This window comes from Methylococcus capsulatus str. Texas = ATCC 19069, from assembly GCF_000424685.1.
GTDB classification, from domain to species: domain Bacteria; phylum Pseudomonadota; class Gammaproteobacteria; order Methylococcales; family Methylococcaceae; genus Methylococcus; species Methylococcus capsulatus.
Genome location: NZ_AUKJ01000020.1, coordinates 1 through 57,671, shown reverse-complemented (window position 1 = coordinate 57,671; position 57,671 = coordinate 1). Strand labels below are relative to the sequence as shown.

The window sequence follows — 57,671 nt, the reverse complement described above, 5'->3', positions numbered from 1 at the left end:
AAGGCGGACGAATGCCTGATTTATACCGACGTGGATGGCGTCTATACCACGGATCCAAGGATCGAACCGAAGGCGCGCCGGCTGGACCGCATCACCTTCGAGGAAATGCTCGAAATGGCGAGCCTGGGGTCCAAGGTGCTGCAGATTCGCTCGGTCGAATTCGCCGGCAAGTACAACGTCCCCCTGAGAGTCTTGTCCAGTTTCGCAGCCGGTCCCGGCACATTGATTACATATGAGGAAGCAAGTGTGGAAAAACCTTTGATCTCCGGTATCGCCTTCAATCGCGACGAAGCGAAACTGACCGTCAAGGGCGTGCCGGACAAGCCGGGCGTGGCATATCAGATCCTGGGGCCCGTCGCCCATGCCAACATCGAAGTGGACATGATCGTCCAGAACGTCGCGGAGGATGCGACCACGGATTTCACGTTTACCGTCCACCGCAACGACTACCGCAAGGCGCTCGACATCCTGCAGGCGACTTGCACGGCCCTGGGCGCGCGCGAAGTGGCGGGAGACGACAAGATCGTGAAAGTTTCGCTGGTGGGCGTGGGGATGCGCTCGCATGCCGGGATCGCCGCCCGGATGTTCGAAGCCCTGGCGCGGGAAGGCATCAACATCCGCATGATATCCACTTCCGAAATCAAGATTTCCATCGTCGTGGACGAAAAATACCTCGAGCTGGCGGTACGTACCCTGCACGAGGCGTTCAATCTCGATCGCGAGCCGGACGCGGTTTGAGCCCGGAGTCGGCCGAACCTTTATCCTGTGACCGAAAGCTGCTAGAATCGATCAACTGGTAGATTGATCGCGCCTGACGGGTGGGGGTTGGCAGCGCGGCAGCCGCGGCTCTTGTCAACTTGGTGTGGGCAATGGACAAAGGAAGGGTTTATGCTGATTTTGACTCGTAGAGTGGGTGAAACCCTGATGATTGGTGATGACGTGACAGTCACTGTGCTGGGTGTGAAGGGAAACCAGGTGCGCATCGGAGTCAATGCGCCGAAGGACGTGTCCGTTCATCGCGAAGAGATTTACGAAAGGATCAAGAAAGAGCAGCAGGCCGGTCCCGAGCGCGACAGCGATTGATTCCTTCCCGTTTTCCCTGGAGAGATGGCCGAGAGGCTGAAGGCGCTCCCCTGCTAAGGGAGTATGCGGTCAAAAGCTGCATCGAGGGTTCGAATCCCTCTCTCTCCGCCAGTTCAGGATAAGCCCGGTGCCGGATGGCGACCGGGTTTTTCTTTTCAACCCTGGTGCTTCCCAGTGGGGCAAGACGGCAGGGCTTCACAATTACTCAGGATCGCATACAATACGCGTTTTTATCCGTACGGTTTGACTAGAGGCACAGGCATGGTAAGCATTCGGTTGGCGCGCGGCGGCGCAAAGAAGCGTCCTTTCTATCACGTCGTGGTTGCGGAGAGCCGCAGCAAGCGTGATGGCCGTTATATCGAGCGCGTGGGGTTTTTCAATCCGATTGCACGGGGCCAGGAAGAGCGCCTGCGGCTGGATGAGGGCCGCATCGCGTACTGGATCGGCACCGGCGCCAAGCCTTCGGACCGCGTGGTTTCGCTGATCAAGGAATTCAAGAAGCAGCAACAGGTTTGATGCCGGGGAATTCCGGCAATGATCGGTCCGTCGTGGTGGGCCGGGTTTCCGGCGCCTTCGGTGTGAGGGGCTGGGTCAAGGCCGTTTCCTTCACCGATCCTCCCGTCAATCTGGTCGGTTACCGACCTTGGACGTTGCGGCGGGGTGATGCCGAGCGCAGGGCCGACGTTTTGGAAGGCCGCGAGCACGGCAATGCAGTGATCGTGCGGCTGCAGGGCGTCGATACCCGTGAACAGGCCGAGGCGCTGAAAGGCTTCGAAGTGACGGTTCGCCGGAGCCAACTGCCGCCACCAGCGCCGGGAGAGTATTACCGTGTCGACCTGGTCGGCTTGAAGGTAGTCAACCTGGGAGAGACGGTCTTGGGCGAGGTCGTCGACGTGATGGAAACCGGTGCCAACGATGTGCTGGTGGTGCAGGGCGACCGCGAACGGCTTTTGCCGTTCGTACAGGGCGTATTCGTCAAATCCGTGAATCTGGAGGAGTCGCGGATAGTGGTCGACTGGGACCCAGGGTTCTGAAATAGCGGGTGGTTGCGTGCGTTTCGACATCGTGACCCTGTTCCCGGAGATGGTCCGGGACGCGGCGCGGTACGGTGTCACGGGGCGGGCGCTCGCCGCGGGAAAGGTCTCCCTGGAGGTGTGGAACCCCCGGGATTTCACCCGCGATCGTCATCGCACCGTAGACGACCGGCCGTACGGCGGTGGTCCCGGCATGGTGATGAAGGTGGAGCCCTTGCGGGATGCCATTCGTGCGGCGAAGGGGCAGGCGACGCCGGGGGCGCGGGTCGTGCTCATGAGTCCGCAGGGCACCCGGCTCGATCAAGCAGCGGTGCGCAGGTTCGCAGCGGCCCCGGGCCTGATCCTGGTGGCGGGCCGTTACGAAGGCGTGGACGAGCGTCTCATCGAAACCGAGATCGACGAAGAGTGGTCGATCGGCGATTACGTGTTGAGCGGCGGTGAACTGCCGGCCTTGGTCGTATTCGACGCGGTGGTGCGCCTCCTGCCGGGTGTGCTGGGCGACGCGGAATCGGCGGAGCAGGACTCTCATGCCGAGGGTTTGCTGGATCATCCGCACTACACCCGGCCGGAACGGGTAGCAGGGCGGGACGTTCCCGCGGTGTTGCAGAGCGGCAACCATGCCGCGATCGGGCGCTGGCGCCTGAAGCAGGCACTGGGGAAAACATGGCTCAAGCGGCCGGATTTGCTGGCCTGCCGGGTGATGACTCCGGAGCAGCTCGAGCTCCTGGATGAATTCAAGCGGGAATTTGAACTTCAAAAGAACAGAGGTTAGTTTCATGAATATCGTTCAACAGCTCGAATCCGAATGGATGAGCGGCAAGACCATTCCGGCGTTCGGTCCCGGCGATACCGTCGTGGTGCAGGTGAAGGTCAAGGAAGGCAACCGCGAGCGTCTGCAGGCCTTCGAAGGCGTGGTCATCGCCAAGCGCAACCGCGGCTACAATTCCGCCTTCACCGTGCGCAAGGTTTCCCACGGCGAAGGCGTGGAGCGCGTGTTCCAGACCTACAGTCCGCAGGTCGAGGAAATCCAGGTCAAGCGGCGCGGCGACGTGCGGCGGGCGAAGCTGTACTACCTGCGTGACCGTGCCGGCAAGGCGGCCCGTATCAAGGAAAAGATCTGACCGCTCGCAGGGCGTTTGCGCAGATTGATCGGTCGACGAGAATGAAGGGCGGTTTTTCCGCCCTTTGTTTTTGAGGGGAAGGGGTGAGTGAGGTTCTGCCCGATGCCGGAGCAGTCCGGGAGGCCGACCTTCTGGCGATCCAGCGCTTCGTCGAGTCGCTGTGGGTGGAAGAGGGTTTGAGCCCTCACACACTCAAGGCCTACGGGAGCGATCTCCGTCTCTTCGCAGCCTGGCTGGCAACCAACCGGCGCGCGGAGCTGACTGCACTGACCGGGGAAGACATCGAGGCCTATCTGGGGTGGAGGCACAGCCGGAAAAGCAAGAGCCGGACTTCGGCGCGCGTACTTTCCTCCATCCGGCATTTCTGCGCGTACCGACTGCGACGGGGAGAGATCACCGGTGATCCTTGTGCCTTGATTGCTCCGCCGAAGCTGGGGCGTTTCCTTCCCGACACGCTGACAGAATCGGAGGTGGAGGCCCTGCTGGCCGCGCCGGACGTCGATACGCCGCTGGGCTTCCGCGACCGGGCCATGCTGGAAATGCTCTACGCCACCGGTTTGCGCGTCTCCGAGCTGGTCGGTTTGAGCTTCGGCCAGATCAGTCTGCGCCAGGGGGTGGTCCGGATCAGTGGCAAGGGGGACAAGGACCGGCTGGTGCCTGTCGGCGAGGAGGCCCTGGACTGGCTGGAGCGCTATCTCGACAAGGTGCGGCCGGTCACCCTGAAGGGTAGGCAGAGTGATTTCCTGTTCGTCACCGACCGGGGGGGGGCGATGACGCGCCAGGCCTTCTGGCATCTCATCAAGCGTTACGCCGGGCAGGCCGGGATTTCCAAGCCGTTGTCCCCCCATACGCTGCGTCATGCCTTCGCGACTCATCTGCTGAATCACGGGGCGGATCTCCGCGTCGTGCAAATGCTGCTCGGACACAGCGACCTGTCGACCACCCAGATCTATACCCATGTCGCCCAGGAGCGGCTCAAGGAACTGCATACCCGCTTCCATCCGCGGGGCTGAGGAGGAATACAAGAGAATGTCCAGCATCCATCCCACCGCCTGTGTCGCGCCGACGGCCAAACTCGGCGCCGACATCTCCGTCGGACCTTTCGCCGTCGTCGAGGATTATGTCGAACTTGGCGACGGCTGCCGGATCGGTGCCCACGCCGTGATCCACGCCTACGTTCGGATGGGGCGGGCGAACGTGGTCCATCCCCATGCCGTGCTCGGCGGTCTGCCGCAGGATCTGGGGTTCGATCCAGCCACGGAAACCTATGTCGAACTCGGCGACGGCAACGTGTTGCGCGAAGGCGTGACCATCAGCCGGGCCACCCGGGCGGGCGGCTCGACCCGGCTGGGATCGAACAACTACCTCATGAACAATACCCACGTCGGTCACGATTGCGTGCTGGGTGACCACAACATCCTGGCCAGCGGCGCCACGCTGGGCGGTCACTGCCGGGTGGACGACCGGGTATTTTTCGGCGGCGGGGTGATGGTGCACCAGTTCTGCAGGATCGGCAGTCTCGCGATGCTGCAGGGACTGGCCGGCATCAATAAGGACGTGATCCCTTTCACCCTGGTCGGCGGCCGTCCCGGCAAGCACTATCGCCTCAATCTGATCGGCATGCGCCGGGCCGGCATCGACGGCGATCGGCTCAAGACCGTTTCGGCCGCCTTCCGCCGCCTGCGCGCCCGGGCAGGGCTCGACGGTCTGCCCGACACGCCGGAGCTGGCCTATCTACGCGCCTGGTGTGGCGCGGGTTCCAAGCGCGGCACCCTCGCCTTCTTCGAGCCGGAATCGCGCGAGCCGGACTGATTCAGAAACCCCCAAGGTTGCTTCCATGAATCCTTTGAAATGTGCCGTGATCGGCGTTGGTTATCTCGGTAAGTTCCACGCGGAAAAATATGCTGCCCTTCCGGGCTGCGAACTGGTCGCCGTGGTCGACGCCGATCCGGTCACCGCGGCGGAGATCGGCGATCGCCTGGGTGTCCGCGGCCTGACTGATCATCGTGCCCTGCTGGGCAAGGTGGATGCGGTGAGCGTCGTGGTGCCGACCAGTCTGCACCACCGCGTCGCCCGGGATTTTCTCGAGGCCGGCGCGCACGTGCTGGTGGAGAAGCCCATCACCGTCACGGTGGAGGAGGCCGACGAGCTGATCCGGATCGCCAAGGAAAAACAGCGCGTGCTGATGGTCGGCCACCTGGAGCGCTTCAACGCCGCCGTGCTGGGGCTGGACCTGGATCACCACAAGCCGCTGTTCATCGAATCGCACCGGCTGGCGCCGTTCAAGCCCCGCGCCAACGATGTCAGTGTGGTGCTGGACCTGATGATCCACGACATCGACATCATCCTCGACATGGTCGATTCCGAGGTGGAGCGTATCGATGCCAAGGGTGTGGCCGTGCTCACCGGCGACATCGACATCGCCAACGCCCGCCTCCAGTTCAAGAGCGGCTGTGTCGCCAATGTCACCGCCAGCCGGGTGAGCCTGAAGGTCGAACGCAAGATGCGCATGTTCATGCCCAACGCCTATGTTTCGGTCGATTTCCAGAACCGCGTGCTGGCCCGCCATCGCAAGGGCGAGGGCGAGATGTTCCCCGGCGTGCCGGAAATCCTCAGCGAAGAATCGGTGTTCGAGAACGGCGACGCCCTGATGGAGGAAATCCGCCATTTCCTCGATTGCATCCGCGAGCACCGGGAGCCGCTGGTGTCCGGAGCGGCCGGGCGCCGGGCGCTGGCGACGGCCATCGAAATCACGAATTTGCTGAAAGTTCAAGAATCGAGGAGTTGTACCGCATGATCCCCATGGTTGATCTCAAGACCCAGTATGCCCGGCTGAAACCGGAAATCGACAAGGGGCTGGCGGATGCGCTGGAATCCTGTGCCTTCGTGCTCGGCCCGAACGTGCAGGCCTTCGAGAAGGAGGCCGCCGGCTATCTGGGCGTGAAGCATGCCATCGGGGTGGCATCGGGTACCGACGCCTTGCATCTGGCCCTGCTCGCTGCCGGCATCGGCGAGGGCGACGAGGTCATCACCTCGCCCTTCACCTTCATCGCGACGGCGGAGGCGATCCGCTACGTCGGCGCCAAGCCGGTGTTCGTCGACATTGACGCCAAGACCTTCAATCTCTGCCCGGCAGCGGTCGAAGCCGCGGTGACGGCCAGGACCCGTGCCATCATGCCGGTGCATCTGTTCGGCCAGCCGGCCGACATGCCGCGGCTGCAGTCCATCGCCGAGTGCCATGGGTTGAAGATCGTCGAAGACTGCGCGCAGTCGTTCGGCGCCACCATAGGCGGCCGCCAGACCGGCAGTTTCGGGGTGAGTTCAGGTTTCAGCTTCTTCCCCAGCAAGAACCTGGGCTGCTACGGCGACGGCGGCCTGGTGACGACCGATTCGGACGAGGTGGCGGAGCAGGTCAGGATGCTGCGTAACCACGGCTCGAAGGTGCGTTACTATCACGACGTGATCGGCTACAACAGCCGGCTGGATGAGCTGCAGGCAGTGGTACTGCGGGTCAAGCTCAAATACATCGACGAATTCAACGCCAACCGACGCCGCGTCGCCCATCTGTATTCGGAACTTCTGGGCGGGATCGCCGAGGTGCCTTACGAGGATGGCATCGGCCAGCACGTCTACCACCAGTACACTCTGCTGAGCGACCGCCGTGATGCCATCCTGGAGGCGCTGCAGAAAGCCGGAATCGGCTGCGCGATCTACTACCCCGTGCCGCTGCACCGGCAGAATGTGTTTGCGCGGGATTACGCCGATCTCAGCCTGCCGGTCTGCGAGGCGGTGGCGGCGCGTTGCATCTCCCTGCCGATCTTCCCCGAGCTGGCGGAAGCGGACATCCGCAGGATCGCGGACGCGGTGCGCCAGGCGGTGAATGGCTGAGCGTGCTCCGCTGGTGATGCTGGTCGCGGGGGAAGTCTCCGGCGATCAGCATGCCGCTGCCATGTTCCGCGAACTCCGGACCCTGATTCCGCAAGTCCGCGGCATCGGTATGGGCGGCTCCGCCATGCGCGAGGCCGGCATCGACATCCGGGTCGATTCCACCGGGCTGGGCGTCATCGGTCTGGCCGAGATCGCCCGCCATTACGGTGAAATCCGCCGAGCGCTCGAGGCCATGAAGGCATTGGCCCGCACCGAGCGGCCCGATCTGCTGATCTGCGTCGACTACAAGGAATTCAATTTCCGCCTGGCCCGGGCCGCCAAGGCCGCCGGCATCAAGGTGCTGTTCTACGTCAGCCCGCAGGTGTGGGCGTGGCGGCCGGGACGGGTCAAGAGCTATGGCAAGGCGATCGACCACATGGCCGTGATCTTTCCCTTCGAAGTGCCCTTCTACGAAAGGCATGGCATTCCGGTGACCTATGTCGGTCATCCTCTTGCCGGTAGGATTGCGCCGGTGGCTGACAAAGGGAAGGTACGGCGGGAGCAGGGGATGGACGGGCCCGGTCCCCTGGTCGGCCTGCTGCCGGGCAGCCGGGGCAATGAAATCCGCCGGCTGCTGCCGATGCTGCTGCAGACCGCGGCGCGAATCGCCGGGGAGCGACCGGATGCCCGGTTCGTGCTGATCCAGGCGCCATCGGTCGCCGACGAGCTGTTGGCCGCCGAACTGGAGACGGCGCCGGTGCCGGTTCGGGTCGTCAAGGAACGGCGCCATGAGATCTTGGGCAGTTGCGATGCGGTGATCACCACCTCGGGCACGGCGACCCTGGAAGTCGCTCTCCTCGGCGTGCCCATGGTCATCGTCTACAAGCTGGCACCGCTGAGCTATTGGCTCGGAAGGCTGCTGGTAACCATCCCTTTCATCGGCCTGCCCAACATCCTGGCGGGGCGCAGGATCGTTGAGGAGTTCATCCAGCACGCAGCCAATGCGGAGATGGTCGGCGGCGAGATCCTGCGGATCCTGAATGATCCGGCCTACGCACTGCGGATCCGGGACGATCTGGTGGAGGTGAGGACCCTGCTGGGCGAAGGCGGCGGTTCCCGGCGTCTGGCCGAACTGGCCGCGGAATTGCTTGAACGGCCGGCCCGGTAGCGGCGCATTTGTTTCCCGCTGCCTGCAGGAGTATTCTCGCAAGCCGTTTTTCACTCACCCCGAAATGAACCCATGAGCCGTGCATTCGTCAAGGAAACCGACGGTGAAGAGCTGGACGATGGTGCGCCGGAGCGCCCCGTCAGCCCGCATCCGAACTACGTGACACCGGCGGGGCTGGCCCAGCTCCAGGCCAGGGTCGCGGAGCTCACGGCCGAACGGCAGCGTCTGCTGGGCGACGAATCGGTCGGTGCGAAACAGCAGCTCCGCCGTGTCGAGCGCGAACTGCGCTATTACGACGAGCGGGTCGTCAGCGCCATCCCGGTCGATCCCGCGGCTCGGTCCGGAGACCGGGTCCATTTCGGGGCGACGGTCGAGGTGGAGGACGAGGCCGGCAATGTGCAGCGCTATTCCATCGTCGGTGAAGATGAGGCGGACGCGGCCCACGGTAAGATCAGCTGGGTGTCACCCTTGGCCAGGGCGCTGCTGAATGCAGAGGCGGGCGATACGGTCACGTGGAAGAGGCCGGCCGGCGACAAGGAACTTCATATCCTTGCCATCCATCCTTACCGCTAGCTCTCTTTTGTCATGGAGCATTCCCTGCCGCCCTACCGCCTTCGCCGTAGCCCGCGTGCCAAGTATCTGCGGCTGCTGATACGTCCCGACGGCATCGAAGTGGTGGTGCCCACGGGGCTGTCCGACGCGACGGTACTGGCTTTCGTCCGTCAACACGGCGGCTGGGCCCAGGCGAGGCTGGAAGAACTGCTGGCGCGGCTGGCGAAGTTGCGGCAGGGCCAAGCCGAGCGGTTTCCGGCCGAAGGCGGCAGCGTGCCCCTGGAGGGGCGGGAGACACCGCTGTTCATCGAGGAAACCGGCGGCAGCCGGATCCGGGTCTCGCTGGAAGATCAAGGCTTGCGCCTCATCCTTCCCCGGACCTGCGGCGCCGATCGGGACCGTTACGTGCGCGATGCCCTGTTCGGCTGGATGAAGCGGAGGCTGCCTGGCCGCGTGACCGAACTGATCGAGCGGCATGCCCCGCTGCACGGGCTTTATCCGCGCCAGTTGCGCATCAAGAGCATGCGCACCCGCTGGGGGAGCTGCGGCCCGGCGAACGACATCAATCTCAATTGGCTGCTGGGGCTGGCGCCGCTTTCGGTCCTGGAGTACGTGGTGGTGCATGAACTCTGCCACATCCGCCACCGCAACCACTCCAGGGATTTCTGGGAACTGGTGGCGGCCCATCTGCCGGACTGGCGGCAGGAGCGCCAGTGGCTTGAGGCCCACGGCGGCGGCCTGATCCAACGCTTCGATCCGGCGTTCCGGTGATGGCTCACCGGTGGCGTAGGGCGCTGCGGTGGGGTGCGGTCGTCGCACTGTTCTTTGCCGTTCAGGGGTTCCTCAACCGCGACATGGCTTCGGGGCCCGCTCCCGCCATCGAGGGCAGTTTTCTCGATGGCTCCCCGGCATCGCTGGACGGCTTGCGCGGCCGGCCTGCGCTGGTCTACTTCTGGGCGAGCTGGTGCCCGATCTGCGGGACCATGGAGGACGAGATCGGAGTCCTCGCCCGCGACCATGCGGTCATCACGGTTGCGTACCAGTCCGGGGATGCGGGGGAGGTGGCGCGTCATGTCGCAGAGCGGCGCCTGGACTGGCGGGTCGTACCCGATCCGGACGGCACCATCGGTGCGGCTTACGGCATCCGCGGCATCCCGGCGTTTTTCGTCCTTGGACCGGACGGCACGATCCATTCCCGCAACGTGGGTTTCACGCCCGAGTGGCTGCTGCGTCTGCGGCTCTGGCTCGCGGCGGGTTGAGCGCCACTGTTCGGCGAAATCGCACTTTCAGTCGGCGCAGCGGGCTTCGAACCGGATGGATGATGAGGACCATCGAACACCCGAAGGCCAAGCCCGAAAAACCATCGACGAGTTGCTGACCGCGGCTGGCCGGCATGTCGCCGATGCCGACCGGACCAACATCCTCGCCCGCCGCGGCTTCGCCATACGCGAATTTCCCCTCCCATCCGGCCATGGTTTTGCCGATTACCGGCGTTGGTGCATGAATCAACCGATGGCAATGTTTTCCCTATCCCTGCTTTCCTCAGAGCCTGTTCACGATCTTCCATGTATTCATACGTCGCCGAGTGGAGCGAACCCGGTCCGGCCGGCATCAGCGTGCCGGAGCGGGCCTTGAAAAAACCAGGTTGGCGCGGTCCGTACCGGGCGCCTGGCCATGACGGGCTTCCTGGACATGTTCTGGCTGAAGGACGAGTCGCCGTCGGATTCCGACGGCCTTCCCGCGCCGGCGGTGATCGCTCGGGAAATCGTGGCGGACCTCGAGGCGGCATTGGACCGGTGCCGGCCGATCGGCGCGGATCTCGGGGAGTAAGGACGATCGGCTGGAATCGGCGTTCGGACGAGTGTGAACCTTGCGAATGACGTACGGTATGCTGTGCGTGTTCGATCTGACTCGATGGAATCCGAATCCAAAGATGTTTTCCCCGCGCAGGCTCCAATGCCAAATTCCCTGTCTCCACGCGCCCATGAGACATCTCGTGGCGTGGCTTCTCACGGCTTGTCTTTGCGGCGGGGCGTATGCCGAGGAGGACGCCGGAGTGAAGGCCGTCGAGCGCGGCGACTACCCTGCCGCATTGCGGGAGTTCAAGCAGGCGGCCGAGCGGGGTGAGTCCGCGGCCCAGGTGAATCTCGGCAATCTCTACATGAAGGGGCTGGGCGTCGAGCAGGACTATACGGCCGCCGAGCGTTGGTATCGCCAGGCCGCCGAGCACGGCGATCCCATGGGGCAGAGCAAGCTGGGCATCCTTTACTACTACGGTCTCGGCGTGGACAAGAACACCGACGAAGCCGCCCGCTGGTTTGTCAAGGCTGCGGAGCAGGGTGAGCCCGGCGCGGCGGCGGTGCTGGGTTCCATGTATGCCGAAGGCGAGGGCGTGATCCGCGACAACGTGAAGGCCTATTACTGGTACACGCTGGCTGCAGACGGGGGACAGACCGATGCGCTGCAAGCGCGTGCCACCCTCGTGGACGAAATGACGCCCGGCGAGATCGCCGAAGCCTTGCAGCGGGTCGGCGAATGGCGGGAGGCGCAGCTCGAGGCGGCCAAGTCCTCGGCACAGGATATAGCGGACAAGCCTTCTGGCGTGAAGGGAAAAAAGCGCAACGGAAGTGGCGGTGCTCGAAAAAAATCTCGAAATAGGGGATAAACTTTTGGAGAAATGGCACCACGTAAGGAGCGCCATCCGGCATCGACCAGGCTCAGTCTTCTCCAATGAAGGAATCACTAGGCGGCAAATCTCCTCCGCGGCGCGTCCCGCCGGGCCAATCACTCGGCTTCGACCGTAGGCCGCACCATCACGTCCATCTCCCGGTGACGCCATTCGTTCTCGGCGTCGTCAGCGCCGTCACCGAGAGGCTCGCGGTCCGCATCGTCGAGCGGCCGGTCATGTCAGCGTGCTCGTTTCCGGTATGCCGGCCACAGGCCGAACGCCGGTGCAGATTGCGCCGACGCCGAGTGCTGTCCTCACCATGTTCGCAGCCGGGCGCATGCATCCGCCAACCTCCCGTATGGCGCGGTCGAGCCATTGGCGCCCGCTTGCGTGTATTTCAGGTTCGTGACGCTGGCCATGGTGGGTCATGGCGACATCGTGCCCTTGGGTCGGGTGGCGGGAATGCCGTCCCATACCGGGGCGATCGCCGGTCGGATGTGCGTGGCGATACTGGTGGCCCGACGCGTCGGTATGCAATTCGCCCGATCCGGGGATCAGGCGCGATATAAACGCGATATTAAAGAGGAGAGACCGTGGATCGGAATACCTCGTGGAGACGGCCATCGGCGGCCGGATTGCTCGTCGCGGCGCTTCTTGCCGCATGTGCCACGATCCGGGTGGATACCGGCTTCGACAAGAATGCCGATTTTTCGCGGTACCGAACCTACTCTTGGCTCAACGGGCCGGCGTCCGGGGATGCGTCGGTGGACCGGCGCATCGTCGAGCTGGTCGATGCCGCGCTGCGCTCCAAGGGTTGGCGCAGGGCTGCCGAAGGCAGGGGGGATGCCGCTGTGGACGTCGAGGTCCTGACCGAAGAGGAGGAGCGCAACGACACCTACTACGACGGCTGGGTACTCAATCAGAACCTCGGTCCCGCGCAAACGGTGGTCACCACCTTCCGGGAAGGAACCCTGATCGTGAATGTCCTCGATGGCCGTTCCATGCGTCCGGTCTGGCGGGGCGTGGCTCATGAAATGCTTTCCGGGAATCCGGCCGAGAATGAAAAACTGGCCGAGGAGGCGATCGCCCGGATGTTCGCGGCTTTTCCGCCGGGGCCGGCGCCCCGTTAGACCAGCCGGCCGGCCGTGCCATCGCCTTTGGTGGGTTTCCGGCCCTGGCCCGATGCTGTAGGCTTGTCCGAGCGGGCCGCTTAACGGCGGTACGGGTTTCGTTGCGTTTTCGGCCGCTCTACTCGAAGGGGACGAAAGTGGAGGCAAAGTCTGCACCTTCCGCGGCGAGCGGCCTCGAGGGGACGTCGTCCGTCATCGCAGGCATAGGCCTGAAATGTGCTCTCCTGGGCAGCGTTTGTTCCAACGCCGTCGCCCGGGTCTCCGCTTCCGGTCGGCAGGATCTGGTCGACTGGCCCGGCTTGAAACGCAGGGAAAAAATCGGCGAGAAGATGCGGCTCGCCGACCGTCCCGGTTCCGCTGTCCTGAAATTGGGGGTGGCCATGACGGACGCGGAAAACGCGACGCCCGTGCTGCGGTCGGTGTCAATGATCGTTCCGCAGACGCTGTTCAATCTTCAGATATCTGGCGACGGACACCTTCCCCTTCGTCGTCGGCGCTCACGCTGAAGCCGAGGTCACCGATTCCGTGACCGGCCGGACGCTGGCGGTGGATCGCCGAACCGGCGGCTGCAGGTGTCCGATGTCTTCCAGTGGGCATGGAGCGACGCCCAGAACGCAATCGGCGCCCGGTGTGAACGGGCGACAAACGGGCTGGCCGCCGCGCTTTTTCCCGTCCTGACCTCGAGGAGTACGTGGTGAAACCGAATCGATGCCAACGCTGTTCCGCCGTCCTGGTGCTCGCCGGCCTGATGATTTGCCTCGGTGCTGCGGAGGCGGCCGACAAACCCGCCACTGGCACGGAGCACCCGCAGGAGCAGGTGATCGGCCCGCAGGTCGACCTGTTACTGCGGCAGATGGGGGACTACTTGAAGTCCGCCAAGGAATTTTCGGTGCACGTGGATGCGCTGTACGACGACCTTCTCGCTTCCGGCCAGAAGATCCAGCTCGCGGCATCCGACGACATCTCGGTCCGCCGCCCCGACCGCTTCCGGGTCCGGTACCGCACCGACATGGGCGGAAAGCGCTTCTGGTACGACGGCAAGACCTTCACCCTGCTGGACGAGGCGCACGGCACCTATGCCGTGGAGCAGACGCCGGCGGGCATCGACGCCACGCTGGACTATCTCATTGGCCGGCTCGGCTTCACGCCGCCATTGTCGGACCTTCTTTACAGTGATCCCTACGCCACCTTGAAGCAACACGTGGTGTTCGGGTTCCAAGCCGGGATGAGCGACGTGGAGGGGACGCCGTGCCATCATCTCGCCTTCGTCGGCAAGAACGTCGACTGGCAGCTCTGGATCGAGGACGGCAAACTGCCGTTGCCCCGGAAATTGGTCATCACCTACAAAACGCTTCCAGGCGCGCCGCAGTATATGGCGGTGCTGTCCGACTGGGACTTCGCCACCCATCTGCCGGATTCCGCCTTCAGTGCCGTGATCCCGCCCAAGGCCGACCGCATCGGTTTCTTGAAAGCCGCGGTTTCCGCCGGGCAAGAGCGGGCAAAAAAAGCGCCGTGACGCGAGGGGAGGACAAGCGCATGAATCGAAATACCGGATTTGAGAAGCGGCTGGGCATCACCGTATTGGCGTTGCTGTTGGCCTGTGCGGGGTTGCCCCGGATCGCCGGCGCACATGGCGGTTTCGGCGGCGGTTTCGGGGGTGGCCATTTCGGAGGCGGATTCGGTGGGGGAGGATTCGGCAGCCATGTCGGGGGTGGCGGTTTCGGTCAGCGCGGAGGGGGCGACCGCGGCGAGGAAGGTCCGCGTTACGGCGGGACCGGGATAGGCGGCGGCAGTTTCGGCGGCGGCGGCCTGGGCAGTGTGCGGGCCTCCGACGGCGCGGACGGCGCCGGCCATGACTGGCGGCAGAACGCGAATCGCGATTTCGGAAATGGAGTCCAGGGTTTCCAGGCCCCGGAAGACCGCCAGGCGGCGACGCCGGCCCAGCGTCAGGAAGACCGGGACGATGAAGTCAACACGGCTCAGCAGAATCGGGAAAAGGAAATCGACACCGTCCAGCAGAATGCCTATAAGCAGCAGGATGCCATGGCGCAATACCATTATCAGCAGGCGGAGCAGCTCCAGAAGAACCGCTACGACTACTACGGCGGCGGCAATTACTACGGGCCGGTGTTCATCGGCGGTACCTGGGGCGGCTATTACAGCGGCATGGCGATGATGGGCATGATGGAGGGCCTCATGATCGGGGAGATGGTCGCTTCGGTGCCGCGCAACTCTCAGCCGGTCGTAGTCGAGAACAACACCTACTACTACTCGAACGGTGCCTATTATCTGCCGCAGGGTTCGGGTTACGTGGTGACGCCGCCGCCCCTGGGAGCGACCGTGACCAGCCTGCCGCCATCCTGTGTCACGGTCTACAGCGGCCAGCAGCCTTATTCCGATTGCGGTGGGGCGTTCTATACCCCGTCAGGCGGCGGTTACACGGTGGTCATGCCGCCTCCCGGCCTGACCGTGAACTCGCTCCCCGGCGGCGCGGCGACCCATACCGTCAACGGTGTCCGGTACTACGAGTTCGGCGGCGTCTGGTACCGGCCGTTCTACAGCGGCAGCGATGTGGTCTACCAGGTCGTCAACAGTCCGAATGCCTGAACCCATCATTTTCCGGAGAACCGTCGTGAAGATTTCGAACGAGGAAAAGGGGAGCGGCGGGATGCCCTCATCCCGTGACGTTTCCGGCCGCTCCCGTGCCTTGCCGGGCGCCGTGGCAGTGGCACTTCTCTGCGGCTGCAGCGCGACCAAGCAGGCCCGGGAGGTCCAGCCATCGGGATTCCTGGGAAGTTACTCGAGCCTGCGCAAGGGCAACGGTGACGGGCCCTTGCTGGTCTATGCCAATCCGGCCGCGGATTGCCGGAAATAAGGCAAAGTGATGGTCAATCCCGTCACGCTGTGGGCGAAAACGGGCGATTCCTGGCTGCAGAGGCTCGAGCCCAAGGACCGCGACATGCTGCGCAAACTCGGCACCGATACCCTGCTGGAGGTGATGGACAAGGCCCGGTTCGAGGTGGTGACCCGGCAGATCCGAGCTCAGGGGGCCAAATCCGCCGATCTTCTGCGCTCCTGTGGCGCCTGCCCGAAGGGGCGGGGTTACAGCGTCGAGTGATTCGCCGGGCGTGAGGCGTGCGCTGTGCGTGGCATGCATGCTGCTTCGGCGTATGGCATGAACGTCTTACACTTTCCTGTCTTTGTCTCGGCTCGCCGCCTGTGCGGCCATTTCTCTCTCCCTTTGCCGCGGCCCTTGATTCTGATGGCCGTGGCCGGCGCCCTGCTCGGAGGCTGTGCTTTCACGCCGCCGCCGCGTGAGGCGCCTCCGAGCCCGCCGCCGCTTCCTCTTGCGGTCGAAAAACACCGGTTCAGTGTGGCCGGAGACGAAAGCGTGGTCGGTCAGCTTGCATCGGTCGAGATCCGCGACGGCGATACTCTGTCGGACATCGCCCGCCATTACGGCCTGGGATTTCAGGAGCTTGCCGAAGCCAACCCGGGCGTCGACCCGTGGGTGCCGGAAGCCGGCCGCCGGCTGGTGCTGCCCTTGCAGTTCACGTTGCCGGACGCGCCGCGCAAAGGCGTGGTCATCAATCTGGCGACGATGCGTCTGTACCATTTTCCGGCCAAGGCTGCGGAAGGCGTCATCTCCACCTATCCGGTCGGTATCGGCAAGGAAGGACGCTCGACGCCCACGGGCTACATGACCGTGGTTCGCAAGACCGAGTTTCCGACCTGGTATCCCACCGAGAACATCCGCAGGGATCATGCGCTGAAGGGCGATCCGCTGCCGCCGGCGGTGTCGCCGGGCCCCGACAACCCGCTGGGCGACTACGCAATGTATCTCAGCCGTCCGCAGTATCTGATCCACGGCACCAACAAGCCTTACAGCATCGGTTTCCGGGCGAGCAACGGCTGCATCCGGTTGTACCCCGAGGACATCGCCGCCGTGTTCCCCGAAGTGAAGCCCGGAGCGGCCGTGCGTATCGTGAATCAGCCCTATCTGGTGGGTCGTAAAGGCGGGCAGGTCTACCTGGAGGCGCATGAGCCCTACGAGGAGCTGAATCGGGCCCGGCTGAAAAGCGAGCTGACCGCACGGCTGAAACGTCTGGAAAAGAAGGACGGCGTCGTGCTGGACTGGACCAGGGTGGAGCAGGTTCTTTCCGAGGCGCGCGGCATCCCCGTGCCCATTCAGGCGAATTCGCCGCCGATGGCGGCCGTCGTGGCCCAGGCGATCGAGCTTCGGCGGCCCGTCGCCTGGTTCGGCCGGCCGGAGCTTCCCGCCGCAGATGCGGGCGGCTGGCTGGTGAAGGCAGCGACGACACATGAAGAATCGAGTGCCCGCCGCGTCGCAGCGGTACTCAATCATCAGGGGCCGCCGATCCCCGCGCGGGCGGTCAAGGCCGGCGATGGCTTCGAAGTGCTGGCCGGGCCGTTCAAGGACGATAAGACCGCCAAAACCGTGGCTAAGCGCTTGAAGATCGATCTGGAACTCGATGCCGAGGTGCGCCCGCCCGTCGATTCGATGCACGTGGCAGGGGCGAGGCCTTTGGCGCGGTCCGGCCAGTGATGGCGGGTTACAGGGGCAGGCCGGCATGCTTGAGCGCCTCTTCCCAGACCTTGTCCGGCTCTTCGGAGAAAATCAGGGAAGTGTCGGCGGGGGCGAGTAGCCAGTCGCCACGGGCGATCTCGCCATCCAACTGGCCCGGCGACCAGCCGGCATAGCCGAACAGCATGCGCACCTGCCGGGGCCCGCGGCCGCGCGCGATGGCTTCCAGGACATCCAGGCCGGTCGAGAGGGACAGCCCCTTTTTCAGCGCGCGTGTACTGGCGCCGGCGTAATCGTCCGAATGCAGCACGAAGCCTTGCCCGATTCCCACCGGGCCACCGAGATACAGCTTGATTTCGCGCTGCGCTTTGGAAGCCAGTCCGAAGGCTTCCAGCAGTTTCCCCAGTGGACCCGCCCCGGCGAGGCGGTTGACGATGAGGCCCATCGCACCGTCCGCGTTGTGGCTGACGACATAGATGACGCTGTGCGCGAAGATGTTCGCCGGCATCTTCGGATGCGCGACCAGGAACTGCCCAGAAGTATCGGCATGCCCCTCGGGGATTTCCGGTGGACGCACGTAGGCCGAGGCGGCGGAGCCGAGTGCCAGCGCGGCCGAAAGAACGAGGAGCACCGTTGAGAAAAGGCGGGACGGCATGGCCGGAGTGTATCCCATGCCGTCGCGGGAATCACTTGCGCTTTCTCCCGGCGAAGTCTTCCGGGTGATGCATGCGGTAGAGATCGTAGGGCAGGGCCAGGGTGTCGAAGACGGCGCCGACCGGCAGGTCCAGCACGAAAGCGGGGAGCAACAGTACGTGCATCCAGCCGGGATAGGGCAGTCGGCCGTCGACGGCCGCATCGATGTCCTTCACTCCTTGCTGGGCACCAGGGTAGACGGTCCAGCCTTGCCGCGGCAACACATCGGTACGGGCCCGGATGCTGGCGCATCCGCTCGCCAGGGCGGCTGTCAGGACCAGGATGATGGTGAGGCCGCGCTTCGTGTTCATGTTTTTGTTTTCTCCCAAAAATGCGATGGCGCCTCGGAAAACGCGCCGGCGGATGAGCGGACTTTTGCCGTAGCCGTCAATATAGCCTATCGGCGGAGCCGACGTCAGTTCACCACCTGCCCAATTTCCACCGAATAGGTGCCGCCGTCCTGCGCCTCCACCGGAGAGGTGAGCCCCTGCAGGTCGCCGGGGGAGGGCATGGCGTTTCCGGTCTTGGACACACGGGCGCCAATGACGATACGCGGGAAGGACGACAGTTTCATGCCGGGGGCCATCGCCATGCCGTCATTCAGGGTGATTTCGGCCGGCAGGTCGCTGACCTTCTTGCGGCTGATGGCCAGTGGCATGGGCGGGCCGTCCGCCGCGCGGGCGAAGACGAAGACGACATCGTCAGGGCCTGCCTGGCCTTTCAGCTTGTTATCGAGGGTTACTTTCACCCGGATGCTCTTGCCCGCTCCGGCGGCTGCGGGAGCCGTGTCCGCTCTGGCCTGGGGCGGTGCCGTGCCCGCCAGCTCGGCGATGTAGCCGTCCAGTTGCCGGGTCTGCTCGCCGTCCGGCGGCAGCAGCGAGCGGAGCTTCTTCCAGTACTCCAGGGCCTTGGGTTTGTCCTCCCGTTCCACGGCGGCGAGGCCGGCCAGCCAGAGGCTGTGCATGTGATCCGGATTGCGTTGTAGGACGCCCTCGATGATTTCGGTGGGCTTGCCCGCGAGGCTGCCCTGGTTCGCTTCGCCCAGCGCCTGGGCGTAGAGCGCCTCCACGTCGGGATTGCCGGGCGCCAGCTTCAGAGCGAATTCATAGGCCTGCACGGCCTTGTCCGTCTGCTGGACGGCCAGGAGCGAGCGGCCTAGCAAGAGCCAGCCGTCCAGATCATTGGGCTGCTGCTGGAGCCGTCTGGAGAGCTGCTCGATCCTCGCCTGCAAGTCCCCGGCGGCCATGGCCGGCTCTGCGGCGGCGACGGTGGCCGGGCGGGCGACCAGGTCCATCCGGCCGAGCCCTCCATACAGCGCCAGGATTGCCAGCGGCAAGGCCGTCAGCACGACGATGACGGCGGTTTTCCCGGCCTCCGGCGGCTGCCGGCGGGGGCCGGTTTCGGCAGCGGCGAGGTCGGCCAGGAGGTCGCGGTCGAATTCCTCGCCGAGCCGCTCCGCCGCCTGGTCGTCGCCCGTCTCGGCCGCGAGTTCTTCCCGCTTCTGGCGGTTGATCAGCCAGTTGAGCCTCGCGCGGTCCACGCCAGCGGCAGATTTCTGCCCGAGCAGGGTGGGAAGGAAAAAGCCGTAGCCGGCCAGCAGCAGGGTCGCTGCCAGCACCCAAAACGATGTCATGTGGTTTACCCCTGGAATCGGTCTTTCAACTGCTGGAGGCGTCGGCGTTCTTCCGCGGAGAGAGTCGCGTCCTGCTGCGCGGCCGCGGCGCGCCGCCTGGCCTGCTTCCACAGGAAGACGGCGCCGCCGGCCAGCAGCAGGAAGGGGCCGAGCCAGAGCAGTAGTGTGATGCGCTTGAACGGCGGGCGGTAAAGCACGAAGTCACCGTAGCGTTCGGTCAGGAACCGCACCGCTTCTTCGCTCGACTTGCCGCTCTGGATGATGTTGTAGACCTCGGTACGCAGGTCTTTGGCCAGTTCGGCGTCGGATTCGGCCAGCGACTGGTTCTGGCAGACCAGGCAGCGCAAGTCCTTGATGAGCGTTTCGTAGCGCTCCTCTTTGGCCGGATCGTCGAACTGGCGGATTTCCATGGCTTCCGCGGCGGAAATGGCCAGCATGCCGCACAGGCAAAGAATCAGTCGTTTCATGCGGCGCCCTGCAATTCGCGGATCAGTGGCAGTATCTTGTTTTCGAGGTCTTCATGAGTCACCGGTCCGGTCTGCTTGTAGCGGATCACGCCGTGCTTGTCGACCAGGAAGGTTTCCGGCACCCCGTAGACCCCCCAGTCGATCCCCGTCTTGCCGTCCTCGTCGAAAACGCTGGCCCGGTACGGATCGCCGAAGCGCTTCAGCCAGGCGAGGGCATCATTCCGGGTATCCTTGTAGTTGAGCCCATAGATCGGGACGATGCCGCGCTTGGCGAAGTCCACCAGCACCGGATGCTCCTGGCGGCAGGACACGCACCAGGACGCCCACACATTGAGCAGGAACACCTGCCCCTTGAGCTGTTCCAGGCTCAGGGTACGGTCGGCAGCGGCTACCTCGGGCAGCGAGAACGCCGGGGCCGGCTTGCCGATGAGGGGGGAGGGCACTTCGCGCGGGTCCAGGGTCAGGCCCACGCCCAACAGCACGACCAGCAGAATGAAAATGACGAGAGGAATGGCGAAACGCATGTGTGATGTCACCGTGGGGTTGCGTTCGATAGGCATCAAATTGCACGGGACGCGGCGCGTCCGGCAACTGCGCGGGTTTCAGGCAGCGGCAGGCGGTAGCGCCGGTCGCTGACGGACAGGATGCCCCCGGCGATCATGAACAGGCCGCCGGCCCAGATCCAGCGGATGAACGGTTTGACGTAGAGCCGCACGCTCCAGGCGTTCGTGTCCAGTGGCTCGCCGAGGGCGACATAGAGATCGCGGGACAGACCGGGGTCTATCGCAGCTTCGGTCATCATGTTGCGCTGCACCTTGTAGTTCCTCTTCTGGGGCCGAAGTTCCAGGCTTTCGCCGTCCCGCTCCACCCGGAAAGTGGCCTGCTGGGCCGAGAAGTTCGGCCCCTGCACGGTCTCCGTGCCGAGGAAGTGGAAGGTGTAGCCGGCCAGCATCACGCTGTCGCCAGGCGCCATGCGTACCAGCTTTTCCTGACTCAGGCGGTCGGACAGCACGGCGCCCACCAGGAACACCGCGACGCCGAGATGCGCGGCGGTCATCCCGTAGACGCTGGGCGACTGGGCGCGCAGTCCTTCGAGCCACCCGTCGCGCAGCCGGATCCGGCTCCACAGGCTGAGGCAGGCGCTCGCCGCCAGCCAGAACGCGCAGCCCAGCCCGGCCATCATCTTGAAGTCGGTCTCGTCCCAGGCCAGGGCGGCGAGCGCGATGCCGGCCACGAAGCTCGCCGGGAACAGATAGCGGACCCGGTGCAGGATGCGGCCGATCGGGCTCTCCCGCCAGGCGAACATCGGCCCGATACCGGCGAGCAGGAAGATCGGCGCCATCAGCGGAGCGAACACCGTGCCGAAATACGGCGGGCCGACCGAAATCTTGCCCAGCTTCAGCGCGTCCAGGATCAGCGGATAAAGGGTGCCGAGCAGGATACTGCCGGAGGCGGTCACCAGCAGGATGTTGTTGAGCAGCAGCAGGTTTTCCTTGGACACCAGGCTATAGCGCGCCACATCGCGCACGGCCGGCGCCTTCACGGTGTAAACCAGCAGCGAACCGCCCACCACGATGGCCAGCAGGATCAGGATGAACAGGCCGCGGGTGGGGTCGGAAGCGAAGGCATGCACGGAGGTCAGCACGCCGGAACGCACCAGGAAGGTGCCCAGCAGGCTCAGCGAAAAGGCGAAGATCGCCAGCAGCACGGTCCAGGCCTTGAAGGCGCCGCGTTTCTCGGTGACGGCCAGCGAGTGGATAAGTGCGGTGGCGACCAGCCAGGGCATGAAGGAGGCGTTTTCCACCGGGTCCCAGAACCACCAGCCGCCCCAGCCCAGTTCGTAATAGGCCCACCATGAGCCGAGGGTGATGCCGCCGGTCAGGAACAGCCAGGCCACCAGGGTCCAGGGCCGTGACCAGCGCGCCCATGCCGAGTCCAGCGAGCCGCCCAGCAGGGCGGCGATGGCGAAGGCGAAGGCTACGCTCAGTCCCACATAGCCCATGTACAGCATGGGCGGATGCACCGTCATGCCGAAATCCTGCAGCAGCGGATTCAGGTCGTTGCCGTCGGGCGGCACCGGTGTCAGCCGCTCGAACGGGTTCGAGGTGAACAGGATGAACAGCAGGATGCCGACGCTCACCAGCCCCATGATGCCCAGCACCCGGGCCAGAAAGTCTTCCGACAGGCTGCGGCTGAACACCGTCACCGCCGCTGTCCAGAGACCCAGGATCGTGGCCCACAGCAGCATCGACCCCTCATGTGAGCCCCATACCGCGGCGATGCGATAGTAGAGCGGCAGGGCCGAGTTCGAGTTGCGGGCGACGTACTCCACCGAAAAATCGTTGTTGACGAAGCAGGCGGTGAGGGCGCCGAAGGATACCAGCAGAAACAGGAACTGCGCGCGGCCGGCCGGCTTGGCGACGCTCATCCAGATGTCCACGCCCTGGGAGGCGCCCATCAGCGGGAAGGCGCCCTGCAGGAGGGCCATCAGGAGGGCCATGATCAGGGCGATGTGGCCGAGTTCGGCGATCATTTTTTCCGGTACTCCGAGTAGTCGGCGGGGAGTCCACCGTTCTTCTTCAGGGATTCGGCGACTTCGGGCGGCATGTAATTCTCATCGTGCTTGGCCAGCACTTCGGTCGCCTGGAAAGTGCCGCCATCGTCGATCTGGCCCACGGCGATGATGCCCTGGCCTTCCCGGAACAGGTCGGGAAGAATGCCGGTATAGAGCACCGGTACGGCGTTCGGCCCGTCTGACACCTCGAAGCGCACGGTCAGGCTGTCCGGCTCGCGCTTCACGCTGTCCTTGACCACCAGTCCGCCGATGCGGAACGGATAGCCCTTCGGGGCTTCGCCGGAAGCGACCTGGGAGGGCGTGTAGAAATACAGGAGATTTTTCTGGAACGCCGTGAGGGCGAAGAAAGCGGCGAGCGACACGCCCGCCACCATCAGAGCGACCCACGTCATGCGTCTTTGTCGCGGCGTCATCATGGGCGGGACTCCTGCTTCAACTGGCGGCGAAGACTTTTCAGCATTTCGTTTTTGCGGCGCAGGGGAGTGATCAGGTTGAAGACGAGCACGGCGAAACACAAGCCATAGGAAGTCCATACATAAACGGCATAGCCGCCCATATGGAAGAATTCTTGAAAATTCATGTGCTTGAGGAAAGCCTCGGATGAAGGGCTGATTGGGATCGACACGATATGTTACGGCAAGGGCGAGTCCAGCGGCTACCGGAGAAATGGAACGGTGCCCGATGGCGCCGTTCCTTGTCCCGTGGGGCCGGGAGTCGAGCGTTCGCTGGAACGCCCAAGAATGAAGCACAAATCGGGCCGCCGCTTTCGTCCTGCCGACCTGCGACGGCCCGGTCGAGATCGAGCGGACGGAGGCAACCGCTTCCGGCGTGAGTGATCTGCCCTGAGCTGCATCATGTACCGTACCGCCGTCCGAAGGCTCCAGCCTCGCCGGCGATCTCGTGCGTGTAATGACTTACACGGTCAGCGAAATCGCGCGATCGGGGGAATCGGGGCTACCCTTCCCGATGGTAGGGATGACGTTTTTTGGGCTGGCTTGGTTATTGCTGATTATCATTTCGGCCGTCCATCCCCCACTCGGGCGCCGCGCACAACAATCAAGAATCCTGGAGGAACCATGAATACCCCTCGCCCTGCCACTGAGACGCGTCGTTCTCGGCGTCTCCTCCTCGGAGTCCCGCTGCTCCCGCTGGTTCTGGCTCTGGCGCCGCAAGCCGTCCCGGCAGCGGCCAAAATCAAGGTCGCCAAAACGGTCTGGTCGGACAAGGCCGGCACCCTGACGGTCGCCGGCAAAGCCAAGGGCGGCAGCGGCGCCATCGACATCTACGACATCAACGGCCGGTGGCTGGGCAGTGGCCAGGGCGACGGTTTCGCATTGACGCTCAGCCGGTCGGATCTGGCGGGCGTGCCATGCGCGGTGCGGGTTCGGTCCGGCGACGCCGAGGTCATCAAGGCGGTCAAGGGGGCGCCGAAGTCCTGTGCCGGTGCGCCCACTTGCAGCATCGTGAATCCCCCGGAGGGCAAGGCCGTGCAGGCCGGTGCCGAAACCGCCTTCGAAGCCACCGCGTCCACCAAGGACCCCGGGGCGCAGCCGCTCAAGTATGAATGGGATTTCGCCGGCGGCGCGATGGGTGAACTCATCGCCGGCAGCAATCCGCCCGCCTACAAACGTCCGGATACGCTGGCCACCACGGTCGCGTTCGTGCGCAACGACAGCCATTACCGGGTGAGGTTCATTGCCACCGACGCCAAGGGACGGCGCTGCGAGGACGCCATTGAGGTGCTAGTCGGGAACCCGCCCAGCGGGCTCCCGCCCAAGGTCACCGAACAGGAAGCCCCCAAACTGGGGAGCGAGTTGGCCGGCACCAAGGGCGATGTGGTGGTCCTCCCCTTTGAGGAGTGGACCTTCCAGAACCTCAGCGATATGAAGTACGACCGCAACGGCTACGGCTCGTTCTCGCCCACGGTCAATAACGTCCGCGCCTATGCCTTCAGGAAGGACCGGCTGCCGGTGTTCCTGAGCAGCAGCGAGGTGGAACTGCGCTACTCCGCTGCCTCCAATCCCACCGATCCAGCCGGGGCGGACTCCATCAACTCCACCAGCCGCAATTTTCCGGTGGCGGCAGCCTTCAAGGATGCGCTGCTCAAGAAAACCGATGTCTGGGAAATCCCCAGCCGCCCGGATTCGGAAAAGGCCGAGGACTATTTCGCCTGTTCCTGGATGATGACCGGCTATTGGGGTGCCTATGGCTGTGCCGCCGCGCTGGGCTTTCCGGTGGCCGACGAAGGCTATTTCAAGGCCAAGAAAGATGGGGCGGGCAACGTCGTCTCGGACGATCCCAATACCGACAACGGTCACGGTGCCTTCATGCCGGGCAAGGACAACCCCTACCAGACCAATTCGCCCCAGCCCTTCTCCAAGTTCGTCGCGGCCACCCAGTCCGACGGCAAGGACAAGGCAGCATCCTGGTTCGCCGCCAACATGTTGCCCTTCACCGACGTCGATGACCGGGGCCGGGTCAACCCCTATCCGCTGTTACGGGTGGAGGCGGTGGCCAAGGGGGGGGGAAGCGTGCTGGCCAGGACCGATGGTGTGGTCAGTGCCAGTCGCGATTTCCACTGCCGGGAATGCCATGCCAAAGGCAAGATCGCGGCCAATCCCAACGCCGGGCACACCCGGGCAGCATTTCACTCTAGCGCCTGGGGCGCCTACGCCGAAGGCTTGCGCCCCTCCTCACCTGAACGGATTTTGGACAAGCCGCGATTCTTCGACGTCAGCGATTTCGGGGGCGACCCGAACAATATCCACGATCAGGAATACGCCGCCGCGCTCAATTATTCGAGTATCCATGAGTTCTACGACAAGATTCCTTTTCTGGACGAAATGTTGAATGGCTCGCTGAGTGGACTCGGTAATCTCAACGGCGGCGGTCTAGTAACCAAGGATACGCCGCGGCCCTGCTATGGCTGCCACGCCACCGCCATCTCCTTCACGCCGTTTGGAACCGAATGGTGGGACGAGGAGGGCTTCAAGGTCAACGATACGGCCTATGCGCCCAATTACTCCATCGCCATCCACCGCTGGCATGGGGAACTGCAATACAACGCCGACAAATCCGACATCGTCCGGGATTCCAGAGGGGTCATGGCGCGCTGGGACTGGAAGACCAAGGGCCCCAACAACTCCACCAAGACCGGCAGCCTCTTCCCCATCTTCGACGACAACGGCAAGCAGTTGCCCATGGAGCAGAACTGCCTGCGCTGTCATGCCGGCCACCGTGAGCAGCAATACCGCGACCGCATGTACACGGCGGGCGTCACCTGTTACGACTGCCACGGCGACATGCTGGCGGTGGGTGAGGCCTTCCCCAAGAACTATCTGGCCAACAGGGACAAGCTCGGCTCGATCGACCGGGACGACTACCGCGTGCCGTGGTTCGACCAGCCCGATTGCGGTTCCTGCCATATCGGCGACGGCAATCAGGGCGCCGACAAGAGCGGCGGCTTCTTCAGCGCCGGGGTGATGAAGCGGGCCTTCGACGACGCGGATTTCTCCGCCACGCCCCGTGCCGTCGACCGGAGCGACCCCAACTCCCGGCGGTTCTCGGCAGCTCCAGTGGAAAACTACAAGGCTGCGTTCCCGACGTACTTCTACTGGGACGTCGTCGAAGAGACCGAGGAATTTCTGAGCAAGATCGTAGACACCAAAGTCGACGCCCCGCTGTTCCGGGAAGGCCGGGACCGTCACGGCAACGTCGCCTGCGCGGCCTGCCATGGAGCGGCGCATTCGATCTGGCCCAATCGAGACCCGAGCGCCAACGACAACGTCACCGCGCTGCAGCTCCAGGGCCACACCGGCACCATCCTCGAGTGCAACGTCTGCCACACGGCGGATTCGTTCGCCAGGAAAGAGGATCTGGATGGCGGCCAGTACAGCGGCGACGCCAAAGCCGGCATCCTGGGCGGGCCGCACGACATGCATCCGGTCAACGACCCGTACTGGTGGAAAGGCGCCCAGGGCGACGGAGCCAACAGCGACGGCACCGCCTACGGCGGCTGGCACAACGACTACGCCAAGCTGTCGGGGGTGAAGGGTGAAGACCAGTGCGCGGCCTGCCACGGCAACGACCACAAGGGCACGCGTCTGTCGAAGACGCCGGTGGACCGGGTGTTCGACTTCCGGGGCTTCGACGGCAAGAAGCTGAAGAAGGCCGGGTTCAAGACCAAGGTCGTGAAAGTGGCCGCCGGCACGCCGATCGGCTGCGATACCTGCCACAGTCTCCAGACCAGCTTCATCGGCTCGCCGGGACATTGACGGCAGTTCAAAGAATCGGCGCCAGGGAGGGCGGCGATGAGCGGGGCACGATGTGCCCCGCTTTTTTTGCCCGAGGTTTTACCTTGCGGACGCCTGGGTAGGGTGTCCACCCGCGCTCGGAGAGATTGCGCCATTTGCCTCATGGGGGCGTGGGATTTCACTCGGGGTTCCGGGGTGAATGAATAGCCCAACTCCCGTCGAGTTTCCCGATGTTCGCAACCCTCTCGATTTCCCGGGACATCGGCCTCCCTCCCAGTTCATGAAAAAGTGAATCGAAATCAATTGAATGGCCTGGCATCGAGTTCCAGCCGCGAGGAGGGGGGAAGGAAGACCCGCCCGGTAGAACTGCAGAAATACAGCCGGGTATGGGTTTTGCCTCGTGCTTTGGGGTCCTCGCAATGGCACGCCGTGCTTTCGGCTATGCGCCTTTGTGGGACGGGGAACATCGAGAACAAGAAAAGCGCATTTTTTAGAGGGTAGGTATGAACTCGAAACATCTTCAGCAACGCGGAGGGCCGCTGGGCGTTGCGACGGGCGTCGCGGCGCTGGTGCTCGCCCTCGCCGGTGGAGGGGCGCAGGCCGCTTCCGTCTCCGGTTCGGCCAAGCTCGATGCCGGGCTGGGCAAGGTGAGCGTCAAAGGTAAAACAGCGGGTCTTGCACCGGGCTCATGGGTATCGATTTACGATGCCGACAGCAACATGCTCCTTTACACGGCCAAGACCGACGGCAAGCAGAAATTCAAGGTCACGCTGCAGAACGGCGGGGTGCCTTGCCGGTTGCGCCTGGAGACCGGCGACGGCAGCAAGGTGCTGGTGCCGGTGGGCGGCGCCGACGCCTCGTGCAAGAAGGCGGCGGCCTGTTCCATCCAGAATCCGGCGAGCGATGTGGAAATAGCCGAAGGCCAGTCGGTCGAATTCGCCGCCTGGGCCAAGGCGAAGAAGAAGGTGACGCTGAATTATCTTTGGACCGTGAGCGACGGTTCGGACCCGTACCAGAGCCCGAGCTTCTCGCATCAGTTCAATCACGCCGGCCAGTACCGCGTGATGCTGCAGGTGGCCGATTCCACTGGCAACCGGTGTGCGGACGACGTGGTCGTCCGGGTGGTGCCGCCGAACGCCAATCCTTATCCCAAGGTTTCCGAGCGGCCGGCGCCGACCGTAGCCGAGGCCTTGAACGCGACGGATGGTTCTTATGTGGTCATGCCGTTCGAGGAAACCGGTATGCAGGGCGGTAGCCAGGTCACACTGCCGTTCAATCCGCTCATTCCTTACAACACCCTCAACGCCCAGGTGTTCAAGAAGGTGAAGCAGAAGCCGGCACTCATCGATCCCAGCGAGCTCGACGTCTTCTACTCGGCGGCTTCCAATCCGAAGGACCCGGTGGGAGGCGACTCCATCAACTCGACCAGCCAGAACCGGTTTTCGACCGGGGAATCCGGTGCCAACTGGGATCCCGCCCAGACCACCGCCAGCCAGACCGTCCTGATCGGCGGCCGTGACTTCGCCGAGGCCACGCTGCGCAAGACCGAGATGTGGGACAAGATCGACCAGCCCAACTCGAACCTTTCCGGCAAGCCCAAGAACGGCAAGTCCATGGCGGAGCAGCAGAGCACCTACACACCCGCCAAGCCGATGATGCAGCTGGACGAGGGCATCCGCGGCAATGCCGACGAAGGCGCGGGCGCCCGCAGGATGCCGGGCGCGGCGAATCCTTACCGGGCCAACGATCCGCAGCAGATTTCCGCCTACGACAGTGCCTCCAAGACTTTCCTTGCCCAGTTCATTCCGGCGAGCGATGTCGACGACAAAGGGCGGGTCAATCCCTATCCGCTGTTCCGGGTCGAAGCCCGGGACAAGGGCGGCAACCTGGTGGCCAAGACCGATGCGGTGTTCTCCACGGCCTCGGAAACCCGCTGCCGCGAATGTCACGCCAAGGGCAAGGTGGCCGCGGACGATACCGTGTGGCGCACGCCGGTGCAGGAGACCGAGCTGGTCAACGCCGACGGGAGTCCGGGGCCGGCCACCGGCGCCGGGAGTTTTTCGGCCGGCAACACCGGCTACAACGGCATCTGGCCGCCGGCGATCCACAACGTGTTCAACGTCAATGCGTACGATCCCCTGCCGCCGAACAAGCCGGCGCCCTACTTGTTGGCCGGTGCAGTGCCGGCGGATGCTTCCGGACTGCGCACCGACCGGGTGGCCGAGTCGCGCGTCGGTGCGGACGGCAAGCTGCAGATCCGTTTGAAGTTCAAGGACGCATCGGAATACGGTGACCCGGACGACTGGGTCGCACAGGAAAAAGCGGCGTTGTTCAACACACTGGTACTGCACGACTATATGGTCAAATACAGCCCCACCGGCACCATCTCTTCGCAGATCGCCGATCTGGTCGAGGACAAGCTGAGTGGCAGCCGGGGCGCGGCGATGTATTTCTGTTCCTCGCATCACACCAGCCAGTTGAAGTTCGACACCGGTGTCGCGGCCCGCTCCTATCCTTCCAACCGCTCCGACTATTCGCGTGCTTTCCACGCCTTCCACGGCAAGATGCAGGTCTATGCGCAGGATGTCTCGGCTTCCGAAAGCGCCGATGGCCAGGAGCACAAGAAGGGCGAGCTGATCCGCGACCGGCGCGGCCATCCGCTGATGTTCGGCGGCCGCGGCTGGGATTCGCAGCACAACGACAACAACGGCGTTCCGGTCAAGTCCGACGGGTCCGGGACCAGCTACGCCTGGGACACCGGCAAGAACGACTGGGCACCGGAGCAGTTCCCCATGCACCCCAAGGGCGAGCTGCTGTATCAGTTCGGTGAGGGCGTGGCCGCGGAGGAGAACTGCGCGAAGTGTCACACCGGCCACACCGAAAAAGCCTACCGCGACATCCACTATGCCTCGGGCCTCAAGTGCGATAACTGTCATGGTGACATGCTGGCGGTCGGCAATGCCTATTCCAGTCCCCGCTACGATGCCAACCTGAGCGGTGCCGGTGCCTATGTCGGCGATTCCGTCCACTTCAGACGGCCCTGGCTGGACGAGCCGGACTGCGGCTCCTGTCACGTGGGCGATGGCAACCGGAAGGACCCGAACCAGGGCTTCTTTAGCGCCGGTGTGAAGAAAACCGCCTGGCAGGCGAATGATCCGGCCAAGGCCAGCGTGTTCCCGGATGATGCCCGCTTCGCGGTCATGCCTGTGGTCGAGATGCGCAAGGAGAAATCGACCGACGCCAATGGCAACACCGTCTATGTGGACAAGCAGGTGTCCGTAGCGCTGTTCCGCAAGAGCAAGGACGTGCACGGCACCGGATCGGGCGGCGCCATCGCCTGTTCCACCTGCCATGGCGGCTCCCATGCCATCTGGCCGAACGCCGACCCGGACGCCAATGACAACGTGACCGCCCGGCAGTTGCAGGGCTACGACGGCAATATCGTCGAATGTTCGGTCTGCCATGTGAAGGATGATTTCAAGGAAGGGCTGGTGGCTACCGACGGTGGCGCTAGCAACAAGGGCGTGGCGCAGGGTGTGCGCGATGGCAAGGTGGTGGATGCCACCAGTGGGCGCGCCTACCTGGCCGGGCCGCACGGCATGCATCCGGTCAACGATCCGTACTGGTGGAAGGAGGCCGCCGCTTCTGCGCCCAACGGCAGCGGCACCCGCAAGGGCGGCTGGCACAACGACTTTGCCAAGAAGCCGGGGCCGTTCGGCGAAGACCAGTGTGCGGCCTGCCACGGCAGTGACCACAAGGGTACGCGGCTGTCGAAGACTCTGACGGCCCGCGAGTTCGTGAACGAGAAGGGCAAGGTGGTCAAGGTGGCCGCCAACACCCCGATCGGCTGCAACCTCTGCCACAGCCTGCAGAAGAGCTTCACGGGCGTTCCCACGGGACAGCCTCAGGCCTATCCGCCGCCGACGCCCTCGCCGATCCACGGTGGCGGGGACGGCGGAGGTGGCGGCCACGGCCACTGAGCCCGGCTGTACAGACATCCGGGCGGTCCGTCCCGTCGGGGCTGGCCCCCGGAGTCCCGCAAGCCGGCGTCGGAAACGACGCCGGTTTTTTCCATCGAAAGCCAATGGAATCCGGTTTACTTAAGTAATGATAATAACTATCATTTGCATTGTGTGTGCAGGGGAGCGACGACAGCCGCGCCTGCGTCCTTTTCTCAACGCATTGAGTGATTTCACTTAACCGGCGCGTGAAATCGCTTAAGTCTGGCGGTCTGGATTTCGTTCGACGCATCGTGGTGTCTGATTTTGAAACACTGTTTGGAATGGTTCGCATTTTGCTGTAGCTCCTCGCACTCCAGGGAAAACGGTGTCGCCGGCATCCCTGAGCGGTGGAATGAGAAGCGGCTGCGCGCCGGGACGGGCGCCCACGGCATTGGACGTATGAGCGAGGCACGACGAATGTGGATTCACCGGCTACAGATCTGCCCCTGGCTGTGGGCCGTCTGTTTCATCGCCGGAATTCTTCCGTCGTATGGCGGGGAGGCGCCTGCCGACAACGGTTTCGACCGGGCCGTACTCCATCCCGCCATCCCTCTTCTGGACGAGAGCGGACGCCATGTGCTCGACAGCGGCCTGCCTTACAGCCCCAAGACCAGCTGCGGCAACGGGTCGGGCAGCGGCTGCCACGACTATGCCAGGATCACCCGCGGCTACCACTTCGAGCAGGGGCGCGACGAAACCCGCGATGGCTTCGGTAACAAACTGGGGTTGCCGCAACTGACCGGCCCCGGCTATTTCGGCGGTTACAACTGCATGTCCGGCAATGCGCCGGGCTGGCTGGCCAGGAAGAGCAACGGCAGCGCGGCGGAATTCGGCGATTTCGGCGCGCCCGACCTGGTTCGCTACTGTGGCGCCTGCCATTCCGGCGGCGGCTGGGGCGAATTCGACCGTAACGGGGGGCGCTATGACGAGCAGTCCGCCGAGACGGTCAAGGCTTTCGACGGCGACTATTTCAGCCGTCAGTTTCAGGAGCCCGGCAAGACAGGGCAGTACGGCGGTTCCGGACCTTCCGAAGTGGTGGCATGGGACTGGAGGAAGAGCGGGGTGCGGGAGGCCGACTGCATGCTTTGCCACGCCGACTTCTCCCGCCTGAAGACATTCCCTCCCAGTGGATTGGGTACGGGCGGTTCCGAGTCCGCGGCGCTGCAGTTCGCCCGTCTGCGCGACGAAAAATTCATCGCGGGCGGTTTTTTCCGCCATGCGGCATCGGCCATCTGGGAATTCCTCGACGTGCGGCCCGATACGGAAGGCGGCGCGGCGCTCTTGGCGGTGGAGCGCACTCCTGCCACGGGTACCGCGACGCCGGATTACCGGCTGGTGCTGGACGATCAGGGCAATCCCAAGCTGCACTGGAACCGGGACGCATTCGACGAGTCCGGCAAGATCCAGGTACCCATGCTGCGGTTTCCGGCCAGCGACAATTGCATGTATTGCCACAAGACCGGCAATTCGCGGCGCGGCTTCTACGGCTTCGGGCCTGAAGTCCGGGTGAGGATGGCGGGCGACGGGACTACGATCACCGATTTCCGCACCGACGTGCACAAAGGCGCGGTCTGGACCGAGGACAACGGCCAGGTGCGGGTCATCGACAACTGCAACGCCTGCCATGCCAGGCAGTACTACAAGTCGCCTGCGGCCAACGTCGACTTGGATGCCGACCACAATTTCCCCAAGGGCAATGGCGACAACGACGTCCGTAACGATCTCGACAACGCGCCGCCGCCGGCCTCCTGTGAGCATTGTCATGACCAGGCGGCGAAGCCGGCCTTGCCGTCCGGCCACAAGAACGTACTGGAGGCTCACCGCGAAATCTGGAAGGCCAACGGTGACATGCGGGGTTATCCGGAAAACACGCTGGACCGGATCACCCAGACGCACCTCAACGTCGTCGCCTGTCAGACCTGCCATATTTCCAGGCTGGCCGACAACGGCAAGGAATTCCCCATGCGTTACCGCTACCGGGTCGGCTACGGCGGACGGCTGAAGATCTTCCCCTATAAGCCGGCCTACCGCTATTTCGTCCAGGATCGGAACAGCGGGCGGGTGTTGAACCGCTACGAGCGCTTCTCCGTGATCGAGGAGCGGACGGGTTCGGACGGCGGAAAGTATGGAGCGATTCTCGATCCCGCCAGCGGCAAGGAACTGGGGCGGGTGGTGATGAACGGGGATGAATTCGGCGAGCCCCCGACTTTCGCCGACTACAAGGCGCTGAAACAGGCCTACGACGCCTTGCTGGGGATGAAGGGCTACGCCATGCCGAACGTCCGCTTCGTCTACATCGAATCCAATGAATACGCGCTCAGTCATGCAACGCGGCCATCGCCGCAGGCGGTGCAGTGCGAGGACTGCCATGCGCGCAAGCAGAGCGGGGCTTTCAGCGCGTTGATTTCCGCAGAAGGGCTTTTGGGCGAGGCCAACGTGGCCGAAGTCGCGAAGCTGCCGGACCGACGGCTGGTGGACGCCGGTATCGTCGAACTCGGCATGCCGTATTACAAGGTCCAGGACGATGGGCGCATCGTCGAGAACGTGGCCGACGTGCTTTATGCCAGCCGTCTCGATCCGTCCATGTCGATTCTCAGGTCGGAAACGGCCCGGACGGTCGAGAACGAGTTCAAGACCCTGAGCCGTGCCGAGGCGCTGGCTTTCGCCGATCTGGACGAGGCGGCGGGGCAGAAGCTGGCGGCGGATCTCCCTTCCGGCGAGGCGCTGCTGTTCGGCTCGAAGGTCGGGCACAGTTCGCTGCGCGGATTCGCCCTGATCCAGACGCGGGGGACCCGGACCCTGGCCTTTGGCGACGTCCTCAAGGGCCGGGTGGAGAGCCGGCCGGCGAAGGCCAAGGACCGGACCCGGATTTTCGGCCAGGGGTTCGGCAACCTGGTCGCGGACATTTACTCACTGGCCGTCATGGACGCCAGCGGCAGGACACTGCCGGGACTCGTCGAGGGTACCGCGCTGGTCAGGCTGCCTTACCGGGGCAAGGCGAAAGCGCGCGGCGGGGTGAACGTGCTGGTTTCCAATGACGGCAAAGTCTGGCAAAGGGTCGGCGGGAAGAACCTGCTGGTATTCCGGCCACGGGGCGACGTGGACGGTTACGTCGTGGTCCGGATCAGGCGTTCCGCCCTCTATCTGACCCTCGCCGACAAGGTGGGCTAAGCCGTGAGGCCGGGCCCGGGAATTTGAAAGATCGCAGGAGGATTCGTGACATGCACGCCAAGTCTCACCGGAGTCAGCTCTGCTGCTCTTCGAGTCCGCCGGTCGCCGAAGACGCGGCTGCCTTGCCGCGGGCACCGGGAATGCCGGGGCATCCGCTGGTGCAGAAGATCCTGCCCTGGCTCGCAGGAGCGGGCATGGGGCTGGGACATGCGGCGGTGGCTTCCAACTGTACAGTTCCCCAGCAGGGGCGTTGCAGCAGTTGCGGCAGCTGCATCGTGGTGGTCGGTTCCCTGGTCGCCTGGGCATTGTCCCGACAGCGGGGACGGGGCGCGTTCTACGAGGAGGGCAGACGGTGAGATTAGCGGCGGTCGTGGCGGGGATTCATCGACAGCGGGGAGATCGGGCATGAAGGGGGCGCTCGGGCGGCGGCTGCGTTCCGCCGCGTGGTGTCTGTCGCTGTTTGGCTTTTTGCCGAGCGCGGTTGCGGCGGGGGCGGTCAATGCCTTCGACCGGACTCTCATGCACCCGGCTATTCCGCTGGTGGACGAGGACGGCCGGCATGTCCTGGAGAGCGGCAGACCCTACAGCGTCCGGATGAGCTGCGGCAACGGCAATGGCGGCGGCTGCCACGACTACGACGGCATGAACCACGCCTACCACTTCGAGCAGGGACGTGACGAAACCCGCGACGATTACGGCGCCAGGCGCGGCCTCCCCCAGCTGGTTGGCCCCGGCTATTTCGGCGGTTTCAACTGCATGCAGGGCAATGCCGCCGCCGCGCTCGCCAAAAAAGCGAATACCAGTGAGGCGGAATTCGGCGATTACGGGGCGGCGGGCTACGTCAAGGCCTGCAGCACCTGCCACCTGGGCGGCGGCTGGGAGGAGTCGGACCGAGGCGGTGTGCGCTACGACCAGATGCCGGCCGGCTCGGTCCCGGCCTGGGACGGCGATTACTACGACCGCAATGGCGACGGCCAGGTGGTCCCTTGGGACTGGAGGAAAAGCGGCGTGCGTGAGGCAGACTGCCTGACCTGCCACGCCGATTTCTCGCTCCTGAAAAAATTTTCCGCCAGCGGACTCGGCGGCAACGGCGACGGCACGGCCGGCGCCCAGGATCACTGGGGCCTGCTGCAGGACGGCAAGTTCGTGGCCCAGGGCTTTTTCCGCTATGCGAACTCGGCGATGTTCGAGTTTCTCAACGTCCGGCCCGACTTGTCCGGAGGGGCTCAGTTGCTGACCGTGGAGCGGGCCGTCAAGCCGGGAACCGCCAAACCGGATTACGACCTGGTGCTGGGGGACTCGGGCGAGCCCGTCCTGCACTGGAACCGGGACGCCTTCGACGACAGCGGCAAGGTCCGCATCCCCATGCGCCGCTTTCCCGGCAACGACAACTGCATGCTCTGCCATCTGGCGGGGGCCGGCATCAATCGCATCAATGCCAAGGTGAAGAGCAGCCGGCGCGGTTTCTACGGCTTCGGCGAGGAGGCCGCTCAGACCCTGGGCGAGGACGGAAAGCCCGTCGACGACTACAAGGACGACGTCCACAAGGGCAAGAGCTGGACCGACGATACCGGCGAGACCCGGATCATCGACAACTGCAACGCCTGCCATGCCAAGCAGTACTACAAGCCGGCCTACGCCAACATCGATCTCGACGCCGACCACGACTTCCCCAAGGGCAACGGCGACGCGGACATCCGCAACGACCTGGATTACCAGCCCGGTCCGGCCGACTGCGAATACTGCCACAGCACCGCCAAGGCGCCGGCCCTGCCGTCGGGTCAGCCCACGTTGCTGGACGCCCACCGCGAGCGCTGGAAGTCCTCGGGTTTCATGCGCGGTTATGCCACGAACTCGTACAACCGGGTGGTTCAGGTGCATTTCGACGATCTCGCCTGCCAGGCGTGCCACAACCACAAGGCGGTGTACAACGGCAAGACCCTGCCCATGCATTACCGCTACCGGGCCCGTGCGGACGGAGCACTGCGGGTCATCCCCTATGTGCCCAACGCCCGGTTCTTCGTCCAGGACCGCAGCAGCGGCCGGGTGCTGTACCGCTATGAGAGGCAGTCGGTGTTCCGTTTGAAGAACGGCGGCCAGGCGGCCATCGTCGATCCGGCCAGTGGCCAGGAAACCGGGTCGGTCACCGTCACCGCCGGCCAGTTCGATCTGCCCGCGACATACAACGACTTCAAGGCGCTCAAGCAGGCTTATGACAACCTGCTCAAGGGCAAAGGCTACGCCAGCGCCGACGTGCGCTTCGTCTACGCCGAGAGCAATGAATACATCTTCACCCACCAGACCCGGCCGGCGGAGCAGGCGGTCGCCTGCGAAGAGTGCCATACCCGCCGGGCGGACGGTTCGATCAACGGTGCGGTGGCGGCCAACGGCCTGATGGGCGCCAATCGCGTCATCGAGGTGGCGAGGATCCCGGACGCGCGCCTGGTCGACGAAGGCGTGGTGGAGCTGGCGTCGGGCTACCACAAGGTGCAGGCCGACGGCAGGATAACCGAAACCGTCGCGGAGGTGCTCGAGGCCACCGACAAGGCGCCGGACATGTCGATCCTCAAGGCTGCGACCGGCCGCGCCGTCGGCGGGCCGTTGAGAAAACTGCCGGCCTCCGAAGCCGCGGCATTGGCTGCGCTGGATCAGGATGCCACCGGCAAGCTCACCGCAGGATGGGACAGCGGACTGTCGCTGACCTTTTCCGCCAGGGTCGGCCACCCCTCCGTCCAGGGGGCGGCGCTGTTCATTCCCGGTTCCCCGCTGAACCAGTTGCTGCTGGAAGGCGTCCGGGTGGAGCTGAGCAGCAGGGAGTCCACGGCTGCCGAGCGCCGCAAGGTCGGCAGGCTGGGCACGGGCACGCTGGCCCCGGACGTCTACGGCCTGAGTCTGACTCGGAGTGGCGGCAGCGGAGTGAAGAATTTCGGCGGCGGCGAAGGTTGGATCAAACTGCCGTATTGGGGCGCCGCGACCCGGATCAAGGGTGTCAAGGTGGTGTATTCCGAGGACGGGAAGACTTGGCGCACGCTGGCGCGCCACAGGATCGTAGCCTTCAAAGCCGCTTCCGGCGGTGCGGCGGGCTATGTCCTGTTGCGCCTGAAGCGTCCCGTCGCTTACCTGGCGTTCGCGGGCAAGGCGGGAAGCAAGTCCTGATGATAGCGAGGCGAGGCGGTCTCGGTGGGGGGAGGGGGCAGCGGTCCGCCCGTGTCCTGCGGGCCCTGCCGTTGGTCTGGCTGGCCGTGGGTGGACTGGTCCCGTTTCCCGGCCGTTGTGACAACTGGCATGGTTCGGTGCGCAGCAAGCTCCAGGTGGACAATCGCTATACCTTGCAGAACGCCCATGTTTTCGGCGAGCTGTGGGGGCAGGGGTTTTATGACGATTCCCGGGAGGATCTGCACGGCGCCATGGAGTTCGTGACGCGCACCGGTTATCAGCCCGATGGAGGCGGCGTGGCGGGGCTGTACCAGGCTTTCGTCGAGAAGGGTTTCGATTCCCTGAACACCCGCGTCAAGCTGGGGCGCTTCCAGCGCACCGACAACCTGGGTCTGTACCTGGTCGATGGCGGGGCCGTCGCCTATGCCGCCGATGACAATGGCTGGAGCTTTGACGCCTATGCCGGCCATCCCAGCCGATACGACCACGTGATCAGCGTCGAGGGGAAGTTCGTCGGCGGGCTGGAGGGGCGCGCGCAATGGACCCCGGATTGGGGTTGGGGGAGCGATGGGCCTTCCCTCGGCCGGATCGACGTGCGCGGCGGCTACCAGTATTTCTGGCGCGACCTGTCCCAGCGCGCGTTCGGCTATTCTCCGTACACTGGGGACGGGGGTAACGGGAGCGGCACCGTGAACCCGGGGATGCTGATCGGCGATACCGGCTTGCAAGGCGCGGTCGCCGGCAGTTATTCGGCCTACGGCGGTTCCAAGCCCTGGGGCAGCTCCCTGCAGCGCCTCTATTTCGCCACCACCGGCGCGGGCAGGCTGGGGCTTTGGCGGAACAGCGACTACGAACTGGGGGTGCTGGGGACCTACCGGGCCGACCGGGATGCATTCGAGAACATCCGCCTCAACGGCCAGCTCGATCTGACCAACGACGTGCGCGTCCGCGGTTCCTGCGAATACTTCCAGCCGCGCGATCCCATCCTGACCTTCCGGGAAAAATTCTACAGCGCCTACGCGCTGGGCGAGCAGACCCTGGCGCGGACCCGTATCCAGCACGAGCCGGTGAAGGGTTTCAACTACTACGTCGGCGGTCTCGCCTCCAGCCGGAAAGGATACGACGGCTATGGCGGCGAGCTGGGGGCGAACTACGTGTTCAATCCCAATTTCGGCCTGATCGGCGAGTTCGACTACATGTCCCTGGGACCCGAGAGTGCCAGCAGCTTTTACGTCAGCAGCACGCACACCGTGAATTCCAGGCTGCAGATGCGGGTGAACACCGCGCTGCGGTTCGAGGACAAGATCCTGTACGGGTTCAACCGGGCGGTGGGTGCGGAAATCGAGGCTTTCTACATGCTCCGCAACAATCTGGTGCTCAACGTCGCGGGGAGTTACGTCTGGTATACCCGCATCCTCGACGAATACCTGGGGGCGGTCCAGGTGATCTATTACTTCGACAACTTCAAACCGAAGGGGATGTGATGGCGAGGCTGATACTGGTTCTGCTCTGGGCCGTGGTCCTCGCCCCCATGGTCGGCGCCGGCGACCTGCCCGACGCGGTGAAGGACCCCAAATGGTGGGAGAAGCGGGAGCAACGCACGGACATTCGCTATCCGCACAATGCCCACATGGAGGTGATGGACGAGGAGGGTGACAGCTGCATGCTGTGCCATTCCTTCGCCCCCAACGCAATGACCGACGAGAGCAAGCTCAAGCCGCTCACCACTATCGCCAACGAGCCGCTCAAGGCGGTCTGCCACGATTGCCACGTGACCGAGCAGCGCGGCCCCTGGCGCTGCAACCTGTGCCACGACGACAAGACCAAGATCTGGCCGGAAGACCACCGTTTCGGCTATGTCGACCACCACGGCGAGGCCGCGCGCCGGGACGAAGCCGCTTGCAAGGAGTGCCATCTCGATCTGGCTTTCTGCACCAACTGCCATTTCCGCAGGGACACCATGGGCACCGGCTACCACCCGCTGGGATACCGCACCCTGCATGGCCTCGGGGTGCGGGTCGACACGTTGGACTGTGGGCGCTGCCACAACCAGATCTATTGCGAGACCTGCCATGCGAGGACGCGTTTCCAATGAAGACGAACACCCATGGTCTGACGGTCTGGCTGTGCCTGGTCTGGCTTGCGGCGGTCTGTCCCTCGATGGCGGCGGCCTACACGGTGTCGACCGTGACCGGCAATCTGCTGCTGACGCCGAAACACGGCGGCGACGGTACCGCCTGGGGCCGGACCAACTGCGTCAGCTGCCATTTTCTGCAGAACATCCACAAGAAGGCCCCCAACATCCGCAACTGGGTGCTCTACAAAGGCACGGCCACCTGCACCGGCTGCCATGGCACCAACGGGACCAACGCACCGCGGCGCTGCATCATCTGCCACAACACCGCCGACCTGGCCACCTCGCCCCGGCAGAGCGGTGCCCACAAGCACGATTTCTCGGTCGAGAAGGACCGGCCACTCGGCGACGGCGACTGCCTGACCTGCCACGTCAAGCCGGACATGGACGGCCGGTTCGAGCGCGACGTGGATCTGACGGCGATCCGCGACGCTGCCGGCAGCTTCGCGCCGTATACCAGCGATAGCGACTTCTGCCTGCGCTGTCACAACCGCAACCATCAGCCGGCCGGCGTCCGTATCAAGTCGAGGCCGAGCTACGGGCTCAACGATCCGCTGGTGGCCATCGAGGACGACTACACCCAGATCGACCGCCACGGCTGGGTCAACGGCGGTACGGGGCCGTACCCCGGATTGCGCGGCAAGAAGTTCCACTACGCGGACGAGGTCGCCTGCACCGACTGCCACGTCATGCATGGAACCCGCAACCCCAAGCTTATCCTGGACGACACCCGCAAGGGCTCGAACCGGCTGCTGAAGACGCTGCCCAAGCCCTACAAGGCCCGGGTCCACGACGGCAACTACGCCGAATTCTGCGTGTTGTGCCACCGGATGGAGGACCCTTCGGTCGAGGAAGGCGCCTACGACGCGGGCAACGGTCTGTCCGGCGTGCACGACGTCACCTCCGACTGTAGCCAGTGCCACACCCACGGGGAGCCGGTGAAGGGGGGATTGTGAGGGAAGGCCGGAGCGCGTGGCCGGGACCGGGCAGGTGGTTGGCGGGAATGATGGCGTGGCTGCTCGGCACCGGCATCGCGGCTGCGGGCGCCGAGGACAGCTATGCGACCACGAAGAAGCTGCCCCCCCTGCACCACGTCACTGGCGTCGTGTTGCCCGAGGAGATGAAGACGCCGAAACGCCTGCCGCTGCGCGAGGACCGCGAGCTGCGCTGTCCGACCTGTCATGGCGTCGAGGACATCGACAGGGTGCCGTACCGCCTCATCGACCGCAGCCTGCCGGATTTCCTGCGGGGCGGGCCTTACGACGAGCTGGATGCCTTCTGTTACCAATGCCACGAGGAAAACAGGTTCAAGCGTCCCAACGTCCACATCATGCTGGACAAGAGCGGCAAGCTCCAGGAGGAACACTGCACCTATTGTCACGAGGAGGTTCACCGGGAGCGGGACCGGCCGCTGCGCGCGCCGGACTACAAGCTGCGGCTGCCGCCGGAAAATCTTTGCTACGGCTGCCATTTGAAGACGCCGCACTTCAATGCGCTGGAACATCAGGAATCGAAGCCCGACGCCCGGATGAAGCTCCACATGAAGGACTCGAAGGAGCGCTACGGGATCATTCTGCCCCTCAGCCGGGAGGGCAAGGTCATGTGCCCGACCTGCCACGCCCCGCATCAGCCGGGCGTCATCGATGCGCTCAATCCCGCCGCCGGCCGGGTGGACGACGCCGATCTGGAAACCGGTGTCAGCTACCGCGAGCACCCCTGGGATGCGGTGGTGCGGGAAGACAAGAAGGCGAGGCTGGAGACTTTGAGCGAACAAAGCGGACGACGATTCGAGCTGGGGTACCGGCGGATCGACAAGGAAGTATTGCTGAGGCTGCCGGCCAAGAACGGCGAGCTGTGCCTGGCCTGCCATCAGTTCGACGAATGACACCAACCCATCCGCGAGGAGCAAGACCATGAATGCCCTGACCGCGAAACTGACCGAAAAAATCCGATCGGTGCCGAAGATCCAGCGCTACCGCTACTTCTGGATCGCCGTATCCTGCGCGATGTTCCTGGGGCCGCTGGCGGTGCTGCCCGGCCTGGCCGGCAACACCGACCTGTGCGGAAAGCTGTGCATGCGCCGCTTCTATCTGTATTTTCCCGGCATGAGCTGGGACGACCTGTTCATGCATGTCTCGGTGGCCCTGATCGGGGTGGTGGCCTTCTTCGTCATCATCACCTTCACCTTCTTCTTCGGACGCATCTGGTGTTCCTTCATCTGTCCGGTCGGCGGGTTCTCGGAGCTGGTCAGCCGGATGCTGGGCGACCGCTGGAAGATCGAATACCGCGGGCTGCCCCAGGTCCAGATCCGCTACGGTTATCTCGCGGTCTACATGGGGCTGCTGCCGCTACTGGGCGTCAGCGCCTGTACTTTGTGCAACTTCATTACCGTACCTCGTTTCGTCGAGGCGCTGAGCGGTGGCTTCGTCGGTCTGGCCTTCATCTTCTCCACCGTAGGACTGGTCAACCTGTCCCTGCTGTTCCTGCTCGGCTTCTTCGCCAGCAAGGGGCGCGCCTACTGCCAGTTCCTCTGCCCGATCGGCGCCATCGACGGACTGGTGAACCGGCTGGGCGCGAAGTTCCGGTTCACCCATCACATCCGGGTCGACAAGCAGCGCTGCACCGGCTGCACCGAATGCGCGAAGAAATGCATGTGCGGGGCCATCAAGATGGTGGACAAGGTCGCGGTGGTCGATCAGTTCTCCTGCATGTCCTGCCACGACTGCGTCGATGCCTGTGACTGGAATGCCATCGAGTGGACCACGGCGCCCCGGAACAAGACGCCCAAGCGGGTCAAACGCGGCATCCAGATCCATCCGGAGCCCCAATGGCAGGCGGTGGTGAGGATGCGGCCGAAACCGGCACCGACCGCCCGGGTCATCCACTGGGGACGGGTGGTCAACGGCGTGATCGTCGCGGGTTTCTCCGTATTCCTGTTCGCGACCGCCGTGTGGTTGCACTGAGCTCGAGGAACTTGAATCCGCACCGATGCGGCAGCGATTTTTGAATTCGACGATGATGCGGTACGCGTGTTCTCTTTGTCTGGCCGGGCTGTTTTGGATCGCCTGCGGCTGCGCCCTGGCCGCGGAGCGGCACAGCGATCCCGACGGTTGTTTCTCCTGCCACGGCCTGCCGGGGCTCGAATACCTGGACGACCACGGCGTGCTGCGGGTGGCCACGATCCTCAAGAGCGATTATTACGGCTCGCTGCACGGCAGCGTGCCCTGCAAGGACTGCCACCGCAAGATCGAGCGCTATCCGCACAAGCCGGAGGAGGGCTATGTGGACTGCTCCGAGTCCTGTCACCTCAAGGAGCCGTCCAAGGACAGGGCCTTCACCCACAAGCCGGTGGTCGACGAGTTCAAGAAGTCGGTCCACGGCGCCGGCCATGCGCCGGGAGCGACCAAGGATTTCCATGGCGGCAACCGCCTCGAGGAGGAGACCAGCCAGCAGAATCCCTCTTGCCGGCGCTGCCATTCCAACACCCCGTACATCAAGGACGCCAACCTGGAGCGTTTCAAGCAGGAACTTCATCACACCGAGACCGAGTGCGGCACCTGCCACCAGGGCGAAACCTGGCGCAACCAGTTCAGCGGTCACATCCTGCGCAGACTGGTCGGCAAGAACTACGACAAGATGGAAGCCAACGCCATGTGCGTGGACTGCCACGGCGATCATGAAGCCATGGCGAAAGTGGAAATCCAGGATCCGGAAACCAAGGAAAGGAAGAAGGCCAGTTTCCGTTTCGCCCACGCGACCGACAGCTACGCGAAGACGCTTCATGGCCGGCTCCTCGCGGTCGACGACGAGTCCGGCGCAAGCTGCATCGACTGTCACGCGCCCGACGGTTTCCGCCATGGCATCCTGCGGGACGAATCGAAGGACTCACCGACCCATCCCGACCGGCTCGGCGAGACCTGCTCGCAGGCCGGCTGCCATGGCTATGCGAAGAGCCCGCTCAATCTCGGATTCCTCAACACCGACCTGCACGATCTGGACTTCCTGCGCATGGAGGATTTGTCTTTCGCCCTGGACTTCTCCCGCCTCGATTCGGCCTGGTATGCCGCCGCCTGGGTACTGGGTCCGCTCGGCCTGATTTTCCTGACATCGAGCCTCCTCTCGCCGCTGTCGCGTTCCCGGCGGGCGCCGGTCACGGAGGTCGTGGGCTACGACCACTTCCAGCGCGTGATGATCGGCGGCGGTTCCGCCAAGGACGGCCTGTGGCGGCGCATCCGGGGTCGGCTGGTCGGAGGGACGCCTGCCGTACCGGTTCCCGCGCCGCTGGTCGAGCCCGATGCCCCCATCACGTCGCTGACCATCCTGTTCGGCTCCCAGACCGGCAACGGCGAGGGCGTCGCCGCCGATCTCGAAGCCCGGCTGAGGGCCTGGGGCTACAGCGTCGAGCTGGCCGACATGGCCGATTACGATCCCCGTGAAATCGTCAACGAAAGGCTGCTGTTCGTCATCGTCAGCACCCACGGCGAGGGTCAGCCGCCGCTTCCGGCGGAGAAGCTGCACGGCTATCTCTACGCCGAAACCGCGCCGCGGCTGGAGCACCTCAAGTTCGCCGTGTTCGCCCTCGGCGACAGCAGCTACAAGCACTTCTGCAAGGCCGGCAAGGATTTCGATGCCTTCCTGCAGCGACTGGGGGCGAGCCGGGTGCTCGACCGGGTGGATGCCGATGCCGATTTCGAAGAGGCGGCAGCCGCCTGGATCGACGCAGTGCTCGGCTGTTGCCGCGCCATCATCGGCGACACCGGCATCGAACGGCCGCTCGAGGCCGAACCGGTGGATCACGCCGTGGCCAAGTCCGGCTACGGCAAGACCCATCCCTATCCGGCGGCGGTCCTGCGCAACGTCAACCTCAACGGGGAGGGCTCGGCCAAGGAGACCCGCCATATCGAAATCGATCTCGGCGATTCCGGTCTGAGCTACGAGCCGGGAGATGCCCTCGGCGTCTATCCGAAGAACGACCCCGCCTACGTCGAAGCCTTGCTGGCCGCCTTGCAGGCCGACGGCTACAGCGAGGTGACCCTGGGCAAGGAGACCCTCAGCTTGCGGGAAGCGTTCTACAAGCATCTCGACATCACCGGTCTGAGCCGGGTGTTGGTCGAGAAATACGCGGAACTGTGCGACAGCCGGGTTCTCGCCGGCCTGCTGGCCGATCCTGATCCCGCACGGCTCGAAGGCTACCTGTGGGGCCGGCAGATCATCGATCTGGTCGAGGATTTCCCGATCCAGGGCATTTCGCCCCAGACCTTTGTCAACGTCCTGCGGCGCCTGCCGCCCCGCCTGTATTCGATCGCTTCCAGCATGAAGGCCCATCCCGGCCAGGTGCATCTCACCGTCGGCGCGGTGCGTTACCACGCCCATGGCCGGAACCGGGAAGGGGTCTGTTCCACCTATCTCGCCGGTCGCATCGGTCCGGGGGAGCGGCTTGCCATCTTCGTGCAGCCGAACAAGCATTTCCGCCTGCCCGAAGACCCGGAGACGCCGCTCATCATGGTCGGGCCGGGCACCGGCATCGCGCCGTTCCGGGGTTTCGTCGAGGAACGCGAGGTCACCGGCGCCAGGGGCCGGAACTGGCTGTATTTCGGCGACCAGCGCCGCGCCACCGATTACCTCTACCGGGAGGAATGGGAGGACAAGCTCAGGCGGGGCGTGCTGACCCGGCTGGATCTGGCTTTCTCGCGCGACCAGGAGCGGAAGGTATACGTACAGACGCGAATGCTGGAGAACGCGAGGGAGATGTACGCCTGGCTCGAGGAGGGCGCCTGTTTCTACGTCTGTGGCGACGCCTCGCGCATGGCCCAGGACGTCCACCGGGCGCTGCTGGCGATCGTGATGCAGGAGGGCGGAAGGACGCAGGAGCAGGCCGAGGAATACCTCGAGGCCATGGCCGCCTCCCGGCGCTATCTGCGCGACGTGTACTGAGCCGGTTTCGCCGAACGGTGCTTGGAGATGAAGTTGAAGGACAAGATGAAGTTGGGACCCGCGGGTCTGGTGCTGTCCCTCTCGTGCTGGGCGAACGGCGGTTCGTCCTTCGCCGGCGAGCCGCTGTTCGTCCAGCGGGTCGAGTCGGCCGCGCCGACGCGGGAAGCCATCGGCAAGGCGGAGGAACAGGTGCGCGAGCACAAGGACGTCAAGCTCCGGGAAAGGATGGCGGTACCGGCGTTCCACAAACGGATCGAGCCGCCACTGCACGAAGGCGAAACCTACTGCCAGGGCTGCCACAGTCCCCAGCCGCACAGCAAGAAACTCCGTACCCGCAGTTTCCTCAACATGCACAGCCGTTACGTCGCCTGCGAGACCTGCCACTTCCGGCCCGAGGACGTGCGGCTGGAGTACCGCTGGTTCGACTATGCCGCCCGCCGGCCGGCCGCTGCCGATGGCAGCCGGTTCCGGACCGGACGGAACCTGGACAATTCGGTGCCGATCGACGGCAAATTCAAGATCGCGCCGTTCTACCGGGGCGAGCCGGCGTTCGTCCTGCCCGGAACGGCGTTCGCCGAACGGGTCGGCCGCGAGTGGCAGGAGGGCGATCTCGCCGCCAGGGCGCAGCTCAAGGCCCGTCTGCATGCTCCATTGAGCAAGGAAGGTCCGGCCTGCGCGAAGTGCCATACCGAAGACTCCCCCCTGCTGGATCTCTCGGCCCTCGGCGCGGATTCGCGTCAGGCCTCGGCCATCCGCAGGCATGTGATCCCGCAGTTCTTCGGCCGTTACCAGTCCGACGACGAACGGCTGAAGATCATCGACATCCTGCGCTGACGCGATCATGGCGAGGAACGTTGCACTCGTGCTGCGCCGTGCCGCCGCGATCGCGGCCGGTCTGATCGGGCTGTGGCCGGTGGCGGCCGGCGCGTTCGAGGCGGTGGTGGCGTCCGATCCGGTCGGGTACCAAGCCGGCTTCGAGCAGCCTTCGGCCGTTGCCACGGACGGTGAGGGCCGGGTCTACGTGCTCGACGGCGCCCATCACCGGATCGTGGCGCTGTCGCCGGACGGTGAAGTCCTTCGAATCCTGGGCGGCGCCGACCTGCTGAAGCTGCCGATGGACTTCGCCCTGTCGGAGGAAGGGCTGGTGGTCGCCGACACCGGCCATCACCGGTTGGTGTTGCTACGCCCCGAGGGTGGGGTGCTGAAGGTGCTGGAACTTCCCATCGAACCCATGCCGGAGCCGTCCCCGCAGCCGGGCGGATCGCCATCAGCCAGCTCCCCGCCGAGCCTGCCGCCGGAGCCGGTGGCCGTCAGCGTACAGGACGGCGTCGCCTTCTGGGCCGACCGGCGCAGCCACCGCGTGTGCCGGACCCGGCTGGCCGACGGCCGGGGGCTCGGCTGCTTCGGCGGGCGCGGCGGGGAGCCGGGGCGCTTCCAGTACCCGTTCCAGATCGCGCAGGACCGCGACGGTTATTTCAACGTGGTGGACATCGTCAATGCCCGCGTCCAGGTATTCGACAAGAGCGGGCGTGTGTTTTCCCAGATCGGCCGTTTCGGCCTCGACGAGGGCGAGTTGTTCCGGCCCAACGGCCTCGCCGTCGACCGGGAGCAGGACGCGTTTTTCGTCAGCGACGGCTATTTCGGCACCATCTCGGTGTTCCGCAAGGGTGAGTTCCTGGGACTGCTGCGGCAGGCGGACGGCCAGCCGGTCAGGCTGGACTCGCCCACCGGACTCCATTTCCGCGACGGCCGGCTGTACGTCGCCGAAACCGGCGCCAGCCGGGTCTGGAGCTACCGGGTGAGCTATCCGGGGCGTGCCGTCTCCAGCAGGGGAAGCGGCCAGCGTACCGAGCTGTCGCAAAAGGATTGCCTGCTCTGCCACCTGTCCTGGGCCGGCGATGCGCCGCCCGAGGTCCGCGCCGCCGATACGGAAGGCGCGCTGCCGGAGGCTTCCTACCGTATGTGCTACAGCTGCCACAACGGCGCGGTCATGGACTCGCGCCTGACCATCCACCGGGGTGCACAGCATCCCACCGTCTACGAAAGCCCCAAGGAAAAGAAGCGCCATGCGGGGCTCAAACCGCGCAAGGACAAGCTTCCGGACAAGTTTCCGGTCACCGGGAACAAACAGCTGCTCTGTACTTCCTGCCACACCCCGCATACCGACGCGGACAAGGCGCAGACCCTGTATCCCGCCCACGGCAATGCCTGGCTGCGCGTGCCGAACCGCGGCGGCGACCTGTGCGAGCGTTGCCACGAATCCAAGGTCAAGGGCGCTCGTGTCGACGCGCCGGTGCCTGCGGGGTCCGCCGAGGGGACCAAGGGCCGCAAGGGCCTCAACCATCCGTTGGGGATACGCTTCATGCCACCGCCGCATCCGGAGGCCAAGGGCTATCCCACAGAGAACGAATTGCGCAAAGGACTGCCGGAGCGCCTGACCGCCGGCGGCGCCGCGCTCGGTGATCACAAGGAGCTGATCTGCCAGACCTGTCACCAGGTCCATGGCGGCCACGGCGACGGCAAGACCACGGTATTGGAAACCGCCGAGGGCGAACTGTGCGCCGCCTGCCACCGGCGCCAATTCACCAAGAGCAAGGAGGAGGCCCACGAGAAGGGCGTGCACCCGGTCAACGTCAAGCGCGAGCCGGACGAGTCCGGCGCCAGGCCGGTGTTGTGGAAAGGCAGGCCGGAAATCACCGAAGTCGGTTGCCAGACCTGCCACCGCGTCCACGACGGCAGCGCCGGCACCTCACTGCTGCCGGAAGGCGTGGCGAACGCCGAAAGCCTGTGCAGGAACTGTCACGAGCGCCAGCACGCCGAAGACGAGAAGGACGCCAGGAAGAAGGGCGTGCATCCCGTCAACGCCGAACTGGACGAGCCGGTGCGGATCGGCGGCAGGGAAGTCCGGACGGTGGGCTGCCTCACCTGCCACTCCGTGCACGGCGGAAAACCCCATACCGCCGCCCTGGTGGAGACCGACCGAGACGGCGAGCTGTGCAGCCATTGCCATAAACGGAAGCAGACCGTCGTGGGTACCGACCACGACCTGCGGATCACCGCCAAGGACCAGAAGAACGCCCTGGGCGAACTGCCGTCCGCCACCGGCGTATGCGGAAGCTGCCATACGCTGCACCGCGGCAAGGGCGACCGCCGCTTCCTGTTCGCGGCGAGGAAGGTGGAGCCGCAGCCCGGCCCGGCGATGGACGAGACGCCTTTCGAGCGGGATGGACTGTGCCTGAACTGCCACCAGAAGGGCGGGGTCGGCGAGAAGAAGGTGGTCCATCACTTCAGCCACCCGCAAAGGGATCTGGTGCTGCGCTCCGATCAGAAGATCCTGCCGCTATTGGGGGCCAGGGAAGAGCCGGCGGACTTCGGCGGCATCGCCTGCATCACCTGCCACGAACCGCACGTCTGGGATGCCGACAAGATCCCGCCGCCGGGCAAGGACGGGACGATCGCGCCCTCCGCCAACCGGGAAAACCTGGAAGGCAGCAACCGCGACGCGTTCCTCCGGGCGAAGGACGCCGACAAGGTGTTCTGCGTCGACTGCCACGGTCTCGACACCCTGGTGAAGTACAAGTACTACCATGATGCCAGGCGCGCCCGGAACCGGGGGGTGGATTATCTGCGGTGAAGGGTCCATTGAGCGTTCTTCTGCCGGTCTTCCGGTTGCAGACCGGCGATCCGGTCGGCCCCGGCGAGACCATTCAAACGGAGGCCGGTTTCATCGTCCAGGTCGATGTTGAAATGCACGGCATTTTCCAGGTAGTGCCTATCGATTCATGGGATCATCCCCGACGAGCGCAGTCCGGGGTGTCCAGTCCTTCTACACCCGGCCTGTCAGGAGTCCGGCCATGCCCCGTCTCTTTCTCCTTCTCCCGCTGCTGATCTTTTCCATCCTGGGTTTTTTGTTTTTCCAGGGCATGAACCTCGATCCCAATACGCTTCCCTCGCCGCTGCTGGGCAAGCGTCTGCCGGCGTTGGAACTGCCCGCGCTGCGCGATCTGTCCAGAACGATTCGTGACGGAGACATCGAGGGACCTGCATTGGTCAACTTCTGGGCGAGCTGGTGCGCCGCCTGCCGCGACGAGCACGCGCTGCTGGTGGACCTCGCCCGCAATGCCGGCGTGAAGATCTACGGCATCGATTACGTGGATCAGCGTGATGCGGCACTGGGCTGGCTGGACCGTCTCGGCGATCCCTATGTCGAGGTGCTGTTCGACGAACGTGGTACCCTCGGTGCGGCGTTCCAGGTCATGGGGGCCCCGGAGACCTATGCGGTGGACGGCGACAACATCGTCCGCTACCGTCATGTCGGCAGGCTGACCTGGGAGGTCTGGACCGCGATGCAGGCAGCCCTGGCCGGTCCGGCACTTCGCCCCGGATCGCCGGAGGAGTGATCGAGGTCGCTGCGATTTTCACGTTGATCGAGACGACCAGGGTGAGGCGGTCATGAAGTTTCTGGACTCGACCCGTGCAGATACGGCCCGGCGCTTTCCGCTCCGGCCCCTGTTCGCCAGTGTCCTCCTCGTCACCGGAGCCTTCTTCGGGCAGGCGGCCGTTGCGCCGGCTGCCGACCGGACGCCGTCCGCGGACCGTGCCGGCAAGGAGGGGCCGCCGGAAGCGCCCGCCCGTCCCGCTTCTTCGGCTCCGCTGCCCTTCGAGTCAGCGGTTCCTGCGCTCCTCCAGGCCGCGGTGGCCCGGTTGAGGCAGGAGATCGAGAACGGCCCGCCGTTTTCGCTCACCGAGCGCAAGCGCCGCATCGACGGGCTGGAAAAGCTGCTGGCCGAGCCTGGTGTCGACATCGCCGAAAAATACCGGCACGTTCTGGAGGCGTACCGGGCGGAACTCGAATATGGGAAAACCGTGGAAGCCTACCGCGACCTGCTGCGGACGGAGGAGGGCGAACGCCTGGTCGATTTCCTGAGCATCGGCCGTCTGGCCCTGTATTATCAAACCCTGGATGGCCGCGAGTCGGGCATGTGGGACGACCGCGACAGGCAATGGCACAGACTCGCGCCCCGCTACGACCGCGCCATCGCGCTCGGCCTGCGCGCCGCGCGCAAGCTGGAGCCCCCGCAGCTCCTTCCCTTGCCCCTGCCGGGGCCACGGTCGCCTTCGCCATGAAGGGGCTTCCCCTTTTCCGGAACCTGGCCGGAGCCGCCGCGGGACTCGTGTTCTTCGCGACGGCCCGGCCCGGCTTCCCGGCACCTCCGCCGGAACCATCTGGCCTCGGGGCCGCGCCGACCGCCGCCCTGGAAGCATTGTTCCTCGCGGTTCGGGAAAGCGCTGCGAATCTCAAGCTCTTCTACGAGCAGAATTACCTCGCCGGTGACGGCCCCGGACAGCGCAGACTCCTCGATCGCCTGGCCGATCCGCAACACGTGCCTGCCGCCGCCGAACTGGAAGACCTGTTCGCCAGCCTGGGGGCCCAGATGGACGCCCTGGGACGCGTGTCGACCTTCCGGGCCCCGGTCTATGCTCCGGATGGACGGATGGCGGAACGCGAGGTAGTCCGGCTCGGCGGCTTCGGTTTCATCGCCGGCAGGCGTTATCTGGTCTACGCGCCCGAGGTCCGCGCCCTGGCGGAGCTGGCGCGCCAGCCGTCTTCGGCCCTGCTGGATCTGGCGCAGCGGTTCGCCCAGGTGGATGCGGATTCGCTGGCGCCGGTCGCTCTCGACCCTTCCGGTGGTCAGACCTTGCAGCTACTGGTGCAGGTGCCGGATCTGGCGGAACGCATCGCCCAAGGGGGCGCGGTCGGCTACCTCATCCTGGCGCTGGCCACGTTCGCGCTCGTCCTCGGCGGCTGCCGGTTTGCCGACCTGGCGCGGACGAGTCGGCGCATCCGCAGGCAGTTGGGATCGCTCGAGGCGCGGTCCGACAATCCCCTGGGCCGGGTGCTCCTTCGGCTGGAGCAGGCTCAGACCGAGGACGAGGACGCGCTGTATCTGACGGTGGATGAAGCCCTGGCCGGCGAGCGGACGCGCCTGGAACGGGCTCTGGGGCTCCTGAAACTGGTCGCGGCCATAGCGCCCATGCTGGGGCTGCTCGGCACGGTGACCGGCATGATCCGGACGTTTCAGGCCATCGCCCTGCACGGTTCGGGGGACCCCAGGCTGATGTCAGGGGGGATTTCCGAGGCGCTGGTGACCACCGTCGAGGGTCTGGTGACCGCCATACCAATCCTGCTGCTGCACAGCGTGCTGGTCGGCAAGGCCCAGACATTGGGCACGCTGCTGGAGGCACAGGCCTCCGCCGCCCTGTCCGCCCGTCTCGCAGGCCGGCGAGACCGGATCGTTCCGGTCGCGGGCGGGCCGCGGCTCCTCGAAGGGTGACGGTGGGATGGCAGCGGCCGGGTCTTCGTCTGTGGTGGATACCGTGCTGGCCGCGGCTCGGCGCGTCGAGGAGCTGATGGATGCGGGCGGTCCGGTGATGTGGCCGCTGCTGGGTGTTTCGCTGCTGTCGTGGGGGCTGATCCTGGACCGCTACTGGTATTTCCTGCGCGTATTGCCCAGGGTGCGGAGGCGGCCCCGTTCGGAGGTGGAGGCCGTCGAGCTACGCATCGCGCTGTGGCGCCATCTCCGGCTCATCCGGACGCTGTCCGGCATCCTCCCCATGCTGGGCCTGTTGGGGACCGTCACGGGGATCGTGGAGACCTTCGACCTGATCCGGGTGTTCGGCAGTGCCGAAACCCGCATCGTCGCACGCGGCGTGTCGCAGGCATTGATCACGACGCTGACCGGCCTGGTCATGGGGCTCTCCGGCGTGGGTGCGGGTTATGACCTGAGCCGGCGGGCAGAGGCCGGCGAGCGAGCCATGATCGGGAGCCGGTCGCCATGAAACGCCGCGGTTCGTTCATGTCGCGGACCGGCGGCGCCGAAGAGAGCGCCGATGCGATCAACCTCACCCCCCTGATCGACATGGTGTTCATCCTGCTGATCTTCTTCCTGGTGACGACCTCGTTCATCCACGAGTCGTCCATCGCAGTGCAGCGTCCCAAGGCCGCCACGGCGACGCTGGCGCGCAACGTCGAGGTCGTCGTCACGATCGGCGCGGACGAGCAAGTCTGGCTCAACAACGTCTCGGTGGACGTCCGCCTGTTGCGCGCCCGCCTCGAAGGTTCGGGACTCGGCAATCCGGCGCGCTCGGCCATCATCCTGGCCGACGCCCGGACCACGACGGGGCTGCTGGTGAAGGTCATGGACCAGCTCCGGCTGGCCGGCTTCACCAACATTTCGGTGGCGGCCAGCTCCTCGCCCGAACCTCCGTGAACGCCGCCACTCCCGGCATACCGCTACGCGCGTTGGGGGCGGCGTCAGCGCGCTGTGGCGGTGCCCTGATCGTCAATCTGGCCCTGCTCCTCTTGATTGCCACGCTGGTACGCCGGCAAGACTTCATCGAGGAGCCTGGGCCGCAGCCGGTACCCGTGGACTTCGTCCGGCTCCCTCCCAGACCCGCCGAGTCCGGGCCGCCACCGTCGCAGACACGGAAGACCGTGACCGAATCGCCCGCCGAGAGCAGTCCGTCGGATGCGCGGCCCGATTCCGCGAAGCCGTCCACGCCATCGGCGCCGCGTTTGTCCCGTGCCCCCGTCGTGTCCCGATCGAAGCCGGAGCCCCGGATGCCCGGCGTCGCCGCGCCCCGGCTGGACATCCCCGCGCGGGGCACGGGGGTGGAGTTTCCGGCCGTGGCTGGGACCGATTCGCGGCTGACGGCGCCGCCAGCGCAATGGAATCTCCGGAAGATGCCGGCAGCCCCGGGAGATCTTGCGAGCGGCGCCGAAGGCGCAGGGGGCGGCGGCAATCCCCTGATCGTCCTGTTCCGGGTCATGCCCGAATACCCGGAGGTGGCCCGGCGCCGGGGCATAGAAGGCTGGGTCCGGCTCGAAGTCCGGGTGACGGCGGCTGGCCTCCTCGGCGATGCCCGGGTCGTGGCTGCCAGCCCCCGCGACACGTTCGACCAGGTCGCGCTCGAGGCGATCCGGCACTGGCGTTTCAAGCCGGCGTTCCGGGAAGGCCGGGCCGTGGAGCAGCGGGCGATGCTGACGATGGAGTTCAGGCTCAAGCGGCGTTGAGTGCGCATGCCACGGCCCAATTGCAAAGGGCTGCGCCGCGGCCCGGTGAGATCGCGCAACGGATGTGTGAAGGCACCCTCTGTAGCGGATGAACAGGATGTAATCGATTGTTTATTGATGGATTTTTAATTGGTGTGATTGTTGCCTCACCGAGTTTCGTCCACTGAAGGGATTGATCCGGCCCCGTTTTTTTCTCTCTCCGTAAACGGCGAGGCAAACGTAGCGTATCCGCCTCTGAGGCATGGACTTCTGATCGCCGAAAACGGAACTGCGTGAAATGACACAGTATTGTGTGTGATATCGCTCAACATCTCCGGGCGGGGTCGTGGCCGGTCGTTTCGCCCGGCCCTGACGGCGGCGGGGGAGGAACCCGGTGGCGTGGATGCAACTCACTGATATGGCGTCGTCTTCTTCGTCCCCGCGGCCGGGAGGCTCGGCCGAGTGGCGACGGCGGGTCGACGGGGACGGGGAAAAGGGAAGCTTTGGGGAATGAATGGCGCAGAACTTGTAAAGCATTGGAGCCGATTCGCCATCAGGTGCAGGAAATTCATGAATACGCATTCAGGTTCAGGTTTGCCGGCAACCGGCGTTCGCCGTTCCCGACTTCGCCGCGAGGCGTGGGTCCTGGCGCCGTTCCTCTTCATCTTCGGTTCCGCCGGTCTTCGAGTCGGATCTGCCGAGGCGGCGGAAGACGTCGTGGAACTCGACAAGATCACCGTCTATGGCGAGGAAGACGAGGTTTCGCCCGAAACCGAGGATCTGCCGGAGGAGCAGCTGGAGGAAAAGAAGGCGCAGACCATGGACACCGCCAGCCTGTTCAAGGACGTGCCGGGGGTGAGCCTGTACACCGGCGGCGGCGTCTCCAGCCTGCCGGCGATCCACGGCATGGCGGACGACCGGGTCAAGATCCTGGTCAACGGCATGAACATCACTTCCGCCTGCAGCAACCACATGAACCCGGCGCTGTCCTATGTCGCGCCGGCTTCGGTCGGCAAGGCCTCGATCATGGCCGGCGTCACGCCGGTCAGCCAGGGCGGCGACTCCATCGGCGGCACCATCTCGGTCGACCCGGCGGCGCCTAGTTTCGCCAAGGCCGGGCAGATGGCCTACACCGGCAAGCTGGGCGGCATGTTCCGCAGCAACAGCGACACCTTCGGCAACAACTTCAGCGGCTCCATCGCCAGCGAAGACTTCGCCTTCGACTACGGCGGATCCTGGGCGAAGGGCAACAACTACATGGCGGGCAACGGCGGTCCGACCGTGCTGCCGACCCGGTATCTCACCACCAACATGAACCTGCGGGCCTCGACCAAGCTCGACAAAGGCTTCTTCTCCGCCGATGTGACCGGTCAGCACATCCCCTACCAGGGTTTCCCGAACCAGCGCATGGACGTGGCCGAGAACGACGGTCTGCTCGGCGGCTTCAGCTACGAGAACGACTTCGACTGGGGCAAGCTGGATGCGCGGGTCTACTACCACTCGACCTGGCACCTGATGGACATGTTGTCGGAGCGTAAGGCCGGCCGCATGCCGATGAAGGCCGACGGGTCCGACCTCGGCTACCGGGTGCGGGCGCATCTGCCGGTGGACGACGTCCACACCGTGCGGGTCGGCAGCGAATACTTCCAGCAGGGGCTGCAGGACTGGTGGCCCGGGCAGGGCATGCACATGCCGCAGGATTTCCTGAGCATCAACGACGGTCAGCGCAACCGCCTCGGCACCTTCGCCGAGTGGGAGGCAGCCTGGAACAAGGAATGGCTGACCCAGCTCGGCGTGCGCAACGACATGGTGTGGATGAACACCGGCCGGGTCCAGGGCTATGACAACGGTGCCTTCTACAGCTTCTGGGCCACGCCCTTCAACGCCGCCAACCGGTCGCGGGTCGATCACAACTTCGACGTCACCGCCACCACGGCCTTCACCCCCGATGCCAACAGCCGCTACGAGCTGGGCCTCTCACGCAAGCAGCGCTCGCCCAACCTGTACGAGCGCTATGCCTGGGCCGGGCCCAACTCGATGATCACCTGGTTTGGCGACGGCAACTCGTACCTGGGCAACCTGGACCTCAAACCCGAGGCGGCCTACACGGCGACTTTCACCGCCAACTGGCACGACGAACGGCAGCAGGTCTGGAGCGTGAGCCTGACGCCTTATTACACGCGGGTGAACGACTACATCTACGGCCAGAAGGTCGCGCAGTATTCCAACGGTTTCCACGGCATGCAGTTCGTGAACCTGAGCCATGCGGACATGTACGGCGGCGACTTCTCGGCCCGCTACGCCTTCCTGCCGGAATCGCCCGCCGGCAGCTTCGCGGCCAAGGTGGTCGCGGCCTACGTGCGCGGCGTGGGCAACGACGGCCAGCGCTCGATGGGTTGCCCCTACGTGGGGACCTCACTGGCAGGCCTGTGCAATAACGCTCAGCAATTCTGGCCGGTCAACGGCTTTCTGGCGCCGACTTCGGTCAACCTCTACCACATGATGCCGCTGAACGCGACCGTGTCGCTGGAGCACAGCATCCCCGCCGGCTCGGCCGTGGTCGACAGCGCGATTTCGGTGAACCTGGTGGACAGCAAGACGGCAGTGGCCCAGAGCTACGCGGAGCCGACCACGCCGGGCTACGTCCTGCTCAACCTGCGCACCAGCTACCAGCGCGAGCACCTCAGGGTCGACGTGGGCGCAGACAACCTGCTCAACAAGCTCTACTACCATCCGCTGGGCGGCGTGGACATCGTCGAAAGCATCAAGGCGCAAGACGTCGTCAGACTTCCCGCCATCGGCCGGTCGGTCTACGTGTCTCTGAACCTGGAGTTTTGACCGGGTATCTCGCCGCAGCAGCCATGGCCGCAGTTCCCCTTGTCCAGACCGACTCGAAGAGCAGCGGAGCCGAGTCCCTGTATCGCCCCGGCAGCGCGATTCTGGTGGTCGTGTCCCTGGCGCACCTCGCTGTCTGGTGGTCTTACCGGCAGTTGAAGCTGCTGGAACCGGAAGAGCGGCCGTCGCAGCCCATCGAGGTATCGCTGGAAATGATCGCCCCGGCGCCGAAGCCGGCGGAGCCCGCCGCCCAGCCCGCCCCGGCGCCGACCGCGCCGCCGAAGCCGGTCACCCCGCCCAAACCCAAGCCCGTCGCCAAGCCCAAGCCGTTGACGAAGACCCTGCCCAGGCCGCTCCCGGTCCAGCCCGAGCGGACGCTAGGGGACGCCGCGCCACGGAGCGAGCCGGCCGCGCCCCCTCCCGAAGCCTCGTCCGCCGCGGGCGGAGAAGGCGTGCCAGGCGGGAGGAGCGGTAGTTCAGTCCCCGCATCGACTCCCGCGAGTTTCAACGCCAATTATCTGCACAATCCCTTGCCGGAATACCCGGCGTTTGCCAGGAAGCAGCGCTGGCAGGGCAGGGTCATGCTGAAGGTTCACGTGCTGCCGAGGGGTCTTCCGGCGGAAGTCGAGCTGCAAGCCAGCAGCGGCCATGACATCCTCGACGAGTCCGCGCTGGAAACCGTCCGCCGCTGGCGCTTCGTCCCGGCCACCAAGGGCGGCAAGGCCGTGGCGAGCTGGGTCGTAGTGCCGCTCGAATTCTCTCTGACTCATTGACAGCACTGGCAGGAATCATGGTCACCGATACTTCCGCGCTCATCATCAACGTCACCCTTTGGGTGCTGATCTCGTTTTCCGTCCTGACCTGGACCGTCATCCTGCTGAAAGGGGGGCAATACTGGCGGCATGCCGTGGGTAACCGCCTGTTCGAGGAAAAATTCTGGAGTGCGGCCTCGCTCGACGAGGCGCGGCTGAGGATGGATGAGGCCGGCGGCTGTCCTCTGTACCGGCTGGCGAGCGCGGGTTTCCAGGTGTTCGACAGCGGCAACGGCAACGGTGCGGCCAGCCTGAAGCACCGCGGGGATCTGGTGGCGACCCTGGAGCGCAAACTCAAGCGCCAGCTGGAGCGCGAATCCCGGCTGTCGGATATCGGGCTCACGGTCCTGGCCAGTATCGGGTCTACGGCGCCTTTCGTCGGTCTGTTCGGGACCGTCTGGGGCATCATGCACGCCCTGCAGGACATCAGCCGAAGCGGCAAGGCCAGCCTGGAAGTGGTGGCCGGCCCGATCGGCGAGGCGCTGATCGCCACCGCCATCGGCATCGCCGTCGCGGTGCCGGCCGTGCTGGCCTACAACTTCCTGATGCGGCGCTCGCGCCGCAAGCAGCAGGCGCTGGAAATCTTCGCCGAAGACTTCCTGCACCTGGTCGCCGCCGAGACCGCCCACCGCTGAAGGAGAGACGCCATGGCCATGAAAACCGGGGGCGACAGCGACGAAGTGATGAGCGAGATCAACGTCACCCCGCTGGTGGACGTCATGCTGGTGCTGGTGATCGTGTTCCTGGTGACGGCGCCGCTGCTGACCCAGAGCATGAACGTCAAC

At 64.9% G+C, this 57,671-nt stretch carries 55 protein-coding genes and 1 tRNA gene (1 of these 56 running past the window's edge); 47 read left to right on the top strand and 9 right to left on the bottom strand.

Going from position 1 to position 57,671, the window contains the following annotated elements:
• The 24 genes from H156_RS0108990 to H156_RS0108875 all read left to right on the top strand — a co-directional run.
• Window positions 1-738, top strand: partial view of an aspartate kinase gene (locus tag H156_RS0108990; RefSeq protein WP_017364567.1) — the 3' portion only. The gene continues 492 nt to the left of window position 1, outside the view; the window shows 738 of its 1,230 coding nt (coding positions 493-1,230); its start codon lies beyond the left edge, outside the window; the stop codon is at window positions 736-738.
• Window positions 739-888: 150 nt separating this feature from the next.
• Window positions 889-1,083, top strand: a complete 195-nt coding sequence (gene csrA, locus H156_RS0108985) for a carbon storage regulator CsrA (protein WP_017364568.1) — start codon at window positions 889-891, stop codon at window positions 1,081-1,083.
• 18 nt (window positions 1,084-1,101) lie between these two features.
• Window positions 1,102-1,194: transfer RNA gene (locus H156_RS0108980), tRNA-Ser, on the top strand.
• 150 nt (window positions 1,195-1,344) lie between these two features.
• On the top strand, window positions 1,345-1,599 hold the full coding sequence (gene rpsP / locus H156_RS0108975) for a 30S ribosomal protein S16 (protein WP_017364569.1): 255 nt from the start codon (window positions 1,345-1,347) through the stop codon (window positions 1,597-1,599).
• The gene (gene rimM, locus H156_RS0108970; protein ID WP_010959753.1) at window positions 1,599-2,117 is read left to right on the top strand and encodes a ribosome maturation factor RimM; all 519 of its coding nucleotides are present in this window, start codon (window positions 1,599-1,601) and stop codon (window positions 2,115-2,117) included. The genes rpsP and rimM overlap by 1 nt, the downstream gene beginning before the upstream one ends.
• 16 nt (window positions 2,118-2,133) lie before the next feature.
• On the top strand, window positions 2,134-2,889 hold the full coding sequence (gene trmD / locus H156_RS0108965; RefSeq protein WP_010959754.1) for a tRNA (guanosine(37)-N1)-methyltransferase TrmD: 756 nt from the start codon (window positions 2,134-2,136) through the stop codon (window positions 2,887-2,889).
• Between the two features lie 4 nt (window positions 2,890-2,893).
• Window positions 2,894-3,238 (top strand): 50S ribosomal protein L19, encoded by a 345-nt coding sequence (gene rplS / locus H156_RS0108960; protein ID WP_010959755.1) that lies wholly within the window; start codon window positions 2,894-2,896, stop codon window positions 3,236-3,238.
• Window positions 3,239-3,321: 83 nt separating this feature from the next.
• Window positions 3,322-4,251 (top strand): site-specific tyrosine recombinase XerD, encoded by a 930-nt coding sequence (xerD, locus tag H156_RS0108955; protein WP_017364570.1) that lies wholly within the window; start codon window positions 3,322-3,324, stop codon window positions 4,249-4,251.
• A gap of 16 nt (window positions 4,252-4,267) precedes the next feature.
• Window positions 4,268-5,050, top strand: a complete 783-nt coding sequence (lpxA, locus tag H156_RS0108950; protein ID WP_010959757.1) for an acyl-ACP--UDP-N-acetylglucosamine O-acyltransferase — start codon at window positions 4,268-4,270, stop codon at window positions 5,048-5,050.
• A 25-nt stretch (window positions 5,051-5,075) separates the two neighbouring features.
• Window positions 5,076-6,035 (top strand): Gfo/Idh/MocA family protein, encoded by a 960-nt coding sequence (locus tag H156_RS0108945; protein ID WP_010959758.1) that lies wholly within the window; start codon window positions 5,076-5,078, stop codon window positions 6,033-6,035.
• Window positions 6,032-7,126, top strand: coding sequence for a DegT/DnrJ/EryC1/StrS family aminotransferase (locus H156_RS0108940; RefSeq protein ID WP_017364571.1), 1,095 nt, complete (start codon window positions 6,032-6,034; stop codon window positions 7,124-7,126). The genes H156_RS0108945 and H156_RS0108940 overlap by 4 nt, the downstream gene beginning before the upstream one ends.
• On the top strand, window positions 7,119-8,273 hold the full coding sequence (gene lpxB / locus H156_RS0108935; RefSeq protein ID WP_017364572.1) for a lipid-A-disaccharide synthase: 1,155 nt from the start codon (window positions 7,119-7,121) through the stop codon (window positions 8,271-8,273). Before H156_RS0108940 ends, lpxB begins: the two co-directional genes overlap by 8 nt.
• Window positions 8,274-8,345: 72 nt before the next feature.
• Window positions 8,346-8,846, top strand: a complete 501-nt coding sequence (locus H156_RS0108930) for a GreA/GreB family elongation factor (RefSeq protein WP_017364573.1) — start codon at window positions 8,346-8,348, stop codon at window positions 8,844-8,846.
• A gap of 12 nt (window positions 8,847-8,858) precedes the next feature.
• Complete coding sequence (locus tag H156_RS0108925) at window positions 8,859-9,596, top strand: M48 family metallopeptidase (RefSeq protein WP_017364574.1); 738 nt, start codon at window positions 8,859-8,861, stop codon at window positions 9,594-9,596.
• The gene (locus H156_RS0108920; protein ID WP_017364575.1) at window positions 9,596-10,084 is read left to right on the top strand and encodes a protein disulfide oxidoreductase; all 489 of its coding nucleotides are present in this window, start codon (window positions 9,596-9,598) and stop codon (window positions 10,082-10,084) included. Before H156_RS0108925 ends, H156_RS0108920 begins: the two co-directional genes overlap by 1 nt.
• A 415-nt stretch (window positions 10,085-10,499) precedes the next feature.
• On the top strand, window positions 10,500-10,655 hold the full coding sequence (locus H156_RS0108915; RefSeq protein ID WP_017364576.1) for a hypothetical protein: 156 nt from the start codon (window positions 10,500-10,502) through the stop codon (window positions 10,653-10,655).
• 166 nt (window positions 10,656-10,821) lie between these two features.
• Complete coding sequence (locus tag H156_RS0108910) at window positions 10,822-11,490, top strand: tetratricopeptide repeat protein (RefSeq protein ID WP_238536808.1); 669 nt, start codon at window positions 10,822-10,824, stop codon at window positions 11,488-11,490.
• Window positions 11,491-12,086: 596 nt separating this feature from the next.
• Entirely contained in the window at window positions 12,087-12,623 is a 537-nt protein-coding gene (locus H156_RS0108905) for a DUF4136 domain-containing protein (RefSeq protein WP_050998146.1), read from the top strand.
• 137 nt (window positions 12,624-12,760) lie between these two features.
• Window positions 12,761-13,129 (top strand): DUF3313 domain-containing protein, encoded by a 369-nt coding sequence (locus tag H156_RS0108900; RefSeq protein ID WP_017364579.1) that lies wholly within the window; start codon window positions 12,761-12,763, stop codon window positions 13,127-13,129.
• 188 nt (window positions 13,130-13,317) lie between these two features.
• A complete protein-coding gene (locus H156_RS0108895) occupies window positions 13,318-14,139 on the top strand; it encodes a DUF2092 domain-containing protein (RefSeq protein ID WP_017364580.1) in 822 nt (273 codons plus the stop codon).
• Window positions 14,140-14,159: 20 nt separating this feature from the next.
• Complete coding sequence (locus tag H156_RS0108890) at window positions 14,160-15,230, top strand: DUF6515 family protein (RefSeq protein WP_017364581.1); 1,071 nt, start codon at window positions 14,160-14,162, stop codon at window positions 15,228-15,230.
• A 25-nt stretch (window positions 15,231-15,255) separates the two neighbouring features.
• A complete protein-coding gene (locus tag H156_RS0108885) occupies window positions 15,256-15,498 on the top strand; it encodes a DUF3313 domain-containing protein (RefSeq protein ID WP_161625740.1) in 243 nt (80 codons plus the stop codon).
• A gap of 9 nt (window positions 15,499-15,507) precedes the next feature.
• Complete coding sequence (locus tag H156_RS0108880; protein WP_017364583.1) at window positions 15,508-15,741, top strand: hypothetical protein; 234 nt, start codon at window positions 15,508-15,510, stop codon at window positions 15,739-15,741.
• Between the two features lie 57 nt (window positions 15,742-15,798).
• Window positions 15,799-17,190 (top strand): L,D-transpeptidase family protein, encoded by a 1,392-nt coding sequence (locus tag H156_RS0108875; RefSeq protein WP_238536809.1) that lies wholly within the window; start codon window positions 15,799-15,801, stop codon window positions 17,188-17,190.
• A 7-nt stretch (window positions 17,191-17,197) separates the two neighbouring features.
• On the opposite strand, the gene H156_RS0108870 is transcribed toward H156_RS0108875, so the two are convergent.
• From H156_RS0108870 to ccmD, 8 genes are all read right to left on the bottom strand, one after another.
• Window positions 17,198-17,824 (bottom strand): YqgE/AlgH family protein, encoded by a 627-nt coding sequence (locus H156_RS0108870; RefSeq protein WP_238536810.1) that lies wholly within the window; start codon window positions 17,822-17,824, stop codon window positions 17,198-17,200.
• 31 nt (window positions 17,825-17,855) lie between these two features.
• Window positions 17,856-18,173, bottom strand: a complete 318-nt coding sequence (locus H156_RS0108865) for a YceK/YidQ family lipoprotein (protein ID WP_017364586.1) — start codon at window positions 18,171-18,173, stop codon at window positions 17,856-17,858.
• Between the two features lie 104 nt (window positions 18,174-18,277).
• Window positions 18,278-19,495: a c-type cytochrome biogenesis protein CcmI gene (gene ccmI, locus H156_RS0108860; RefSeq protein WP_017364587.1), complete on the bottom strand. Its 1,218-nt coding sequence runs from the start codon at window positions 19,493-19,495 to the stop codon at window positions 18,278-18,280.
• A gap of 5 nt (window positions 19,496-19,500) precedes the next feature.
• Entirely contained in the window at window positions 19,501-19,962 is a 462-nt protein-coding gene (locus H156_RS0108855) for a cytochrome c-type biogenesis protein (protein WP_010959776.1), read from the bottom strand.
• Window positions 19,959-20,525, bottom strand: a complete 567-nt coding sequence (locus H156_RS0108850) for a DsbE family thiol:disulfide interchange protein (protein WP_017364588.1) — start codon at window positions 20,523-20,525, stop codon at window positions 19,959-19,961. Before H156_RS0108850 ends, H156_RS0108855 begins: the two co-directional genes overlap by 4 nt.
• Complete coding sequence (locus H156_RS0108845) at window positions 20,522-22,495, bottom strand: heme lyase CcmF/NrfE family subunit (RefSeq protein WP_017364589.1); 1,974 nt, start codon at window positions 22,493-22,495, stop codon at window positions 20,522-20,524. Before H156_RS0108845 ends, H156_RS0108850 begins: the two co-directional genes overlap by 4 nt.
• Window positions 22,492-22,953: a cytochrome c maturation protein CcmE gene (gene ccmE / locus H156_RS0108840; RefSeq protein ID WP_010959779.1), complete on the bottom strand. Its 462-nt coding sequence runs from the start codon at window positions 22,951-22,953 to the stop codon at window positions 22,492-22,494. The genes H156_RS0108845 and ccmE overlap by 4 nt, the downstream gene beginning before the upstream one ends.
• Window positions 22,950-23,162, bottom strand: a complete 213-nt coding sequence (ccmD, locus tag H156_RS0108835; RefSeq protein WP_010959780.1) for a heme exporter protein CcmD — start codon at window positions 23,160-23,162, stop codon at window positions 22,950-22,952. The genes ccmE and ccmD overlap by 4 nt, the downstream gene beginning before the upstream one ends.
• Window positions 23,163-23,613: 451 nt before the next feature.
• Between ccmD and H156_RS0108830 the strand changes: the two genes are divergently transcribed.
• The 13 genes from H156_RS0108830 to H156_RS0108770 all read left to right on the top strand — a co-directional run bounded on the left by H156_RS0108830 (window position 23,614) and on the right by H156_RS0108770 (window position 48,820).
• Window positions 23,614-26,811, top strand: coding sequence for a hypothetical protein (locus tag H156_RS0108830; RefSeq protein WP_026597605.1), 3,198 nt, complete (start codon window positions 23,614-23,616; stop codon window positions 26,809-26,811).
• 482 nt (window positions 26,812-27,293) lie between these two features.
• Entirely contained in the window at window positions 27,294-30,770 is a 3,477-nt protein-coding gene (locus tag H156_RS0108825) for a PKD domain-containing protein (RefSeq protein ID WP_017364371.1), read from the top strand.
• A gap of 420 nt (window positions 30,771-31,190) precedes the next feature.
• A complete protein-coding gene (locus tag H156_RS0108820) occupies window positions 31,191-33,962 on the top strand; it encodes a cytochrome C (RefSeq protein WP_238536796.1) in 2,772 nt (923 codons plus the stop codon).
• Between the two features lie 50 nt (window positions 33,963-34,012).
• Window positions 34,013-34,318: a hypothetical protein gene (locus H156_RS16015; RefSeq protein WP_036246320.1), complete on the top strand. Its 306-nt coding sequence runs from the start codon at window positions 34,013-34,015 to the stop codon at window positions 34,316-34,318.
• Between the two features lie 49 nt (window positions 34,319-34,367).
• Window positions 34,368-37,118 (top strand): hypothetical protein, encoded by a 2,751-nt coding sequence (locus H156_RS0108810; protein WP_017364374.1) that lies wholly within the window; start codon window positions 34,368-34,370, stop codon window positions 37,116-37,118.
• Window positions 37,118-38,602: a hypothetical protein gene (locus H156_RS0108805; protein WP_238536797.1), complete on the top strand. Its 1,485-nt coding sequence runs from the start codon at window positions 37,118-37,120 to the stop codon at window positions 38,600-38,602. The genes H156_RS0108810 and H156_RS0108805 overlap by 1 nt, the downstream gene beginning before the upstream one ends.
• Entirely contained in the window at window positions 38,602-39,213 is a 612-nt protein-coding gene (locus H156_RS16010; RefSeq protein WP_017364376.1) for a hypothetical protein, read from the top strand. The genes H156_RS0108805 and H156_RS16010 overlap by 1 nt, the downstream gene beginning before the upstream one ends.
• Complete coding sequence (locus H156_RS0108795; protein WP_017364377.1) at window positions 39,210-40,208, top strand: hypothetical protein; 999 nt, start codon at window positions 39,210-39,212, stop codon at window positions 40,206-40,208. Before H156_RS16010 ends, H156_RS0108795 begins: the two co-directional genes overlap by 4 nt.
• Before the next feature lie 47 nt (window positions 40,209-40,255).
• Window positions 40,256-41,137, top strand: coding sequence for a hypothetical protein (locus H156_RS0108790; RefSeq protein WP_017364378.1), 882 nt, complete (start codon window positions 40,256-40,258; stop codon window positions 41,135-41,137).
• Between the two features lie 28 nt (window positions 41,138-41,165).
• Window positions 41,166-42,215, top strand: coding sequence for a 4Fe-4S binding protein (locus tag H156_RS0108785; RefSeq protein ID WP_010959789.1), 1,050 nt, complete (start codon window positions 41,166-41,168; stop codon window positions 42,213-42,215).
• A 52-nt stretch (window positions 42,216-42,267) separates the two neighbouring features.
• The gene (locus H156_RS0108780; protein WP_238536798.1) at window positions 42,268-45,186 is read left to right on the top strand and encodes an assimilatory sulfite reductase (NADPH) flavoprotein subunit; all 2,919 of its coding nucleotides are present in this window, start codon (window positions 42,268-42,270) and stop codon (window positions 45,184-45,186) included.
• Window positions 45,187-45,213: 27 nt separating this feature from the next.
• Entirely contained in the window at window positions 45,214-46,020 is an 807-nt protein-coding gene (locus H156_RS0108775) for a multiheme c-type cytochrome (RefSeq protein ID WP_017364380.1), read from the top strand.
• Between the two features lie 28 nt (window positions 46,021-46,048).
• A complete protein-coding gene (locus tag H156_RS0108770; RefSeq protein ID WP_017364381.1) occupies window positions 46,049-48,820 on the top strand; it encodes an NHL repeat-containing protein in 2,772 nt (923 codons plus the stop codon).
• Here H156_RS0108770 and H156_RS17655 read toward each other — a convergent pair.
• Complete coding sequence (locus tag H156_RS17655; protein ID WP_017364382.1) at window positions 48,808-48,939, bottom strand: hypothetical protein; 132 nt, start codon at window positions 48,937-48,939, stop codon at window positions 48,808-48,810. The genes H156_RS0108770 and H156_RS17655 overlap by 13 nt on opposite strands.
• 101 nt (window positions 48,940-49,040) lie before the next feature.
• On the opposite strand from H156_RS17655, the gene H156_RS0108760 reads away from it, so the two are divergent.
• The 10 genes from H156_RS0108760 to H156_RS16000 form a co-directional block, all read left to right on the top strand.
• Window positions 49,041-49,586, top strand: coding sequence for a DsbE family thiol:disulfide interchange protein (locus tag H156_RS0108760; protein WP_017364383.1), 546 nt, complete (start codon window positions 49,041-49,043; stop codon window positions 49,584-49,586).
• 52 nt (window positions 49,587-49,638) lie between these two features.
• Window positions 49,639-50,313, top strand: a complete 675-nt coding sequence (locus tag H156_RS0108755) for a DUF3450 domain-containing protein (protein WP_017364384.1) — start codon at window positions 49,639-49,641, stop codon at window positions 50,311-50,313.
• Window positions 50,310-51,521: a MotA/TolQ/ExbB proton channel family protein gene (locus H156_RS0108750; protein WP_017364385.1), complete on the top strand. Its 1,212-nt coding sequence runs from the start codon at window positions 50,310-50,312 to the stop codon at window positions 51,519-51,521. The genes H156_RS0108755 and H156_RS0108750 overlap by 4 nt, the downstream gene beginning before the upstream one ends.
• Before the next feature lie 7 nt (window positions 51,522-51,528).
• Window positions 51,529-52,026: a MotA/TolQ/ExbB proton channel family protein gene (locus H156_RS0108745; RefSeq protein WP_017364386.1), complete on the top strand. Its 498-nt coding sequence runs from the start codon at window positions 51,529-51,531 to the stop codon at window positions 52,024-52,026.
• Window positions 52,023-52,457, top strand: coding sequence for an ExbD/TolR family protein (locus H156_RS0108740; RefSeq protein WP_017364387.1), 435 nt, complete (start codon window positions 52,023-52,025; stop codon window positions 52,455-52,457). Before H156_RS0108745 ends, H156_RS0108740 begins: the two co-directional genes overlap by 4 nt.
• The gene (locus H156_RS0108735; protein WP_017364388.1) at window positions 52,454-53,260 is read left to right on the top strand and encodes an energy transducer TonB; all 807 of its coding nucleotides are present in this window, start codon (window positions 52,454-52,456) and stop codon (window positions 53,258-53,260) included. The genes H156_RS0108740 and H156_RS0108735 overlap by 4 nt, the downstream gene beginning before the upstream one ends.
• Before the next feature lie 549 nt (window positions 53,261-53,809).
• Window positions 53,810-56,077: a TonB-dependent receptor gene (locus H156_RS0108730; protein WP_238536799.1), complete on the top strand. Its 2,268-nt coding sequence runs from the start codon at window positions 53,810-53,812 to the stop codon at window positions 56,075-56,077.
• Between the two features lie 23 nt (window positions 56,078-56,100).
• Window positions 56,101-56,847, top strand: a complete 747-nt coding sequence (locus H156_RS16005; protein WP_051220199.1) for an energy transducer TonB — start codon at window positions 56,101-56,103, stop codon at window positions 56,845-56,847.
• A gap of 17 nt (window positions 56,848-56,864) precedes the next feature.
• The gene (locus tag H156_RS0108720) at window positions 56,865-57,521 is read left to right on the top strand and encodes a MotA/TolQ/ExbB proton channel family protein (RefSeq protein ID WP_010959801.1); all 657 of its coding nucleotides are present in this window, start codon (window positions 56,865-56,867) and stop codon (window positions 57,519-57,521) included.
• Window positions 57,522-57,533: 12 nt separating this feature from the next.
• Window positions 57,534-57,671 (top strand): biopolymer transporter ExbD (locus H156_RS16000; protein ID WP_036246316.1); only part of this gene is annotated, 138 nt, incomplete at its 3' end.

Bases quoted from the DNA above. Each gene is read 5' to 3' on its own strand.
- H156_RS0108745 (WP_017364386.1), top strand. From the start codon at position 51,529: ATGGCAGCGGCCGGGTCTTCGTCTGTGGTGGATACCGTGCTGGCCGCG.
- H156_RS0108785 (WP_010959789.1), top strand. From the start codon at position 41,166: ATGAATGCCCTGACCGCGAAACTGACCGAAAAAATCCGATCGGTGCCG.
- H156_RS0108810 (WP_017364374.1), top strand. From the start codon at position 34,368: ATGAAGGGGGCGCTCGGGCGGCGGCTGCGTTCCGCCGCGTGGTGTCTG.
- H156_RS0108870 (WP_238536810.1), bottom strand. From the start codon at position 17,824: ATGCCGTCCCGCCTTTTCTCAACGGTGCTCCTCGTTCTTTCGGCCGCG.
- H156_RS0108730 (WP_238536799.1), top strand. From the start codon at position 53,810: ATGAATACGCATTCAGGTTCAGGTTTGCCGGCAACCGGCGTTCGCCGT.
- ccmE (WP_010959779.1), bottom strand. From the start codon at position 22,953: ATGATGACGCCGCGACAAAGACGCATGACGTGGGTCGCTCTGATGGTG.
- H156_RS0108750 (WP_017364385.1), top strand. From the start codon at position 50,310: ATGAAGGGGCTTCCCCTTTTCCGGAACCTGGCCGGAGCCGCCGCGGGA.
- H156_RS0108945 (WP_010959758.1), top strand. From the start codon at position 5,076: ATGAATCCTTTGAAATGTGCCGTGATCGGCGTTGGTTATCTCGGTAAG.
- H156_RS0108825 (WP_017364371.1), top strand. From the start codon at position 27,294: ATGAACTCGAAACATCTTCAGCAACGCGGAGGGCCGCTGGGCGTTGCG.
- lpxA (WP_010959757.1), top strand. From the start codon at position 4,268: ATGTCCAGCATCCATCCCACCGCCTGTGTCGCGCCGACGGCCAAACTC.
- H156_RS0108915 (WP_017364576.1), top strand. From the start codon at position 10,500: ATGACGGGCTTCCTGGACATGTTCTGGCTGAAGGACGAGTCGCCGTCG.
- H156_RS0108790 (WP_017364378.1), top strand. From the start codon at position 40,256: ATGATGGCGTGGCTGCTCGGCACCGGCATCGCGGCTGCGGGCGCCGAG.
- H156_RS0108760 (WP_017364383.1), top strand. From the start codon at position 49,041: ATGCCCCGTCTCTTTCTCCTTCTCCCGCTGCTGATCTTTTCCATCCTG.
- csrA (WP_017364568.1), top strand. From the start codon at position 889: ATGCTGATTTTGACTCGTAGAGTGGGTGAAACCCTGATGATTGGTGAT.
- H156_RS0108865 (WP_017364586.1), bottom strand. From the start codon at position 18,173: ATGAACACGAAGCGCGGCCTCACCATCATCCTGGTCCTGACAGCCGCC.
- H156_RS0108875 (WP_238536809.1), top strand. From the start codon at position 15,799: ATGAACGTCTTACACTTTCCTGTCTTTGTCTCGGCTCGCCGCCTGTGC.
- H156_RS0108925 (WP_017364574.1), top strand. From the start codon at position 8,859: ATGGAGCATTCCCTGCCGCCCTACCGCCTTCGCCGTAGCCCGCGTGCC.
- rplS (WP_010959755.1), top strand. From the start codon at position 2,894: ATGAATATCGTTCAACAGCTCGAATCCGAATGGATGAGCGGCAAGACC.
- H156_RS16015 (WP_036246320.1), top strand. From the start codon at position 34,013: ATGCACGCCAAGTCTCACCGGAGTCAGCTCTGCTGCTCTTCGAGTCCG.
- H156_RS0108830 (WP_026597605.1), top strand. From the start codon at position 23,614: ATGAATACCCCTCGCCCTGCCACTGAGACGCGTCGTTCTCGGCGTCTC.
- H156_RS0108820 (WP_238536796.1), top strand. From the start codon at position 31,191: ATGAGCGAGGCACGACGAATGTGGATTCACCGGCTACAGATCTGCCCC.
- rpsP (WP_017364569.1), top strand. From the start codon at position 1,345: ATGGTAAGCATTCGGTTGGCGCGCGGCGGCGCAAAGAAGCGTCCTTTC.
- H156_RS0108795 (WP_017364377.1), top strand. From the start codon at position 39,210: ATGAAGACGAACACCCATGGTCTGACGGTCTGGCTGTGCCTGGTCTGG.
- H156_RS0108755 (WP_017364384.1), top strand. From the start codon at position 49,639: ATGAAGTTTCTGGACTCGACCCGTGCAGATACGGCCCGGCGCTTTCCG.
- H156_RS0108890 (WP_017364581.1), top strand. From the start codon at position 14,160: ATGAATCGAAATACCGGATTTGAGAAGCGGCTGGGCATCACCGTATTG.
- H156_RS0108880 (WP_017364583.1), top strand. From the start codon at position 15,508: ATGGTCAATCCCGTCACGCTGTGGGCGAAAACGGGCGATTCCTGGCTG.
- lpxB (WP_017364572.1), top strand. From the start codon at position 7,119: ATGGCTGAGCGTGCTCCGCTGGTGATGCTGGTCGCGGGGGAAGTCTCC.
- ccmI (WP_017364587.1), bottom strand. From the start codon at position 19,495: ATGACATCGTTTTGGGTGCTGGCAGCGACCCTGCTGCTGGCCGGCTAC.
- H156_RS0108775 (WP_017364380.1), top strand. From the start codon at position 45,214: ATGAAGTTGAAGGACAAGATGAAGTTGGGACCCGCGGGTCTGGTGCTG.
- H156_RS16010 (WP_017364376.1), top strand. From the start codon at position 38,602: ATGGCGAGGCTGATACTGGTTCTGCTCTGGGCCGTGGTCCTCGCCCCC.
- H156_RS0108855 (WP_010959776.1), bottom strand. From the start codon at position 19,962: ATGAAACGACTGATTCTTTGCCTGTGCGGCATGCTGGCCATTTCCGCC.
- rimM (WP_010959753.1), top strand. From the start codon at position 1,599: ATGCCGGGGAATTCCGGCAATGATCGGTCCGTCGTGGTGGGCCGGGTT.
- H156_RS0108930 (WP_017364573.1), top strand. From the start codon at position 8,346: ATGAGCCGTGCATTCGTCAAGGAAACCGACGGTGAAGAGCTGGACGAT.
- H156_RS0108720 (WP_010959801.1), top strand. From the start codon at position 56,865: ATGGTCACCGATACTTCCGCGCTCATCATCAACGTCACCCTTTGGGTG.
- H156_RS0108940 (WP_017364571.1), top strand. From the start codon at position 6,032: ATGATCCCCATGGTTGATCTCAAGACCCAGTATGCCCGGCTGAAACCG.
- H156_RS0108780 (WP_238536798.1), top strand. From the start codon at position 42,268: ATGATGCGGTACGCGTGTTCTCTTTGTCTGGCCGGGCTGTTTTGGATC.
- H156_RS0108740 (WP_017364387.1), top strand. From the start codon at position 52,023: ATGAAACGCCGCGGTTCGTTCATGTCGCGGACCGGCGGCGCCGAAGAG.
- H156_RS0108845 (WP_017364589.1), bottom strand. From the start codon at position 22,495: ATGATCGCCGAACTCGGCCACATCGCCCTGATCATGGCCCTCCTGATG.
- H156_RS0108920 (WP_017364575.1), top strand. From the start codon at position 9,596: ATGGCTCACCGGTGGCGTAGGGCGCTGCGGTGGGGTGCGGTCGTCGCA.
- H156_RS16005 (WP_051220199.1), top strand. From the start codon at position 56,101: ATGGCCGCAGTTCCCCTTGTCCAGACCGACTCGAAGAGCAGCGGAGCC.
- H156_RS0108805 (WP_238536797.1), top strand. From the start codon at position 37,118: ATGATAGCGAGGCGAGGCGGTCTCGGTGGGGGGAGGGGGCAGCGGTCC.